We start from the raw sequence: 56922 nt of genomic DNA, 5'->3' as shown, positions 1-56922 counted from the left end.
ACGACGCGCTGGTCGCGCCGAAGAACACCAGCGGCAAGAACAACACCACGGTGGTCCTCGGCAAGGACTCGGCCAAGAAGACGATCATCGCGTACGAGGACTCGCGCTGCCCGGTCTGCGCCGCCTTCGAGCAGGCGGTCGGCCCGACGCTCAAGAAGGACCTGGACGCCGGCAAGTACAAGATCCAGTACGTCGGCGCCACCTTCCTCGACACCAACCTCCAGGGCGAGGGCTCGAAGAACGCGCTGAGCGCGCTGGGTGCCGCCCTGAACGTGTCGAAGGACGCCTTCTGGGACTACAAGGAGGCGATGTACTCCACGAAGTGGCACCCCGAGGAGACCACCGACAAGTTCAAGGACGACTCCTACCTCATCAAGATCGCGAACACCGTCCCGGCGCTGAAGAACGACAAGACCTTCCAGAAGGACGTCAAGGACGGCACCTTCGACAAGTGGGCCCTGGAGATGTCGAAGGGCTTCGACGACAACAAGTACGGGGTCCAGGGCACTCCGGCCTTCGTCCTCGACGGCAAGAAGATCACCGGCTCGGACGGCGACAACGCGCCGAACACGGCCGACGGCTGGAACAGCGCGGTGGACAAGGCCCTCAAGGGCTGACCCCGCGGTTCCGCTAGAGCGTCTCCAGGAAGCCGAGTGCCACCCGCCAGGTGGCCTCGGCGGCCTCCGCGTCGTAGTCGGGCAGATCGGGGTCGGTGTAGATGTGGCCGGCCCCGGCGTACCGGTAGACCTCCACGTCCGCGCCCGCGCGTCCCATCTGCAGGTACCAGGCGGTCAGCCAGTCGTCCGTCTCGAACGGGTCGGGCTCGGCGACGTGCAGCTGGACCGGCAGCCCGTCCACCGACGCGTTCGCCGCGAGGTCGGACGTGCCGTGCAGGAGCAGCAGGCCCTTCGCGTTGTCGTCGCCGAGGGCGAGGGTCTGCGCGGTCGCGGCGCCGAACGAGAATCCCGCGTACACGAGCCCTCGGTCGGAGTAGGGCGCGGCGGCCAGTACGGCGCGCTTGAGCAGCTCGTCCTTGCCGAGCTCGTCCCGGTGGGCCATGCCCTCCTCGACGGTGTCGAAGGTGCGGCCCTCGAAGAGATCCGGGGTCCACACCTCGTGCCCGGCGCCGCGCAGCCGGTCGGCCGCGGCCTCCACGGCGGGCCGCAGTCCGTACGTGGAGTGGAAAAGCATGATGTTCATGGGGCCCATGGTGCCAGGAACGCCACAGGTTAGAGGCAGCCGATCCCGGTTACCGTCGAGACATGGAGAACGTACTGCGCCCGCTGATCGTTGTCGGTGGCTCGGTCGTGCTCACACTCCTCCTCGGGTGGGCCGTCGACCGTCTGCTGCAACGCACCGACCGACGCCACCACGAGACTCCGCTGTGGGGACTGCTGCGCCGCTGCCGCCTGCCGTTCCAGTTCGTGCTCTGCGCGGCGCTGCTGAGAGGGTCCTACGATCAGGCGAAGATCACCAAGGAGCACTCCGCCGGAGTGGGCCAGACGCTGAGTCTGGTCCTGATCGGCGCCACGGCCTGGCTGATCGTGCGGATCGCCACCGCGATCGTCGAGTCGTCCTACGCCCGCTACGCCACCAGCCACCGCGACGCGGCCCGGGTCCGCCGGGTACGCACCCAGGTCACCCTGATACAGCGCATCGTCATCGCGGTCGTGGGCGTGGTGGCGATCTCCGCGATGCTGCTGACGTTCCCCGCGTTCAAGGCCGCCGGCGCCTCGCTGCTGGCCTCGGCGGGCATCCTGGGCATCGTCGCCGGTGTCGCCGCGCAGTCGACGCTCGGCAACCTCTTCGCGGGGTTCCAGATCGCGTTCGGCGACATGGTGCGGATCGGTGACACCGTCGTGGTGGACGGCGAGTGGGGCACCATCGAGGAGATCACCCTCACGTTCCTCGCCGTACGCACCTGGGACGATCGCCGGATCACGATGCCTGTGTCGTACTTCACGTCGAAGCCGTTCGAGAACTGGTCGCGCGGCGGCTCCCAGATGAGCGGCACCGTCTTCTTCCACCTCGACCACAGTGCCCCCGTGCCGTTGATGCGCGAGAAGCTGCACGACATCCTGCTCGACAGCGCCGCCTGGGACGGCCGTGACTGGAGCCTGGCCGTCACGGACAGCACGCCGAGCACGATGGAGGTGCGCGCCGTGGTCACGGCCAAGGACGCGGACGACATCTGGACGGTCCGGGTCGCGGTCCGTGAGCAGCTGCTCCGCTGGCTGACCGAGCAGCATCCGTACGCGCTGCCGCGGATCAACACGGCGACGGCCCTGATCGCCCCGGAGGACATGGCGACGTCCGTCCCGGACCACATGCTCATGCACAACGGCCGCGCCCCGCGAACCGGCCGCGGCTGACCTCCCGGGACGTCAGCGCCCCAGCGCCTCCCCGCCGTTGACCTGGATGATCTGCGCGGTGACGTGCCGGGCCTCCGGCGACGCCAGCCAGGTCAGCGTGGCGGCGATGTCGTCGGGCGAGCCGGCCCGTCCCGTCGGGATGGCGCCGACCCGGCGCCCGTACTCCTCCTCGGACATCTCGCGCCCGAAGAACCCGGTGTCCTCGACGTAGCCGGGCGCGACCGCGTTGACGGTGATGCCGCGCGGCCCGAGCGCCTTGGCCAGATCGAAGGTGTACGGGTGCAGGGCCGCCTTGGATCCGCCGTACGCACCGGTGCCGGAGCCGCGCACGGCGGCGATGGAGGAGAGGAAGAGGACCCGGCCGCCCGGCGAGGCGAGGTGCTCGCGCAGCGCCTCGGTCAGCAGGACCGAAGTGAGCGTGTTGATACGGAAGTTGGCGGTCCACTCGTGCGCGACGGCGTCGAGCGGGTCGTCCCCGTCCTCACCCCCCGGCTCCAGCGCGCCGAGCCCGCCGGCGCTGTGCACCAGCACGTCGACCGTGCCGCCGAACGCGTCGAGGGCGAAGTCGGCGGCGCCGCGCGCCCCTTGGACCGTACTCAGATCGGCGGCGAACGTCAGGGCGCCCGGCACCCCGGCCTTGTCGAGAACGTCAGCCCGCCGCCCGAGCAGCAGGACCCGGTCTCCCCCGGCGGCGAAGGCCTGGGCCGCCGCGAGCCCGATTCCCGTACCACCACCGGTGATCACTATGTTGCGTGCCATGGGCCCGAGCGTAGGTGTTAAAGCACACTCGAAGCCGAGCAAGCCCCTCCGGCGATTGAGGAGCGGGGTCCGGGGCGGAGCCCCGTGGCCTCAGCAGGTATACCGGTCACGCTCCACCGCGTACAGGTGACTGTTCCTGGACCGCGGCATCACGCAGCCCGGCGACCGAAAACGCCCCGCAGGGCTACCGCAGGCTGCGCACATCCAGCTGCCGCAGCACCCGGTCGACGACCTCGGGGTCGGCCCCGGGCTCGCTGCGTGCGGCCAGCACCTCGTGCCGGGCCGCCGACAGCATCTCGTTCTGGATCCGCCGCACCCGCTTGATCCGGGCGAATCGTGCCTGCGTCGACCGCCGCTCCTCCGCGCCCATCTCCGGGTTGATGCGCAGCCCGATGTCGTACGCCCGCCGCAGCATCTGCTCCTGCACCTCCTCCGGCAGCTCCTCGACCTCCTCGATCTCCTTGAGGCGTCGCTTCGCCGCCTTCGCGGCGCGCAGCGCGAGCTGCTTCTCGTACTCCACCTCGACCTCGGTGTCGGCCGTCACCTTCAGCTTCTTCACGAGCCAGGGCAGGCTGAGACCCTGGAGGATCAGGGTCGTCATGATGACTCCGAAGGCGATGAAGACGATCTCGTCCCGTTTCGGGAAGGGGGACTTGTCGTCCATGGTCAGTGGGATGGCGAGGGCCAGGGCCACCGAGGCCACGCCGCGCATCCCCGCCCACCACATGATCACGGTCTCCCGCCAGCTCACCGGGATCTCCTCGGCGATGTCGCGCCGCGCGTGCAGCCGCTGGGTCACCCAGGTCATCGGCATCAGCCACAACAGGCGTACGACGATGACGACCGCGACGACGGCGGCCGCCCAGCCGAGCATCTCGCCCCAGTGGCCCTCCGCGGTCCGTACGACGTTGTGCACTTCCAGGCCGATGAGCCCGAAGGCGACACCCGTGACGAGGGTGTCGACGACGTCCCAGAAAGCGCGGCCGGTCAGCCGCGTGAGCACGTCGTCGGCGTCGAAGGCGCGCTCGGCCAGGAACATGGCGACGGTGAGGACGGCGAGCACACCCGAGCCCTTGAGCTCCTCGGCCAGCACGTAGGAGGCGTACGGGACCAGGAGCGTGAGGCCGATCTGGAGGGTGGCGTCGCCGAGGTAGGCCATGAGCCGGTTGGCGGCCCAGCCGAGTCCGACACCGACGGCGACGGCCACGACCGCGGACAGGACCAGTTCGAGCGCGGCGTGCGGCAGCGAGAAACTGCCGCTGACGGCCGCGGCGATCGCGACGTGGTAGAGCGTGATCGCGGTCACGTCGTTGAACAGGCCCTCGCCCTCCAGGATCGACACCAACCGCCGGGGCAGGCCGAGTTGACCGGCGACGGCGGTCGCGGCGACCGGGTCGGGCGGCGCCACGAGCGCGCCGAGCGCGACGGCGGCGGCGATCGGCAGGCCCGGCACGACCGCGTTCGCGACGACGGCGACCGCGGCCGTGGTGACGAAGACGAGCGCGACGGCCAGCAGGAAGATGGGCCGTCTATTGGCCGCGAACTGCCGCCAGGAGGTGCGGTGCACGGCCGCGTAGAGGAGGGGAGGCAGAACCAGCGGAAGGATCAGGTCCGGTGGGATGTCGACGTTCGGCACGGCGCGGATCAGGGCCAGAACGATGCCGAGCAGCGTCATCAGGACGGGCGCGGGCAGCTTGAGCCGGTCGCCGAGCGGCACGCTCAGGACGGCCCCGAGCAACAGCACGAACAGCAGGGCCAATTGCTCCACGGGCACTCCGACCAGAGTCGACGATCAAGGACGTTCCGGCCTCAAGAGTGCCACGCGTATCCGGGCAAACCGCCTTTCGGCACATCGTGCCCGGCCCACCACCGACCCCGTCAGGGGGCGCGGGGAACCCACTGCGCGACCAGCCCCGCCGACGAGCCCCTGGCGTACGACCTGCTCCAAGAAACGGGCGAGCGACCTCAGCCCAGACTCTTCCGCATGGCCCGGTGCGGAATACCGGCGTCCGGGAACTCGGGCCCGTACACCACGTACCCGAGCCGCTCGTAAAAGCCCAGCGCATGCGTCTGCGCATGGAGATCGACCGCGGCGACCCCGCGCTCGCGAGCCGCGTCCTCGATGGCCCGCACCAGAGCCGCGCCCACGCCCAGCCCCCGGGCGGCCTTCGCCACGGCCAGCCGTCCCAGCGCCCCAACGTCCGCCGCCCCGCCGTTCTTCACAGCGGCGGCGGCGCCGGTCAGCAGCCTGCCGGTGCCGAGCGGCACCCCGTCCTCACGGACCGCCAGCACATGCACGGCCCCGGCGTCGTACTCGTCGTACTCGAGGTCCTCGGGAACGTTCTGCTCACCGACGAAGACGTCCTTGCGCACGGCGAAGCAGGACGCCCGGTCCGCTTCGGTCGTGGCCTCACGCACGACATAGGCGTCGGCGCTCACTCGCTCTCCGCACGGACCCGGTCGAGCGCGGTCTGCAGGTCCTCGGGGTAATCGCTCTCGAACTCGACCCACCGACCGTCGGCCGGGTGCTCGAAACCGAGCCGCACCGCGTGGAGCCACTGCCTTGTGAGGCCGAGCCGCTTGGCGAGCGTCGGGTCGGCGCCGTACGTCAGGTCGCCGACACAGGGGTGCCGGTGCGCGGACATGTGCACGCGGATCTGGTGCGTGCGGCCCGTCTCCAGCTTGATGTCCAGCAAGGAGGCGGCCCGGAACGCCTCGATGAGGTCGTAGTGGGTGACCGAGGGCTTGCCCTCCGCCGTCACGGCCCACTTGTAGTCGTGGTTCGGGTGGCGCCCGATCGGTGCGTCGATGGTGCCGCTCATCGGGTCGGGGTGGCCCTGCACGAGCGCGTGGTAGCGCTTGTCGGGCACGCGCTCCTTGAACTGGCGCTTCAGCGACGTGTACGCACGCTCGGACTTGGCGACGGCCATCAGACCGGAGGTGCCCACGTCGAGGCGGTGCACGATGCCCTGCCGTTCGGCGGCACCGGACGTGGAGATCCGGTACCCGGCGGCGGCGAGGCCGCCGATCACGGTCGTCCCGGTCCAGCCGGGGCTCGGGTGGGCGGCGACGCCGACGGGCTTCTTGATGACCACGATGTCGTCGTCGTCGTGCACGATCTCCATGCCCTCGACGGGCTCGGCGACGATCTGCACCGGAGCGGGCGCCTGCGGCATCTCCACTTCCAGCAAGGCCCCGCCGTGCACCCGCTCGGACTTGCCCACGACCGAACCGTCCACCGTGACCTTCCCGGCGGCGGCGAGCTCGGCGGCCTTGGTGCGGGAGAAGCCGAGCATGCGGGAGATGGCGGCGTCGACGCGCTCGCCCTCCAGGCCGTCGGGCACGGGCAGGGTTCGGATCTCGGGAATGGTGCTCACGCATCGAGTATGCAGGAGCGCACCGACAGCCCCGCACCACAGCCCCCGCGCAGGGGCCCGGTGGATCAGTCCTTGTGGACGGTCCCGTCCGGGTCGATCCCGCGGAAGGACAGCAGAACGATCAGGATGCCGCCGCACACGATCGCTGAGTCGGCGAGGTTGAAGACCGGATAGTTCTTCGGCGCGATGAAGTCGACGACAGCGCCCTCGAAGATGCCCGGTGTGCGGAAGATCCGGTCGGTGAGGTTGCCGAGCGCCCCGCCGAGCAGCAGTCCGAGCGCGATCGCCCAGGGCGTGCTGTAGAGCTTCTTCGCCAGGCGTGCGATGACGACGATCACCGCCGCCGCGATCAGCGTGAAGACGATCGTGAAGGCCTCGCCGATGCCCCAGGCGGCCCCGGGGTTGCGGATCACCTCCAGCTGCAGCCAGTCACCGAGGATCCGGATGGAGTCACGGTGCTCCAGCTTCGCGACCACGGCCAGCTTGCTGCCCAGGTCCAGGGCGTACGCCAGCGCGGCCACGGCGAACAGCACAGCGATGCGCCGCCTGCCCGTGGTCCGCCCGGCGACGGCCTCGTCGGCCGGCGAGGCCGTCCCCGAGTCGGCCCCGTCGGCCTTCTCCGGCTCCGCTGCCCCCGCCTCGGGGGAATCCGGCGTACCGATGATGCGCTCCGCCTCTGCCACGTGAGTCCCTCAACCTAGGTACCTGACTGGGGACGAGAATACGGCACACGCGCGCGGCGCCCCGTGGACGGTGCGGCACCGGGCGTTCAGTAACGGCGCTCCTGCTGCTGCTTGCACTCCACGCAGAGGGTCGCCCGCGGAAAGGCCTGCATACGCGCCTTGCCGATGGGGTTCCCGCAGTTCTCGCAGAGCCCGTACGTACCGGCGTCCAGACGCTCCAGGGCCCGCTCGGTCTGCAGCAGCATCTCCCGCGCGTTGGCGGCCAGCGACATCTCGTGCTCGCGCGTGATGTTCTTCGTCCCGGTGTCGGCGTCGTCGTCCCCGGCCCCGTCCCCCGAGTCGCGCATCAGGCCCGCGAGCCCCTCCTCCGACGCCTCGATCTCGCTCCCCAGCCGGAGCGCCTCGCTCTGCAGCTCGGCGCGCGCCTCCTCGACCTCTTCCGGGGTCCAGGGGTCCTCGCCCGGCCGGACGGCCAGCTCACCGGGGGCCACGGCCGACACCCGCGCCTTGGGAACCGCGCCGGGCTTCTTCGCCGCCGTGGCCGTGCCCTGAGTCTTCTTCGCAACCACTGTCGTGGCTCCCGTCGTCTTCGCGGCCTCAGCCGCGCCCTCGGTGGCATCGGCCCTGCCCTCGGCCGTACCGGCTGCCTTCTTGGCCGTACCGGCCGCCTTCTTGGTCGTACCGGCGGCCTTCTTGGCTGTCCCAGCCGCCTTCTTGGCCGCACCGGCCGCCTTCTTCGTCGTACTGGCCGCCTTCTTGGCCGGCGTCGCTTTCTTGGTCGTACGCGCCTTCATGTCCGCCGTGTCCTCGGCGGCCTCGCCGGAGGCACCCGCGCCCGTGGTTCTGCCGGACGTCGACTGCTGAACGGCGGTCTTTTTCGCCACCATGGCCGCGGCCCCTTCACATATTGTGATCTTGCACGCGAATCGTGCTGGGACGATAAATCGGCGCCAGGTCCGCGGCAACGGGGCGAGAGGCCCGATCCGGCGTTCTCGCGCCCCCCGCGCGACGGATCTGCAAGCGTTGTGCCCCGCTCCCCGCCTGGTAATCCGCCCGGGAATCCCGCGCCCGCCCGCCCACGGCCCGCCCGTCCCGCGCCCGCCGGTCGACCAGCCGGGATCAGTCACCGTACGTATCGCCATTCGGGTCACCACGCGCAGTCGCCCGCCGCGCCCCCGGCCCCCGCGGAAATCGGTCGGCCGCCCTCCGTCCGGCGCCGTACACTGGGCGGAGCGAGAAGCGTGGATGGGGCCGAGTAGCGGCGTACGCAGCCAAGAGCGATCCGGGGTCGGTGGAAGCCCGGAGGCGAGCGCGGAGCGAAGATCACCCCGGAGCCGCCGGAAGAACGTCGCAGTGCGTGCGCAGCGGCCAGTAGACCCGGCATCGCGACCCCAATGAGGGGGCTCACCGGAGCACACCAGGCACCGGCGGGCCAAGGAGGGTGGTACCGCGGGAGCGCGCCGCACACGGCGCAGCAGCCTCTCGTCCCTCCGACGGAGAGAAGCACGTCCGCCGGAGGAAGACTGATGACGCAGTACCGCCAGGTGCCCGCCCAGGTCGATCTGCCCGCCCTCGAGCACGCGGTGCTCGACTTCTGGCGCGAGCAGAAGATCTTCGCCAAGACCCTGGAGCAGTCCGAGGGACGCCCCGAGTGGGTGTTCTACGAGGGCCCGCCCACGGCCAATGGCATGCCCGGCGCCCACCACATCGAGGCCCGCGTCTTCAAGGACGTCTTTCCCCGCTTCCGCACCATGCGCGGCTACCACGTGGCCCGTAAGGCGGGCTGGGACTGCCACGGCCTCCCGGTGGAGCTGGCGGTCGAGAAGGAGCTCGGCTTCAGCGGCAAGAAGGACATCGAGGCGTACGGCATCGCCGAGTTCAACGACAAGTGCCGCGAGTCCGTGCTGCGGCACACCGACGCCTTCGCCGAGCTGACGACCCGCATGGGGTACTGGACCGACCTCGACGACCCCTACGTCACGATGGACCCCGAGTACATCGAGTCGGTCTGGTGGTCGCTGAAGGAGATCTTCAACAAGGGCCTCCTCACCCAGGACCACCGCGTCGCCCCCTGGTGCCCGCGCTGCGGCACCGGCCTCTCCGACCACGAGCTGGCGCAGGGGTACGAGACGGTCGTCGACCCCTCGGTCTATGTCCGTTTCCCTCTCACCTCCGGTCCGCTGGCGGGCCAGGCGTCGCTCCTGGTCTGGACGACGACGCCCTGGACCCTGGTCTCGAACACGGCGGTCGCCGCGCACCCCGAGGTCCGCTACGTCGTGGTGAGCGACGGCCGGGAGAAGCTCGTCGTCGCCGAGCCGCTCGTCGAGAAGTCGCTCGGCGAGGGCTGGGAGCCGACCGGCGAGGCCTTCACCGGCGCCGAAATGGAGCGCTGGAAGTATCAACGCCCGTTCGAGCTCGTAGAGTTCCCCGCCGAGGCCCACTACGTGGTCAACGCCGAATACGTGACGACCGAGGACGGCACGGGTCTGGTGCACCAGTCCCCCGCGTTCGGTGAGGACGACCTCAAGGTCTGCCGCGCGTACGGCCTGCCGGTCGTGAACCCGGTCCTGCCCGACGGCACCTTCTCCCCCGAAGTCCCCATGGTCGGCGGCGTCTTCTTCAAGAAGGCCGACGAGAAGCTCACCGAGGACCTGGGCGACCGCGGCCTCCTCTTCAAGCACCTCCCGTACGAGCACAGCTACCCGCACTGCTGGCGCTGTCACACGGCGCTGCTTTACTACGCGCAGCCGTCCTGGTACATCCGCACCACTGAGGTCAAGGACCGTCTCCTCCAGGAGAACGAGAAGACCAACTGGTTCCCGGAGACGGTCAAGAACGGCCGCTTCGGCGACTGGCTGCAGAACAACATCGACTGGGCGCTCTCCCGTAACCGCTACTGGGGCACTCCGCTGCCGATCTGGCGCTGCGAGGAGGACCACCTCTCGTGCGTCGGCTCTCGCGCGGAGCTCTCCGAGCTGACGGGCACGGACCAGTCGTCCCTCGACCCGCACCGCCCGTACATCGACTCCATCACGTTCACCTGCACCCATGAGGGCTGCACGGCGACGGCGGTGCGCGTCCCGGAGGTCATCGACGCCTGGTACGACTCGGGCTCGATGCCGTTCGCGCAGTGGGGCTACCCGTACAAGAACAAGGAACTCTTCGAGTCCCGCTACCCCGCGCAGTTCATCTCCGAGGCCATCGACCAGACCCGCGGCTGGTTCTACACGCTGATGGCCGTCGGCACCCTGGTCTTCGACAAGTCGTCGTACGAGAACGTGGTCTGCCTCGGCCACATCCTCGCCGAGGACGGCCGCAAGATGTCCAAGCACCTGGGCAACACCCTGGAGCCGATCCCGCTGATGGACCGGCACGGCGCCGACGCGGTGCGCTGGTTCATGGCGGCCGGCGGCTCCCCGTGGGCGGCCCGCCGCGTCGGCCACGGCACGATCCAGGAAGTCGTCCGCAAGACGCTCCTGACGTACTGGAACACGGTCGCCTTCCAGGCCCTGTACGCCCGTACGTCGGGCTGGGCGCCCAGCGCGGAGGACCCGGCCCCGGCGGAGCGCACGGTCCTCGACCGCTGGCTGCTGTCCGAGCTGCACCAGCTCACGGACGAGGTCACCACGGCCCTGGAGGCGTACGACACCCAGCGCGCCGGCAAGCTCCTCTCGGCGTTCGTCGACGACCTGTCGAACTGGTACGTGCGCCGTTCGCGCCGCCGCTTCTGGCAGGGCGACAAGGCCGCGCTGCGCACGCTGCACGACGTGGTGGTGACCGTCACCCAGCTGATGGCGCCGCTCACCCCGTTCATCACGGAGCGGGTCTGGCAGGACCTGGTCGTCCCGGTCTCCCCGGACGCCCCGCAGTCGGTGCACCTGTCGTCGTGGCCGGAGGCCGACCGCTCGGCGATCGACCCGAACCTGTCGACGCAGATGGACCTGGTCCGCCGCCTGGTGGAGCTCGGCCGCGCCACGCGCGCGGAGTCGGGCGTCAAGACCCGTCAGCCGCTGTCACGCGCCCTGGTCGCGGCGTCCGGCTTCGACGCGCTGAGCACGGACCTGCACGCGCAGATCACGGAGGAGCTGAACGTCTCCTCCCTGGCCTCGCTCTCGGAGGTCGGCGGCAGCCTGGTCGACACCACGGCCAAGGCCAACTTCCGTGCCCTGGGCAAGCGCTTCGGCAAGCGCGTCCAGGACGTCGCGAAGGCGGTGTCCGCGGCGGACGCGGCGGCGCTCTCCCTCGCCCTGCGCGAAGGCACGGCCTCGGTCGAGGTGGACGGCGAGACCATCACGCTCGCCCCGGACGAGGTCATCATCACGGAGACCCCGCGCGAGGGCTGGTCGGTGGCGTCGGACTCGGGCGCGACCGTGGCGCTCGACCTGGAGCTGACGGAGGAACTGCGGCAGGCGGGCCTGGCCCGTGACGCGATCCGGCTGATCCAGGAGGCCCGCAAGAACAGCGGCCTGGACGTGGCGGACCGGATCGCCCTGCGCTGGACCTCGACGGACCCGGCGGTGATCTCGGCCCTGTCCGAGCACTCCGGCCTGATCGCGGACGAGGTCCTCAGCCCGGACTTCGCCCAAGGTGAGGCGGACGCCGCTTACGGGGAGCCGTTCACGGACGAGGGTCTGAGCCTGGTCTTCCGCCTCCGCAAGGCGTAGTCCGGCCACATCCCAGCCGCAGAAGGGGTCGGCCCCGCCAGAGTCTCTGGCGGGGCCGACCCCTTTCGCGGTACCCCCGTCACCCGGAGCGGCCGCCGAAAAGGCCTCGGCCCGGATCGCAGAAACGATCCGGGCCGAGGCCTGAATGAACGCCGACGCCTTTTCTCAGGCGCTAGGGGCGCGCCTAGTTGTCGTCCTCGTCGATGAGGAACCCGCGCATCGGCGACGGGGCCTGCTGCATCGGCTGCGGCGGCTGCGGCCGCACCGGCGCCATCGGCTGCGTCATCGCGGGCGACATCTGCTGCTGGTTGCCGTACGACGGACCACCGGCGGACTGCTGACCGCCCATGGCCGGGTTGCCGCCGTAGGACGGGGCACCCGCACCGGCCGGAGCCATCGAAGGCGCCGGGGACGGCGGCAGCGAGGCGGTGGCCGGGGCACGCGGCGGGGCCAGCGAGTCATCGGCCTGGGTCTCCAGCTGACGCAGCTGCGACTCCAGGTACGACTTCAGACGCGTGCGGTACTCGCGCTCGAAGCCGCGCAGATCCTCGACCTTGCGCTCCAGCGTGGCGCGGGCGGACTCCAGGGAGCCCATCGCGACGCGGTGCTTCTCCTGCGCGTCCCGCTCCAGCGCGTCGGCCTTGGACCGGGCGTCACGCTCGAGACCCTCGGCGCGGCTGCGGGCCTCGCCGACGATCTTGTTGGCCTCGGAGCGGGCCTCGGCGATCGCCTGGTCGGCGGTCTGCTGGGCCAGCGAGAGGACACGGGCGGCGCTGTCGCCACCGGGGCCCTGACCCTGCTGCTGCATCTGCGGACCGCCGTGGCCGCCCATGGGGCCGCCCATCGGGCCGCCCAGCTGGGGCTGACCCATCGGACCCTGACCCTGCTGCGGGCCGTGGCCCATCGGACCTTGACCCATGGGGCCCTGGCCCATCGGACCCTGACCCATCGGGCCCTGGCCCTGCGGACCCTGACCCTGCTGCGGGCCGTGGCCGCCGGGACCGGCCGGAAGCTGCGGGGCGCCGCTCGGCAGCTGCGGCGGACCGCCCATGGGGCCGCCCATCTGCTGCTGCGGCGGGCCCGATATGCCGGCGGGCACGGGGGCGCCCGGACCGCGCATACCCTGCGGGGGTCCCTGCTGCTGCTGGTCCTGCGGACCGCCCTGGCCCTCGGGGCCACCAGGACCGCCGGGGCCCTTGCGCATTCCGCCCTGCTGCTGGTTCTGCGCGGCGGCGCGGGTGGCCGCGGCGAGCTTGGCGCGCAGGTCCTCGTTCTCGCGGAGCAAGCGGGTCAGTTCGGCTTCGACCTCATCGAGGAAGGCATCGACCTCGTCCTCGTCATAGCCTTCTCGGAGGCGGACGGTCGTGAACTGCTTGTTCCGCACGTCCTCGGGGGTCAACGGCATCTCTTCACCTCAACGTAGTCGTCGGCATTCGGCAAGACCGTATCGTTCACAGCTGCCTCACGACGGAGATCAGGATGTAGACGATGATCATCAGTACGAAGAAGGACAGGTCGAGCGCCACGCCCCCGAGACGCAGCGGCGGGATGACCCGCCGCAGAAGCTTGAGCGGTGGATCAGTGACAGTGTAAGTGGCCTCAAGAACGACCACCATCGGCTTGCCGGGTTGCCACGAGCGGGCGAACTGGAACACGTAGTCCATGACCAGCCGGAAGATCAGCACGATGAGGAAACACATCAGCGCGATGTAGACCACATCCAAAACCACGCGCATGTCGGCGGTTCCCTCTCCCCTGTGTCTCGTACTTCGTGACTGGTAAGCCAGTCGTCGAACTAATGCTGCGTCTCAGCTCTGGTTGAAGAATCCGCCCTCTGCGATACGGGCCTTGTCCTCCGCCGTGACATCGACGTTAGCAGGAGACAACAGGAACACCTTCTGGGTCACCCGCTCAATGCTTCCGTGGAGGCCGAAGACAAGACCGGCGGCAAAGTCGACAAGTCGCTTCGCGTCGGTGTCGTCCATCTCCGTCAGATTCATGATCACCGGGGTGCCCTCGCGGAAGTGTTCCCCGATGGTACGGGCCTCGTTGTAGGTCCGGGGGTGCAGCGTGGTGATGCGGTAGGGCTCCCGCTCGGACACGACCTTGGGCATGATCACCGGTGCGTTCTTCTCCAGGCTCTGACGTTCAGGTGTGATGGATGCCACGGGGGCGATTCGCGCGGGACGTCCGGATTCAGCGGCGAGCGAAGCGGGCTGGCGCACCGGCTCACGCTGTGCGGGCGGCTGCACCACTCGTACCGATTCGTCCGCTTCTGTGGCGCGGGAGTTGTGTGACTGATGCGACGGTTCGTGCCGGTCGTGCCGTCGAGGGGCACGCTCGGGCTCCGGATCGAGCTCGGGTTCGAAGTCGTCGTCGGGGTCGAACCCCCGGCCGTCGTACCCATCGTCCTCCACGAGGCCGAGGTAGACCGCCATCTTGCGCATCGCGCCGGCCATGCTCTGAGTCCTCCGCTCTGTGGTGGATCGGCTGACGTCAACCAAAGTGCCCGCGATCCACGCGATCTCCTCGCTGATCAGCGAGAATGACCATATTTTCTGCTGTGGTCCGACTTATTGGCGACGTTACCCGAGCCCGAGTCGGACTCCGAGTACCGCCGTACCGACGCGCACATGTGTCGCTCCGGCCGCCACGGCCTGTTCGAGGTCCGAACTCATCCCTGCCGAGACCATGTTCGCAGCCGGATGGGCCGCGCGCAGGGCAGTCGACAAATCCATGAGCCGCTCGAACGCCGCCTGTTGCCGCCCCGCGTAGGGCCCGGTGAGCGGTGCGACGGTCATCAGTCCGTCGAGCCGCAGCCCCGGAGCCTCGGCCACGCGCGCGGCCAACTCCTCTACTCCACCGAGGCCCACACCCCCTCGCTCACCCCGGCCGTCCTCCTGTGCGTCGAGTGCGACCTGGAGGAGACATCCCAGCTCACGCTCCGCGCGCACGGCCTCTTTGGACAGTGATGTGACGAGCTTCGCCCGGTCCACGGATTGCACCAGATCGGCATAACTCACCACGGAACGGACCTTGTTGGTCTGCAACTGACCGACGAAGTGCCAGGTGAGCGGAAGGTCCGCGCACTCCGCCGCCTTGGGTGCGGCGTCCTGGTCGCGGTTCTCCGCCACGTGCCGCACGCCGAGCCCGGAGAGGATCCGGACGTCGTCGGCGGGGTAGGTCTTGGTGACCACGATCAGGGTCACGTCGTCGCGCTTGCGGCCGGCCGCCGCGCAGGCCGCGGAGATACGTTCCTCCACCGTGGCCAGGTTTGCGGCGAGTTCTTCCTTGCGGCCCTGAAGGTCCGTCATGTCGTATCAGTCCAGCCAGACATAGCCCGCGAGCCGGCCGGTGGCCTTGTCGCGGCGGTACGAGAAGTGGTCGTGCGACTCCAGCGTGCACACCGGTGACTGCTGCCGGTCGCGCACCCCGAGCCGCTCCAGTTGTGCGTGCACCCCCGCGGTCACATCGACGGCCGGAGTGCCCCAGCTGGTCTCGGCGTACGCCGCGGGTTCCACCGCGGCGACCTCCGCGCGCATCTGCTCCGGCACTTCGTAGCACCGGCCGCAGACCGCGGGCCCGGTGCGGGCCACGATCCGGACGGGATCCGCGCCGAGTTCCACCATCGCCGTCACGGCGGCGGGTACGACTCCGGCGATCATGCCCGGACGTCCCGCGTGCGCGGCGGCGACGACGCCCGCGACCGGGTCGGCCAGCAGAACGGGGGTGCAGTCCGCGGTGAGCACGGCGAGGGGAAGGCGGCGCCTGGTGGTGACGATCGCGTCGACGTGCGGAATGTCGGCGTCCGTGGCCCAGGGCCCGTCCACCACCGCCACGTCGGGCCCGTGCACCTGGTTCATCCAGACGACCCGGGTCGGTTCGACACCGAGCGCCCGCGCGGCCAACTCCCGGTTGCGCAGTACGGCTTCGCGGTCGTCGCCGACCGCTCCGCCGAGATTGAGCTCCTCGTACGGAGCGGCGCTCACCCCGCCCCACCGGTCGGTGAAGGCGAAGTGCGCGCCACTCGTAGAGGTCACAGCTTCACGCTGTCCTATCACTCCGTCGACGATCCCATCGGCCTCAGGAACGTCACTTCAGGAAGTCCGGGACGTCCAGCTCCTCGGCCTGGCTGTCCGGGTAGGACGGCCGCGGGACGTGGGGCGGGTTGGCCGGGGCGGAGGGGGCCTCGTGCACCGGCGCGGGCACCTCGACCGGCTCCGGGGACTTCAGCTCCTCGCGCGGCGTGACGCTGCCGAGGCTGCCGAAGGCCGGGCGCGAGGGCTCGGAGGCCCGCTCCGGGCGGGAGGCGGGTGCCGGTTCCTCGCGCTTGGCCGAGGACGAGCCCATCACGGTGTCCCGCTTGGCCGGCGGCTGTCCGCCGTCGAACCCGGCGGCGATGACGGTGACCCGCACCTCGTCGCCGAGGGCGTCGTCGATGACCGCACCGAAGATGATGTTCGCCTCGGGGTGCGCGGCCTCGCTGACCAGTTGGGCCGCTTCGTTGATCTCGAAGAGGCCGAGGTCGCTGCCGCCGGAGATGGAGAGCAGCACACCGCGGGCGCCGTCGATGGACGCTTCGAGGAGCGGCGAGGAGATCGCCATCTCCGCGGCGGCCACCGCGCGGTCGTCGCCGCGGGCCGAGCCGATGCCCATGAGGGCCGAACCCGCCTCGGACATCACGGACTTGACGTCGGCGAAGTCGAGGTTGATCAGGCCGGGCGTGGTGATGAGGTCGGTGATGCCCTGGACACCGGAGAGCAGGACCTGGTCCGCCGACTTGAAGGCGTCGAGGACCGAGACCTGGCGGTCCGAAATGGACAGGAGCCGGTCGTTCGGAATGACGATGAGGGTGTCGACCTCTTCGCGCAGCTCCGCGATGCCGTCCTCGGCCTGGTTGGCCCGGCGGCGTCCCTCGAAGGTGAAGGGCCGGGTGACCACGCCGATGGTGAGGGCGCCGAGCGAGCGAGCGATGTTGGCGACGACAGGTGCGCCGCCGGTGCCGGTGCCGCCGCCTTCGCCGGCGGTGACGAAGACCATGTCGGCCCCCTTGAGGACCTCCTCGATCTCCTCGCGGTGGTCCTCTGCGGCTTTGCGGCCGACTGCCGGGTTGGCTCCGGCGCCGAGGCCGCGGGTGAGTTCACGGCCGACGTCGAGCTTGACGTCGGCGTCGCTCATCAACAGGGCTTGCGCGTCGGTGTTGATGGCGATGAACTCGACGCCCTTGAGACCGACCTCGATCATCCGGTTGATGGCATTGACACCACCGCCGCCGACACCGATGACTTTGATGACTGCGAGGTAGTTCTGCGGTGCTGCCACGTCGAAGGCCTCTCGCCTCGAGTTACGTGTCGTCGCCTCGCGTTCTGCCGATGCGACGACTGATGTCGAATGGGGACGGTCCGGACTAGTAGTCGACTGCCGACCCGAACCCTAACGGTGAAGTTTAGGGTTACCAGTGTGTCTGTTCCCTGGACTCTTCCGAACCTGACACTAAGTCGACAAGTGGCGCCCGTTCAACGAACACGCCGAACCTCCCGTTTTTCTTTTCACCCTATGTGATCAGCCGTAGCGCTGCCCAACCAGGGTGCTGGCCTGCGCGGATATGGGTCAACTACCCGAAGAAGCAGGGGCGGTGGGAACACTTACGTCGAAGTGCCGGGCCTTCGGCGCCGCTTTCATGAGGGTGGTGAGTACCCGCGCCTTCGCGTCGCCCTTCTCGGCACTTCCCCATACGACGACGCGTCCGCCGGTGAGCTCCAGCGAGATGTCGTCGTACGAACGGACCTTGACGGTACGGGTGTCGCGTGCGACCGCCTTCGGCAGCCGACCCGCGACACGGACCGTTTCGCGGACCAGCCGGTCCTCTCCGAAGCGTCGCAGGCTTGCCGCCGCACCCGCTCGATCCGGCGTCAATTCCAGCCGTGGAACGCCCTTCGGGGCGGCGTCGACCGTCGCGAAACGAACGCCTTCGTGGTCCACTTCGACGAACTTGCCCGTATTTCTGGCGTCTTCGACAATCAGAACCGGCTTACGTTCCGTCACTTTCAGCCCGATTCCGTGCGGCCAGGATCGCACCACGTCGACCGAGTCGATTCGGGGCAGTTTCCGGCGGATTCGGTCCTCCATGGCGTCCGCGTCGACGGAAACCATGGGGGCGCCGACCGGAACAGCGGCGGCCTCGCGCACCTCCCGCGGCGAGAGAACACCCGTTCCGGAGGTCGTGACGCGCTCGACGCGCAACCACTGCGATCCGTACAGCAGCCAGATCGCGCCCGCCCCGATCAGGACGAGCAGCACGCCGGCCACGACCAGGGTCCGGACGGTCGGCTTCCGCCGTCGGCGGAGTGCAGGGGGCGGGCCGGATTCGGACGCCTCGGCTTCGTCTCGTTCGCCGCGGTCCGCGGTGGTCGCTCCGGCCACGCTGCCCTGCCTCTGTGTCGTACGCCCCTATCGGCGTGAGTTGATCGCCTCGTACACCATCCCGACGAGCAGGTCGTCGGCGTCCCTGCGGCCGAACTCCGAGGCGGCGCGGGACATCTCGTACAGACGGTGCGGGTCGGCGAGCACGGGCAGGACGTTGCCCTGGACCCACTCGGGGGTCAGCTCCGCGTCGTCGACCAGCACACCGCCACCGGCCTTCACCACCGGCTGGGCGTTCAGCCGCTGCTCCCCGTTGCCGATGGGCAGCGGGACGTAGGCGGCCGGGAGCCCGACGGCGGAGAGTTCGGCGACGGTCATCGCGCCCGCACGGCACAGCATCATGTCGGCCGCGGCGTACGCGAGGTCCATCCGGTCCACGTACGGTACCGGGATGTACGGGGGCATTCCCGGCATCTGCTGCACTTGCGGCAGTTCGTTCTTCGGGCCGACCACGTGCAGGATCTGGATACCGGACTGCTGGAGCAGCGGAGCGACGCGCGTGACGACCTCGTTCAGGTGCCGGGCGCCCTGCGAGCCGCCGGAGACGAGCAGCGTCGGCAGGTTCGGGTCGAGGCCGAACGCGGCGCGGCCCTCGGGGCGTACCGCGGCCCGGTCGAGCATGGCGATGGTACGGCGCAGCGGGATGCCGATGTAGCGGGCGCCGCGCAGCTTGCTGTCCGGTGTGGAGACGGCGACCCCTGCCGCGTACCGGGATCCGATCTTGTTGGCGAGGCCGGGCCTCGCGTTGGCCTCGTGCACGATGATCGGCACGCCGAGCCGCTTGGCGGCCAGGTAGCCGGGCAGCGCGACATATCCGCCGAAGCCGACCACGGCGTCGGCCTTGGTCCGCTCCAGGATCTGCTCGGCGGCCTTGATCGTGCCGCGCAGCCGCCCCGGCACGGTGATCAGTTCAGGGGTGGGTTTGCGGGGCAGCGGTACGGCGGGGATCAGCCCCAGGTCGTAGCCGCGCTCCGGTACGAGACGGGTCTCCAGGCCGCGCTCCGTGCCGAGCGCCGTGATCCCCACGGTCGGGTCCTGCCTGCGCAGGGCGTCCGCGAGGGCGAGCGCCGGCTCGATGTGGCCGGCGGTCCCCCCACCGGCGAGTACGACATGCACCGAAATTCACCGCTCTCCGGACGTACGCGCCGAGGCGCGCCGTCGCATCGTGTTCCATCTCATCCGTGGCTGCCGCATGGCCAGGGCCGCCCGCGCCGCCGGTTCGTCCCGCGCGAACGCGAGCAGAAGGCCTACGGCGAACATGGTCGGCAGCAGAGCGGACCCCCCGTACGAGAACAGCGGGAGCGGGACTCCGGCGATCGGCAGCAGGCCGAGCACCGCACCGATGTTGACCACGGCCTGCGCCGTGATCCAGGTCGTCACGCCTCCCGCGGCATATCTCACGAAGGGGTCCTCCGTGCGTCCGGCCACGCGGATACCCGCATAGCCTAGAGCCGCGAACAGGGCGAGCACCGACAGCGTCCCCGACAGGCCCAGTTCCTCACCGGTGATGGCGAAGATGAAGTCGGTGTGCGCTTCGGGAAGTTGACCCCATTTTTCCACACTCGCGCCGAGGCCGGAACCGAAGAATCCGCCGGAGGCGAGGGCGTAGATACCGTGCAGTCCCTGCCAGCACATGTCGTCGGGGCCGGCGTCGGCGCGGCCCAGGCACGCGAGCCGCGCCATCCGGTTCGGGCTGGTCTTGATGAGCATGATGCCGATCGCGCCGGCCACGGACAGGACGCCCACGAAGAGCCGTGTGGGGGCGCCCGCCAGCCACAGCAGGCCGAAGAGGATGGCGGTGAGCAGGATCGCCGTGCCCATGTCGCCGCCGAGCATGATCAGGCCGAGCAGCAGGAACGCCATCGGGACCAGCGGCACCAGCATGTGCTTCCACTGGTTCAGCAGGCGCTTGTCGTGTTTGCGCGCCAGCAGATCGGCACCCCACAGGATCAGCGCCAGCTTGCCGAACTCACTGGGCTGCAGCATGAACGGGCCGCCGAGCGAGATCCAGTTCTGGTTGCCGTTGATCGACACTCCTATCCCGGGCACCTGCACCAGGACCATCAGGAAGACGCTGACGGCGAGGATCGGGTAGGCGAGGGCCCGGTGCAGCTTCACCGGCATCCGCATCGCGGCCACGAGCAGGATCGAGCCGATGACGGCCGCGACGAACTGCTTGCGGAAGAAGAACGAGCTGGAGAGGCCCATCTGCAGGGCCGTGATCATCGACGCCGAGTAGACCATCACCAGGCCGAGGCCCGTGATGAGCAGCGCGGACCCGAGGATCAGGTAGTACGCGGTGAGAGGCCGGTCCCAGGCGCGGCGGCCCTGCGCGTACAGGCGGCCCAGGGGGTTGGCGCGCGCCCGGTAGACGCGGCTGGTCCTTCTCGGCGGGGCCGAGGGGCGCTTGGTGGTGCGGGCGCTGCTACCGGCCATTGCCGCTCCCCCACGGTGAGCCGTACGGCTTGCTCGGCCTTCGCTGGTGCGCTGCCACGTTCCCCTCCCGAGGGTGCCCGGCGTCACCGGGCACCCGAAGGTACCGTCAGACGCCCGTGGCGCCGAGTTCGCGGACCGCTTCCGCGAACGCCTCGCCACGCTTGTTGTAGTTCGTGAACATGTCCATCGACGCACAGGCCGGGGCCATCAGCACGGTGTCCCCCGGGCGGGCGAGCCGCGCCGCCTCCTGGACCGCCGCCGACATCGCCCCAGTGTCGGTCCGGTCGAGGTCGACGACCGGTACTTCCGGGGCGTGTCGCTCCAGGGCTTCGCGGATCAGGGCACGGTCGGCACCGATCAGGACGACACCGCGCAGCCGCTTCGCCGCGCCCGTGACCAGTTCGTCGAAGGTCGCGCCCTTGGCGAGGCCGCCCGCGATCCACACGATCGACTCGTACGCCGCCAACGAGGCCTGTGCGGCATGGGTGTTGGTGGCCTTGGAGTCGTCGATGTAGGCGACCTGGGCGACGTCGGCGACATGCGCGATGCGGTGTGCGTCGGGCGTGAAGTCGCGCAGCCCGTCCCGTACGGCGGCCGGCTCCACGCCGAAGGCGCGGGCCAGGGCCGCCGCCGCGAGGGCGTTGGCGATGTTGTGCGGGGCCGGCGGGTCGATGTCGCTGACCTCGGCCAGTTCCTGGGCGCTCTGCTGCCGGTCCTCCACGAAGGCACGGTCGACGAGGATGCCCTCGACGACGCCGAGTTCGGACGGTCCCGGCGTGCCGAGCGTGAAGCCGATGGCGCGGCAGCCTTCCTCGACGTCGGCCCCGCGGACCAGGCGCTCGGTGGCGTGGTCCGCGGTGTTGTAGACGCAGGCGACCTGATTGCCTTCGTAGATACGGCCCTTGTCGGCGGCGTACGCCTCCATGGAGCCGTGCCAGTCGAGGTGGTCGGGCGCCAGGTTCAGGACGGCGCCGGAGTGGGCGCGCAGCGAGGGCGCCCAGTGCAGCTGGTACGAGGACAGCTCCACGGCGAACACGTCGTACGCGTCGTCGCCTTCGAGGACGACGTCGACGATCGGCGTGCCGATGTTGCCGACGGCCGCCGTGCGCAGGCCTGCCGCCTGGAGGATCGACGCGAGCATCTGCGTCGTGGTGGTCTTGCCGTTCGTGCCGGTGATGGCGAGCCAGGGTGCCGCGTCCGGGCCGCGCAGCCGCCAGGCGATCTCCACGTCTCCGACGACGTCGACGCCCGCTTCTGCGGCCGCCGCGAACAGCGGCGAGGACGGCTTCCAGCCGGGGGACGTGACGACGAGGTCGGTACCCTCGGGCAGCGTCTCGGCATCCCCCAGGCGTACGGAGATGCCCTCTTCTTTAAGAAGGGCGGCCTTTTCGCGGTGGGCAGGGCTCTCGCCGCCGTCCACCACGGTGACCGACGCGCCGAGGCCGGCCAGGGCGCGGGCGGCGCTGAGGCCGCTCACGCCGAGACCGGCGACGGTGATGTTCATCCCCTGCCAGGAACCCTGACCAGAAGTCACTTCTTTGCTGCCCATCCCGCGTAGAAGAGGCCGAGGCCGACGATCACGCACATGCCCTGGATGATCCAGAAGCGGACCACGACAAGGACTTCGGACCACCCCTTTAGTTCGAAGTGGTGCTGGAGTGGCGCCATGCGGAAGACCCGCTTGCCGGTCATCTTGAAGGAGCCGACCTGGATGACCACGGACATCGTGATCATCACGAACAGGCCGCCGAGCAGCGCGAGCAACATCTCGGTGCGCGAGCAGATCGCGAGACCGGCGAGGGCGCCACCGAGGGCGAGCGAGCCCGTGTCGCCCATGAAGATCTTGGCGGGCGAGGTGTTCCACCACAGGAAGCCGAAGCAGGCGCCCATCAATGCCGATGCGACGACTGCCAGGTCGAGTGGGTCTCTGACTTCGAAACAGGCACCCGGGTTGGTGAGGGTCTGCGCGTTGGCGCAGGACTCCTGGAACTGCCAGACGCCGATGAAGGTGTAGGCGCCGAAGACCATCACGGAGGCGCCGGTGGCGAGGCCGTCGAGGCCGTCCGTCAGGTTCACGCCGTTCGACATCGCGAGGATCATGAACAGCGCCCAGACCACGAAGAGCACCGGGCCGATCGTCCAGCCGAAGTCCTCCACGAAGGAGAGCCGGGTCGAGGCCGGGGTCTGCCCGCGGGCGTCCGCGAACTGCAGGGACAGCACCGCGAAGGCGATACCGACGGTCAGCTGGCCGGCCATCTTCGCCTTGGCCCGCAGACCGAGCGACCGCCGCTTCACGATCTTGATGTAGTCGTCGAGGAAGCCGACCAGGCCCATACCGGCCATCAGGCCGAGGACGAGCAGACCCGAGAGGGTCGGCGTCGCGCCGGTGATCAGCTTGCTCAGGAAGTACGCGATGAGGGTCGCCAGGATGAAGGCGATACCACCCATGGTCGGCGTACCGCGCTTGGCGTGGTGCTCGCGCGGGCCGTCGTCACGGATGTACTGCCCATAGCCCTTGCGCGCAAGGAGCTTGATGAGCAGGGGCGTTCCGATCAGGGTCAGAAAAAGCCCGATCACGCCCGCGAAGAGGATCTGCTTCATCATCGGGCATCGCCCCCGTTCTCGAAGCCCTCGAGCAGCGCCTGTGCCACGCTCTCCAGGCCCACCGACCTGGAGGCCTTCACGAGCACGACGTCACCCGGGCGCAACTCGCTGCGCAACAGGTCGACCGCCGCCTGTGCGTCGGACACGTGCACCGACTCCTCACCCCACGAACCCTCGTTATAAGCGCCCAGTCGCAACCAGGACGCTTCCCTGCCCCCGACTGCCACGAGCTTGCTGACGTTGAGCCGGACGGCCAGCCGTCCGACCGCGTCGTGCTCGGTCAGCGACTCGTCGCCGAGCTCGGCCATGTGCCCGAGCACCGCCCACGTACGACGCCCCTTACCCATGGCCACGAGCGCGCGCAGGGCCGCTCGCATGGACTCGGGGTTCGCGTTGTAGGCGTCGTTGACGATCGTGACGCCGTCCGAACGCTCGGTGACCTCCATCCGCCAGCGGGACAGGGAGCCCGCTTCGGAGAGCGCGAGCGCGATCTCCTTCACGGACATGCCAAGGTCGTGGGCGACGGCGGCCGCGGCGAGCGCGTTCGACACGTGGTGCTCACCGTACAGGCGCAAGGTCACTTCGCTGCACCCGGTGGGTGTGTGAAGGCTGAAGGCCGGCTGTCCGTTCTCCGTGAGCCGGACATTCTCGGCACGTACGTCGGCTTCCGCGGCCTCTCCGAAGAACAGCACCTTCGCCTTCGTACGGGACGCCATGGCCCGTACGAGCGGGTCGTCCGCGTTGAGGATCGCGGTGCCGTCGGCGGGCAGCGCCTCGACCAGCTCGCCCTTCGCTTCCGCGATCTGCGCGCGGCCGCCGAACTCGCCGATGTGCGCGGTTCCCACGTTGAGGACGAGGCCGACCTTCGGGGGCGTCAGGCCCGTCAGGTACTGAATGTGGCCCTTGCCGCGAGCGCCCATCTCCAGGACGAGGAACTTCGTCTCGTCGGTGGCGGACAGCGCGGTCAGCGGCAGGCCGATCTCGTTGTTGAACGAGCCGGGCGTGAAGATCGTGGGTGCCTTGCTGCGCAGCACCTGGGCGATCAGGTCCTTGGTGCTGGTCTTGCCGGCCGAGCCGGTCAGCGCGACCAGGGTGGCGCCGAGCCGCTCGACGACGTGCCGGGCGAGCGCGCCGAGCGCCGCCTGTACGTCGTCGACGACCACGGCGGGCACTCCGACGGGTCGCGCGGCCAGTACGGCGACGGCGCCCGCGGCGATCACGTCGGCCGCGTAGTCGTGGCCGTCCACGTGTTCACCCGCGAACGCGGCGAACAGGCTGCCGGCTTCGACCTTGCGCGAGTCGATGACGACCGGCCCGGTGACCCGGACCCGCGGATCCGGTATGTCGTACGTCTGCCCGCCGACGACTGAGGCGATCTCGGCGAGGGAGAGGGCGATCACAACTTCATCCCTGGGTTTGCTCGATGGCTTCGCGAAGCACCAGGCGGTCGTCGAAGGGACGCACCACCCCGGCGATGTCCTGGCCCTGCTCGTGGCCCTTGCCCGCGACGAGCACCGTGTCGCCGGGCTCGGCGCGTGCGACGGCGGCGGCGATGGCGGCGGCCCGGTCCTCGAAGACGGCGACGTCGCCGCGCTCGTGCGCCGGTACGTCGGCGGCGCCCGCGAGCATCGTGGCGAGGATCGCGAGGGGGTCCTCGGAGCGTGGGTTGTCGGAGGTGAGGATGGCCGTGTCGGCGAACCGCGCGGCGGCGGCGCCCATCGGCATCCGCTTGGTCTTGTCCCGGTCGCCGCCGCAGCCGAGCACGATGTGCAGCTTGTTCTCGGTGACCTTGCGCAGCGCCCTCAGGACGGATTCGACGGCGTCGGTCTTGTGCGCGTAGTCGACGACGGCGAGGTAGTTCTGTCCGGCGTCCACCCGCTCGAGGCGGCCGGGCACTCCGGGCACCGCGGCGACGCCGTCGGCCGCGGTCTGCGGGTCGATCCCGGCGACGGCGAGGGTGACGATCGCGGCGAGGGTGTTCGCGACGTTGAAGGCGCCTGGCAGCGGCGCCCTGGCGGTGATCCGCTCGCCCTTGGGGCCGACGACGGTCAATGTCGAGCCCAGCGGCCCGACTTCGACGTCCTCGGCGCGCCAGTCGGCGTCGGGGTGACCTTCCGCCGAGAACGTGACGACGGGCACTTCGGACTCGTCGATGAGCCGGCGTCCGTACTCGTCGTCGAAGTTCACTACGCCCTGTTTGCTGCGTGCGCGCGTGAACAGTTGCGCCTTCGCCTGGAAGTAGTCCTCCATCCCGGAGTGGAACTCCATGTGCTCCGGGCTGAGGTTGTTGAAGACCGCCACGTCGAAGACGCAGCCGTCGACCCGGCCGAGCACGAGGGCGTGGCTGGAGACCTCCATGGCGACGGCGTCGACGCCGCGCTCGCGCATGACCGCGAACAGGGCCTGCAGATCGGTGGCTTCGGGCGTCGTCCGCTCGGATTTGATGCGTTCGTCGCCGATGCGCATCTCGACCGTGCCGATGAGGCCGGTCGACCGGACCTCCTTCAGACCGCCTTCGACGAGGTACGCCGTGGTGGTCTTGCCGGACGTGCCGGTGATGCCGAGCTGCAGCAGGTCCTTGCCGGGGTGGCCGTAGATCGTGGCGGCCAGCTCGCCCATGCGGCCGCGCGGGTTCTCCACGACGAGCGGCAGGAGCCCGGCGTCGCGCACGCGTTCGGCGCCCGCCGGATCGGTGAGGGCCGCGACCGCGCCGAGGGTGGCGGCCTGTGCGGCGAAGTCGGCGCCGTGCGCGCGGGCGCCGGGCAGGGCCGCGTACAGGTCGCCGGGGCGCACCGCACGGGAGTCGTGGGTGATACCGGAGATGGTGATCGCCGCGTCGGCCGTGGGTGTCGGGACACCCAGCTGATCGGCCAGTTCCGCGAGGGGTGTGGCGGAGACCTCGACCGGTCGCGGCGGCCCGGGATATGTCACGGGTGCGCCCTTCTGGGTGGTTTGAGACTGATCAGCGTGTGGCACGGCGGTGAGCGTACCGGGCGCACCCCCCGCTGAGCGAAGCGAGGGGCGGGGTGTCCGGTGGTTCCCGGAATCCGAGGTGATGGTTGTCACGGGCTCTTCAGGGTGTCTTCACTGTGGGTAAGTGATCATGGTCACGGCGCGGCACGGCCGTCATGGCGGGCAGGCTGTCATGGCTGGAAAGTGACGGGCAGCCGTGCGGACTTGGCGCCCGTGGGCGGCACTTGGAGGGTCTTCAGGGCGAACTCCATGACCTGCTTGTAGATGGGTCCGCAGATCTGGCCGCCGAAGTAGCTGCCCTTTGTCGCGTTCTGGATGGCGCAGTAGACGGTGACGCGCGGCTTGTCGGCGGGCGCGAACCCGGCGAACGACGACGTGTATCCCTTGTAGCGGCCGGTGGCCGGATCCACGCGGTTGGCCGTGCCCGTTTTACCGGCGACGCGGTAACCGGGGATCCGGGCCTTGGCGCCCGTGCCCTCCTCGTCGTCGACCACGGACTCCAGCATGTGTGCGACCGTCTTCGCCGTCTTCGTGCTGACGACGCGGGTCTCCTTGGGCCTGGGTGCGGGCGTGAACCGGCCGTCGGCGCCCTTCGCTCCGCGTACCAGGGTCGGTTCGATCCGTACGCCGCCGTTGGCGATGGTCGAGTACACGGAGGCCGCCTGCATGGCGTTGATGGAGAAGCCCTGCCCGAACGGGATCGTGTACTGCTGCGACGTCGACCACTTATCCGCCGGCGCGAGGATGCCGGAGGTCTCGCCGGGGAAGCCGAGACCGCTCTGTTTCCCGATGCCGAACTTGCTCAGGTACGAGTAGAGCGTCTGGTTGGCCTTCGGCTGGGTCGCGCCCAACTGGCCGGAGGCGAGGATCGTGCCGATGTTGCTGGACTTGGCGAGTACGCCGTTGAGCGTGAGGTGCCAGGTCGGGTGGTCGATGTCGTCCTGGAAGAGCCGGTCGCCGCGGTGCAGCCGATTGGGCACGATGACGTGAGTCAGCGGTGTGGCCGCGTTCTCCTCCAGGATCGCCGCCATCGACATCACCTTGGCGGTGGATCCCGGCTCGTACGCGTCCTGCAACGAGGCGTTGCCCAGGGCCGTCGCGTTGGCCTGCGACAGGTCGTTCGGGTCGAAGCCGGGCGCGTTCGCCATGGCCAGGACCTCGCCGGTCTGCGTGTCCTGCACTATCACGTAGCCGCGATCCGCCCCGGACTTCTTCACCTGCTCGGTGATCGCGTCCTGCGCGGCCCACTGGATGTCGCGGTCGATGGTCAGCTCGACGTCGGAGCCGGCCACCGCGGGCTGCTCGGTGCTGCCCGCCGTCGGCACCTGCTGGCCGCCGGACTGGGCGTAGCGGATCTTGCCCGCCTTGCCGGACAGCTCCTTGTTGAGCTGCTGCTCGACGCCGCCGCCGCCCTTGCCGTCGGCGTTGACCCAGCCCAGTATCCCGGCGGCGAGGTCCCCGTTGGGGTACACGCGCTTGTTACTGGGGTCGGCGAGCACACCGGACAGCACGCTCGCCTCGCGGCCCTCGGCGTTCGCCTTGTCGTTCAGCGTCGACCTGAGGTCCTTGATCTGCTTCCAGACCTGCGGTGTCTGCCGCGCGGCCAGCCGCACGTACCGGGTCTTCTTGGTGCTGAGCTTCTTGGCGAGGGTGTCCGCGTCGATCCCGACGATCGGTGACAGGAGCGCCGCCGCCTGCGCGGGCGCGTCCTTCACCTTGGTGATCTTCTCGGTGAACATCGTCGGGTCAGCGGTGATGTCGTACGCGTCCACGCTCGCCGCGAGCGCGACTCCGCTGCGGTCGGTGATGCCGCCGCGCTCGGCGGCGATGGTGTGGCTGACGTAGCGATTCAGCTCGGCCTTGGCCGCGTACGCGCTCGCGTCGACGCCCTGCACCTGGAGGAGACGGACGACGAAGACCATGAGGACGAGCGTGAGGCCCAGGCTCACCATCCGCAGCCGGGGCCGTGGACTGCCCAGGCGCAGTGGAGTGCCGGCCTTGGCGGGCGCGGGGCGCGGGCGCCGTACAGCGGGGCGCGCGCCGGGTCCCGAGCGCCGCTGCGCGGGCCGGCCCGTTCTGGCGGGGCGCGCGGGTCCTGGCACGCGGCGGCGCGGGGGCTCCCTGTCGGTCATGGCGTCACCTGCCGGAGTTCGAAGGAGCGGAGGCCGTGGGCGTCGCCGAGGCGCTCGGAGCCGACTGCGCCGACTGCGCCGACTGCGCGGACGCGGAGGCGGTGGGCGTCGTCGACGGCGTCGTGCCGGGCGAGGCCGGTGTGCTCGGGGGCGTACTGATCATCTCGGGCGGGGGCGCCTGCTGACCCATCGGCGACGCGGGCAGCGCGGCCGGGCTCGGCATGCCGCGGACCGTGCCGTTCGGGCTGAGGAACGCGGGGTCGCCGCCCGCGACCATGCCGAGCTCACGGGCGCGGCGCTGGAGGGCGTCCGGCGCCGAGTACGAGTCGACGTCACGTTGCAGCTGCTGCTCGTCGTCGGTGAGCTCGGTGGTCTGCTTCTTGAGCCTGCTGAGCTTGAACGATCCTTCGTTGAGCGAGGAGTTCAGCAACAGCAGCGTGATGAGCCCGCCACCGAGCAGCAGCACGACGAGAAGGACGAACGGGGCGCGTGCGGCCTGGGCTCCACCGGACGGGGCGACCGGGAAGAGCCGCGCCAACCGGGCGGCCCTCCCGCGTGGTGCGCGCGCGGAGCCTCTGGACCTTTTGGACTCCTTGAACCCTTGGGGCCTCTGGGAGTCCCTGGCATCTTTCGAGCCGCTCCTGGCGGTCATGACCACCTCTCCACGCGCGCGTGCCTCACTCGGCAACCTCCTCGCGGATGCGCTGCGCACCCCGCAGCCGTGCCGGGGCGGCCCGGCGGTTCTCGGCGATTTCTTCCTCCGTGGGAAGTTCGGCACCGCGAGTGAGCAGCTTGAGCCGGGGCTGGTAGCGCTCGGGGACGACGGGCAGGCCGGCCGGCGCCGTGGTGGCTGCGCCGGCCGCGAACACCTGCTTGACCAGCCGGTCCTCGAGCGAGTGGTACGACAGGACAGCGATCCGGCCGCCGACCGCGAGCGCCCGCACGGCGGCCGGGACGGCCCTCTCCAGGACGCTCAGCTCGCCGTTGACCTCGATGCGCAGGGCCTGGAAGGTGCGCTTGGCCGGGTTGCCGCCGGTGCGCTTGGCGGCCTGCGGAAGAGAGTCGCGGATCAGCTCGACGAGCCGGGCGCTGTTGCTGAACGGTTCCTTCTCGCGCTCCCGTACGACGGCCGAGACGATGCGCTTGGCCTGCTTCTCCTCGCCGTACTGGCGCAGGATCCGCACCAGTTCGCCGGGCGCGTAGGTGTTGAGGACCTCGGCGGCGCTCACCCCGGCCGACTGGTCCATGCGCATGTCGAGCGGCGCGTCCTGCGCGTAGGCGAAGCCGCGGTCGGCCTCGTCGAGTTGCATGGAGGAGACGCCGAGGTCGAACAGGACGCCCTGGACGCGCGGGATCCCCAACCGGTCGAGGACCTCGGGCAGTTCGTCGTAGACGGCGTGCACGAGGGTGGCCCGGTCGCCGAAGGGGGCGAGGCGCTCGCCGGACAGGCGCAGCGCCTCCTTGTCACGGTCGAGCGCGACGAGGCGGCACGAGGGGAACGTGGCGAGCAGAGCCTCACTGTGTCCGCCGAGACCGAGCGTGCAGTCGACGACGACCGCTCCCGGCTGGGCGAGTGATGGGGCCAACAGGTCCAGGCAGCGCTGGAGCATCACCGGAACATGTCGCTGACTCAAAGGGCCCTCTCAGGTCCGGCGGGCGGTCGTACGCACTACCGGGTCCCCGCCCGCTCGAAGGGGATCGGTCCGTCGGCGCCGGGGAAGTGACGCCGTCCGACCGGAGCGGGAGGAGGCCGAGCCGTACGTACGCGCCGCGCACGCGGGGAGCGTCCGGCGGCGCCGGGATCTCCGTGTTGCTTCGTTAATGGGGTTCGGCGTCACTTTAGTCCACGGCGCCCTTCGGTCAATCAACCGGCCTGCGCGTCGCGGAGCGCGTCGGCCGAGGCCGTACATCTCGCCCGTTCACCCGTTCGGCCGCGCCCCACGCGGCCCTGTGGGTTAGCTCACAACAAGCCGCGATGATGTTCTTTGTCCCTTCTCACAGCAGGCCACGGTCGACCCCGCCGACTACCGTCGTCACCATGACGACTTCCGCTTCCAGCCCGTCCGACGACGCCATATCCGGCGACGCCACCGTGACCGACCGGTGTGTCGAGGCGAACGTGCGGTACGCCGCCGCGTTCAGCGATCCCGGCCTGAGCGCGCGCCCCGCCGCGCGCGTCGCGGTCGTCACGTGCATGGACGCCCGCCTCGACCTGTACGCCGCGCTCGGCCTGGAACTCGGCGACTGCCACACCATGCGGAACGCGGGTGGCGTCGTCACCGACGACGTGATCCGCTCGCTGACGATCAGCCAGCGCGCCCTCGGCACTCGCAGCGTGGTCCTGATCCACCACAGCGGCTGCGGCATGGAGGGGCTCGGCGACGAGTTCCGGCAGGAGCTGGAGCGCGAGGTCGGCCAGCGCCCGAACTGGGCCGTCGAGGGGTTCGGGGACGTCGAGCAGGACGTGCGGCAGTCCATCGAGAAGGTGCGCACCTCCCCGTTCCTGCCGCACACCGACGACGTGCGCGGCTTCGTCCTCGATGTGAAGACGGGCGAGTTGCGGGAGATCCAGCCGCGCTGAACCGCGGACGTGGCCACGGCGATGCCCTCAAAAGGTCGTAAGCCACGACATATCGCGGCCAGTTATCCACAGGCGAGTGACACGAACAGGTAACGCCAACAAGAATGCGGGTGTGGCACCTCGCGCGAGCGACGGAACTTTTCGCGCGTGGTGTCCGTGTTTCGGGGTGGGCCGGTCCGCGTCACAGAGCGTCGGCCCGGGAAAGTTTGGGCCGAGGAGGGCCGGGTGACGACCTATGACGATCGAGCGAGCCTCACTGATCTGACCACCACCGCGGAGCGTGTCCGCAGGTCGGTGGAGGGTGTGATCGAGGGCAAGCCGGAGGTCGTACGGCTTTCGCTGACAGTGCTGCTCGCCGAGGGGCACCTGCTCATCGAGGATGTGCCGGGCGTCGGGAAGACAATGCTCGCCAAGGCACTGGCGCGGTCCATCGACTGCTCGGTGCGCCGCATCCAGTTCACGCCCGACCTGCTGCCGTCGGACATCACCGGGGTGTCCATCTGGGACCAGCAGCGTCGGGACTTCGAGTTCAAACCGGGTGCGATCTTCGCGCAGATCGTGATCGGCGACGAGATCAACCGCGCGTCCCCGAAGACGCAGTCCGCTCTCCTGGAATCCATGGAGGAGCGCCAGGTCACCATCGACGGCACGACATACGAACTGCCGAGCCCCTTCATGGTGGTGGCCACGCAGAACCCGGTCGAGATGGAGGGCACCTACCCCCTTCCCGAGGCCCAGCGCGACCGCTTCATGGCCCGTGTCTCCATCGGTTACCCGAGCCCGGAGGCCGAGCTGCAGATGCTGGACATCCATGGCGGCGCCTCGCCCCTGGACGACCTGCAGCCGGTGGCGCACGCGCACGACATCGTGAAGCTGGTCGACGCCGTACGCACGGTCCACGTCGCCGACGCCGTACGGCGCTACGCGGTCGACCTGGTGGCCGCCACCCGCGCCCATCCGGATCTCAGACTCGGCGCGTCCCCGCGGGCGACGCTGCACCTCCTGCGCGCGGCCAAGGCCTCGGCGGCGCTCAGCGGCCGGGAGTACGCATTGCCGGACGATGTACAGGCCCTGGCCGTCGCGGTCCTGGCGCACCGTCTGCTGCCCACCGCGCAGGCCCAGTTGAACCGGCGGACGGCCGAGCAGGTCGTCCTCGACATCCTGCAGCGCATCCCGGTCCCGGCGGCGGCGGCCGACACCCGCACACCTCAGGGTTACCACCCGGCTCCTCCGATGTTCGGCCAGCAGCCGCCCGGCGCCCGGAGGCTGTGATGGTGGCAGGGGGGTACTCCGCGGCGGACCCCGGGGGCGGCTTCACGGACGGCGACGGCACGGCGAACGACAAGGGCGACAAGGGCGACAAGGGCGACAAGAGCGGCCTGCGCACCGCGCTCGCCGGGCTGACCACGCGCGGCCGTTCGTTCCTGGCCGCCGGTATCGCCGCGGCGATCTGCGCGTACGTGCTGGGCCAGAGCGATCTGCTCCGGGTCGGCCTGCTCCTCGCGGCCCTGCCGCTGGTCTGCGCGGGCGCCCTGTACCGCACCCGCTACCGGGTAGCGGGAAGCCGCCGCCTCGCCCCCGCGCGCGTGCCAGCCGGTTCGGAGTCCCGCGTCCATCTGCGGATGGACAACATCTCGCGGCTGCCCACAGGCCTGTTGATGCTCCAGGACCGGGTGCCGTACGTGCTCGGCCCGCGGCCCCGCTTCGTCCTCGACCGCGTCGAGGCGGGCGGCCGCCGCGAGGTGTCCTACCGGGTCCGCTCGGACCTGCGCGGCCGCTACCCCCTGGGGCCGCTGCAACTGAGGCTCACGGACCCGTTCGGCATGTGCGAGCTCACCCGGTCCTTCTCCACGTACGACAACCTGACGGTGATCCCGCGCGTGGAACCGCTCCCCCCGGTGCGGCTCACCGGTGAGGCCAAGGGGTACGGGGACGGCCGGCAGCGCTCGCTCGCGCTGGCCGGCGACGACGACGTGATCCCCCGCGAGTACCGGTACGGCGACGACCTGCGCCGCGTCCACTGGCGCTCGACGGCACGCTACGGCGAGCTGATGGTGCGCCGCGAGGAGCAGCCGCAGCGGGCCCGCTGCACGGTACTGCTCGACACGCGCGGTACGGCCTTCCAGGGCGCGGGCCCCGACTCCGCCTTCGAATGGGCGGTGTCCGGTGCGGCCTCTGCACTGGTGCACATGCTCGAACGGGGCTTCACCGTACGGCTGCTGACGGATACCGGCAGTGCCGTGCCGGGCGAGGGCACGGACGGGTTCGCGGGCGCCAGCCAGGAATCGGCGGACGCGGCGGGCCTGATGATGGACACGCTCGCCGTCGTCGACCACTCCGACGCGTACACGCTCTCATCGGCGTACGACGTACTGCGCGGTGGCAACGAAGGGCTGCTGGTCGCCTTCTTCGGCGACCTGGACGAAGAGCAGACCGCGGTGGCCGCCAAGATGCGTCAGCGCAGCGGCGGCGCGGTCGCCTTCCTCCTGGACAGCGCCGGGTGGCTCCAGGGCTCCGGCGCATCCGTCTCGCCGCAGTGCGCCGAGCGGCTGCGCATGCTCCAGGAGGCGGGGTGGACGGCGGTGGTCGTGCCGCCCGGCGCCTCCGTCGTGGGCATGTGGCAGCAGGCGGACCGGGAGCGTGCGGGGACATCGGCCCCGAGCACCACAGGGGGTTGGTCATGAGCGGCGGCGCCCGCCTGACGGTCTGCGCGACGCTGGCCACGTTCCTGGCCTCGTGCGCGCTGCTCCCCCTCGTCGACAAGTCGACCTGGATCATGCAGGCCGCGATCCTGCTGGTGCTCCAGGCCGCCGTGGGAGCGGCGACCCGCAGGGTCCCGCTCGCGCGGCCGCTGACCATCGCCGCCCAGGCCTTGGTCTCCCTGCTGCTGCTCACCCTCGTCTTCGCGCACGACCAGGCGCTCGGCGCGATCCTGCCGGGCCCGGACGCCTTCCGGCACTTCGGGGTGCTGCTCCAGGCCGGCGGCGACGATGTCGGGCGGTACATGATCCCGGCGCCGCTGTCCGACGGCATCCGGCTGATGCTGGTCGGCGGCACGCTGGTGATCGGGCTCCTGGTGGACGCCCTCGCGGTCACGTTCCGCAGCGCGGCCCCGGCCGGGCTTCCGCTGCTCGCGCTGTACTCGGTCGCCGCGGGGCTCTCCGACGGCGGGACCGACTGGCTGTGGTTCCTGTTCGCGGCCGGCGGCTATCTTCTGCTGCTGCTCGCCGAGAGCCGGGACCGGCTCTCGCAGTGGGGCCGGGTGTTCGGCGGCACCGGCCGCCCGCCCGCCGGGACACCTGGCCAGGACGGCCGCGGCGGCGCTCTCGCCCCGGTCCGCACCGGCCGCCGCATCGGCGTGCTCGCGCTGGGCATCGCCCTGGCCGTGCCGCTCGCGCTGCCCGCCCTCGACGGCGGTCTCCTCGGCCCCTCCGGCACCGGTGTGGGCAACGGTTCGGGGGGCGGCGGCACCATCTCCGCCGTCAACCCACTGGTCTCGCTGCAGAACAGCCTGAACCAGCCGGAGGACCGGACGGTGATGTCGTACCGGACGAACGCCGAGCGGACGTCCGACATGTATCTGCGGATCGTCGCGCTCGACGATTTCGACGGCACGACGTGGCGCCCCTCGGTGCGCAGCATCACCGATGTGCCGTCCACGCTGCCGGGCCCGCCGGGGCTCGGCGCGGACATCGGCAGGACCGAGGTCACGACCCGGATCTCGGCGGCCGACTGGTACGCGCAGGACTGGCTGCCCATGCCGTATCCCGCGACGAAGGTGTCGATCGACGGGCGCTGGCGGTTCGAGCAGGTCGGCCGGACCCTGGTGGGCGACCACGGGCAGACGACGCGGGGCAAGTCGTACGACGTCACCAGCCTGATCGTGCAGCCGACGGCGGAGCAGCTGGCCAACGCCGGGGCGCCGCCGACGGACCTGGCGCGCGAGTTCACGAAGGTGCCGGACTCGCTGCCGGACGTCGTGCACTCGACCGCCCTGCGGGTCACGGAGGGCGCGGCCAACAACTACGAGCGTGCCGTCAAGCTGCAGGACTACTTCGCGGTCGACGGCGGCTTCACGTACAACACCGAGGTGCAGGCCGGCAGCGGGTCCGCCGCCATCGCCCGCTTCCTGAAGCAGAAAGAGGGCTTCTGCGTCCACTTCTCCTTCTCAATGGCGGCAATGGCCCGAACCCTTGGCATCCCCGCGCGCGTCGCGGTCGGCTTCACACCGGGCGCGGCCGCGGGCGACGGCAAGTACTCGGTGGGCCTGCGCGACGCGCACGCCTGGCCGGAGCTGTACTTCGAGGGCGTGGGCTGGACCCGCTTCGAGCCGACGCCGAACCGCGGCACGGTGCCGGAGTACACGCAGGACAACACCCCGGCGGGCAATCCGAGCAACCCGGCGGCGCCGAGCGCGTCCGCCTCCTCGGCTCCCTCGGCCGCCCAGCCCTCGTCGTCGCAGAGCTGCTCGCTGGCGCAGCGCAAGGACGGCAGTTGTGGCAACACGGCCCCGGCGGTCGCGGGCGGCTCGACGGACGACGGGCCGCCGTTCGGCATGATCCTGCTGGTGGCCCTGGCCGCCCTGCTGATCATTGGGGTGCCGCTGCTGCCGATGGTGTGGCGCAAGCGCGTCAGAGCGCGGCGGCTCGGTTCCTCCGGCCGCACGGAGGCCGATGTCGGTACGCGCACGCTGGCGGCCTGGCGTGAGGTGACGGACACCGCGTGGGATGTCGGCATCACGCCGGACGACGCACAGACCCCGCGCAAGGCGGCGGCGCGGATCGTGCGGGTCGGGCAGCTCGACGCGCCTGCCGCCGAGGCCGTGCACCGGGTGGCGGCGGCAGTGGAGCAGGTGCTGTACGCGCCCCGGCCGGTGCCCGTCCCGGGCCTCGGCGATGACGTGCGGCGACTGTACGGCGGGCTGCACGCGAAAGCGGGCCGGATGACGCGGCTGCGCGCAACGCTCGCGCCGCGCTCGGCCGTTCGGGTGGCGTGGTCGGTATCGCACCGTTGGGAGTCGCTCACCGTGCGGCTGCGGACCCGCTGGGCGTCGGCCCTGGAGAGGCCTAGCTGAGAACCGGTTCAGGCTCATACGCAGAAAGGGTGACCGCCCAAGGCGGTCACCCTTTCTGTACGTGGATAATCCCGGCTGCTGCGGCGGAGCCGCTCAGCGGCTGCCACCCTGCTCGTCGCGGCGGCGCTGCCAGCGCTGCTCTATCCGGTCCATCATCGATCGCTTCGGTTTGCTCTGCCGTCGGGCGGCCGGCGCGCCTGGCACCGCTCCCGCCGGCTGTTCGCCCGGCTTGGGCGCCTTGCGCCAGCCTGTGACAGCGAGCACCGCACACCCCAGCATGACGAGGAACCCCACCACACTGATCCAGATCTGCTGCGCGACCATACCTGCCATGAGGAGCGCGATACCCACCAGGAAGCCCGCGACTGCCTGGTAGACCCGACGTCGGGTATATGTACGCAGCCCGCTTCCCTCAAGCGCTGTCGCGAACTTGGGATCTTCGGCGTACAACGCTCGCTCCATCTGCTCGAGCATTCGCTGCTCGTGCTCCGAGAGCGGCACGGAGTCCTCCTCATCGTGCAGTCGCCGGGGCGACCGGGGGTCCCCTTCAGGATAGGCAGGGAATCGCCCCCGTGAAACCCGCCCCTCTACGCCAACATCACCATTCCGGACCGCGCCACGCCGCTCCGGCTCACTAGGCGTCATTCCCCAGCGGCCGGTCCGTCATGCCGGACCGTCTACCCCGATCATACGGCGACAGGCGCCCGATCGGGGGGCCTGTGGCGTACTCCATCTGCCGCTGCGTCGCTGATCAGCGGCAGATGGTCGCCGTCGCTCAGGTCTCGTCCGTCGACCGCTTCTCGCCCAGTACATGCAACTGGGTCGCCACGGCGTGAAAGGCGGGCAGTTCGGCGGCTGCCGCCTCCAGCTTCAGGAGCTCCTGGAAAGCGCCGGGTTCGGTGTCCACGAGGACGCCGGGAACGAGGTCGGCGAAGACCCGTACTCCGTGTACCGCGCCGACGTCCACGCCCGCGTCGCCGACGAGATGGGAGAGTTGCTCGGCGGTGAAGCGCCGGGGTACCGGGTCGCCCTCGCCCCAGCGGCCCGCCGGGTCGTCGAGCGCCTGCCGGGCCTCCTTGAAGTGGCCGGCCAGGGCCCGCGCGAGGACGGCGCCGCCGAGGCCCGCGGCGAGCAGGCTGAGCACACCACCGGAGCGCAGCGCGCCCACCGCGTTGCGCACGCCCTCTGCCGGTTCCTCGACGTACTCCAGGACGCCGTGGCACAGGACCGCGTCGTACGCGTCGTGCTCGACGACATCGAACAGGCCGGAGATGTCGCCCTGGACTCCCCGCACCCGGTCGGCGACTCCCGCCTCGGCGGCCCTGCGCTCGAGCGCGAACAGCGCGTTCGGACTCGGGTCGACGACGGTGACGCGGTGGCCGAGGCGGGCGGCCGGCACCGCGAAGTTGCCGCTGCCGCCTCCGGTGTCGAGGACGTCCAGCGCCTGGTTCCCCGTGACCTTGGCCCGGCGGTCGAGCGCGTCCTTGAGGACCTCCCAGACCACGGCGGTACGCAGTGAGGCTCGGGAACGCGAGGGGTCGGAGTGCGGCGACGTCGTTCGAGGGTGGGAGACGGGGGGGCGCATCGGGTCCGACACGGCAGCTGGCTCCTCGGCGTGAACAGGTTCGGGCGTCTCCACCCTAATGGGCGCGGCCGAGCGGCCATGCCATGCGGGGACGGGGCCGCGAACCCACACGCGCTGGTCACCCCGCGTCGGGCACCTCCCGCTCCGCCGCTCGGACATCGTCCTCCTGGCGTGGCCGGGGCAGCACCGGCTGGAGGACGAGCATCCGCTCGACCAGGCGCAGGAACATCGCCACGTCACGCAGCAGGTCGTCGGCGTCGCGGGCGGCGGCCGCACCGCGTATGCCTGCCTCCGCGCGCGCTCTGCGGGTGGCTCCGGCGGCGAACAGGGCGCCCCACTCGGCCAGTTCGGGCGCTATCTCGGGGAGCACTTCCCAGGCGCTGCGGATCCTGGCGCGGCGCTTGGGCGTCGACTCGGGCCGGCCGCGGGCGGCGAGCACGGCCGCTGCGGTGCGCAGGGCGGCGAGGTGGGCTGTCGCGTACCGCTCGTTCGGCGTTTCGAGGACGGACGCCTCCTCGAGTCCGGCGCGGGCCTGGGCGAGCAGATCGAGGGCGGCGGGCGGGGCGCCCCCGCGGCGCTGCACGGGGTGGACGTCGCTCGGCGGTCCGGTCAGTGAGGGGGCAGGGCCGGTGGTGGCGCGGCTGCGTGCGGCGGCTGCGGGGTACCTGGCCATGACGAACCTCCTGTCGTCTGTGTGACGGCGCAGTGGCCGTATGTGCCCATGGTGCGGGACGCCACTGACAATCGGCTCCGACCTGGCCTTTTGCTTCGATCGGAGGTTCGGGCTAACTTTTGCACTGACTGGTCAGTTCAAAAGGTCACCAGCCACAGGTCGCCACCACGGAACGGCGACCGCAAGAGTCGCCGAGGGGGAACGTGTCCATGGACGGTCCGCAGGACGGAGCCGCTGTCACCGCCGCGGGGTTCGGGGTGAAGGGACCGCGCGGCTGGGCTTTCCGCGGGGTCGACGTCGACGCGGCGCCCGGGTCGCTCGTCGCGGTGGAGGGGCCGTCCGGCAGCGGCCGCACGTGTCTGCTGCTCGCGCTGACCGGACGGATGCGCTCCGCCGAGGGGACGGCGGCCGTCGGCGGGTTCCGGCTGCCGCGACAGATGGCCGCCGTACGGCGGGTGAGCGCGCTCGCGCAGGTGCCGGGGGTCACCGATCTCGATCCGGCGTTCACCGTCGCCGAGCACCTGCGGGAACGGGAGCTGTTGCAGCGGCGGTTCGACGGTTCGCTGCGCGGACTGCTGCGCCCGCGTGCCGAGCGCGTGAGCGAGGCGAAGCTGCGGATCAGGACCGCGCCGACCGCCGCCGGCCTGGACCTCGATGCCCTTCCGAAGGGCCCCCGCACGGCCGTACGCGACCTGGAGCGCGTCGAGGCGCTGCGCCTCTCCCTCGCGCTCGCGCTCATCGGCCGACCGCTCCTGATCGGCATCGACGACACCGACCTGAAGCTCGCGGACACCGAACGGGCCGAGATCTGGGCCCAGTTGAAGGCCATCACGGCGGCGGGCACCACGGTCGTCGCCGTGTGCAGCCAGGTGCCGGCCGACCTCGATGCCGTCGTCATGTCGACCGTCCACCCGCACACCACCGGCCCGGTCACCACCCCCACCGACACCGACAAGGAGACGGCCGATGCGCTCACCGAAGCTGGCCGCGCTTGAGCTCAGGCGTTTCGGCAGGGGAAAACTGCCGCGCGCCGCGCTCGTCGCGCTTCTGCTGCTGCCGTTGCTCTACGGAGCGCTGTACCTGTGGTCCTTCTGGGATCCGTACGGGCGGCTCGACAAGATTCCCGTGGCGCTCGTCAACGACGACAAGGGAGCGGCCACCGCCGGGAAGAGGATCAGCGCGGGTGACGACATCACCAAGGGGCTGTACGACAGCGACACCTTCCAGTGGCACGAGGTCAGCGCGGCGCAGGCCGAACAGGGCGTGGAGGACGGCACGTACTACCTGTCGCTGACGATGCCCGGGGACTTCAGCAAGCGGATCGCGTCCAGTTCCGGGGACACCCCCGAGACCGGCGCCCTTCAGGTGCGTACGAACGACGCGAACAACTACATCGTCGGGCAGATCTCCCGGACGGTCTTCTCCGAAGTGCGCTCCGCCGCGTCCACGAACGCGTCGCGGTCTTTCCTGGACAAGATCTTCATCTCGTTCTCGGACATCCATGACGCGACAAAGAAGGCCGCGAAGGGGGCGGACGACCTCAAGGGCGGCATCGGCAAGGCCAAGAAGGGGTCGAAGGATCTGGCCGACGGCTTGAAGGACGCCAAGAAGGGCAGCGGGGACCTGGCGAGCGGCCTGAAGAAGCTCGACACGGGGGCCGCCGACCTGGAGACAGGATCGCGGCAGGTCTCCGACGGCACCCAGACCCTCGCGGACAAGGTCAACGGGGCCGCCGATCAGGTACGTCCCTTCCTGAAGGGCAACAAGAAGCAGATCGGCGACACGGCGCGGCTCGTCGCCGACTCCGCGAAGGGCGTCCGGCACCACCTCGACGACCTGGTGAAGCTCGCGCCCGCCGCCCGCAAGGGCGCCCACGCGGGATCCGACGTCCTTGCGGCGATCTACGAGCGGCGCTGCGAGAAGGCGGTGCTCTCCGACCCGGCCTGCCCGGACCTGAAGAAGGCCAAAACGGCCGCCGTGGACGTCGCCACCGTCTCCGACGACCTGAACATGCTCATCCAGGACGAGCACGGCGACCTGGGCCTCATGGACAGCCACTTGGCTACTCTCCAGAAGCAGTCGGAGGCGCTGGCCGAGCGCGCCCCGACGCTCGACAAGGATGTCGAGAACGCGGTCGCCCAGATCAACAAGCTCAACAAGGGCGCGGGCCAGGTCGCCACGGGCGCGGAGAAGCTGCATACAGGACTCGGCACGGCGAAAACCGGTTCCACCGAACTCGACGCCGGTGTGGGCAAGTTGAAGACCGGGGCGAAGGACCTCAACGGCGGCATGTTCAAGCTGGCCGACGGTTCGGGGAAGCTGGCGGGCGGGCTGCACGACGGCGTGCAGAAGATCCCCGACTACGACAAGAAGGATCGCCATCAGCGCACTGAAGTGATGGCCGACCCGGTGCGGCTCGCCTCGCAATCGCTGCACAAGGCGCCCAACTACGGGACGGGTTTCGCCCCGTACTTCATTCCGCTCTCCCTGTGGGTGGGCGCGATGGTCGCCTACATGTTGATCCAGCCGCTGAACCGGCGGGCGCTCGCCGTGGGCGCCTCTTCATGGCGGGTGGCTTTCGCGGGCTGGCTGCCTGTAGCCGCTCTCGGGCTCCTTCAGGTGGCCGCCCTGATGTCCGTACTGCACTGGGCACTCGGGCTGCAGATGCTGCACGCGGCCGGGACGGTCGGCTTCCTGTGCCTGGTCACGGCGTGCTTCGCGGCCATCGTGCAGTGGCTGAACGCACAATTCGGGGCGGCCGGCCGCATCCTTGTCCTCGCCTTCTTGATGCTGCAGCTGACGTCCGCGGGCGGCACGTACCCCGTACAGACGAGCCCGGGCTTCTTCAACGCGATCCATCCGTACCTGCCGATGAGCTACGTGGTCGAGGCGCTGCGGCGGTTGATATCCGGCGGCGGGCCGGGTCCTGTGTGGCAGGCGTGCGTGGTGCTGACCGCGTTCACGGCGGGCGCCCTCGCACTCACGGCGTGGACGGCCCGGCGCAAGCAGGTGTGGACGCTCGACCGGCTGCACCCGGAGCTGAGCCTGTGAGCGGCGCCGCGGGGCCGCCTGTGAGAATCGGGGGCATGGAAAGCAGCACACGGCGCCAGGCCACCCGGCAGAAGCTCTACGAGGCAGCTGTCACGCTCATCGCGGAGCAGGGCTTCTCCGCGACGACGGTCGACGAGATCGCCGAGCGCGCCGGGGTCGCGAAAGGCACCGTCTACTACAACTTCGCCAGTAAGTCGGTCCTCTTCGAGGAGCTGCTGCGCCACGGCGTCGGGCTTTTGACCACCTCCTTGCGGGACGCGGCACAGAGGGCGGACGCCAGAGGCGGCAGCAAGGTCGACGCCCTGGACGCGATGATCCGCGCCGGTCTCGTCTTCATCGACGAGTACCCGGCCTTCACCCAGCTCTACGTCGCCGAACTGTGGCGCACCAACCGCGCCTGGCAGTCCACGCTCGCCGTGGTCCGCCAGGAGGCGGTGGCCGTCGTCGAGGGGGTGCTGCGCGACGCGGTGGAGAACGGCGAGCTGAGCGAGGAGATCGATGTCCCGCTGACGGCTGCCGCCCTGGTGGGCATGGTCCTCGTGGCCGCGCTCGACTGGCAGGCCTTCCAGCCGGAGCGCTCGCTGGACGATGTGCACGGCGCGCTGTCGCTGCTCCTTCAGGGGCGCGTGGCCGGTGGCCCGGCGCTGACGCGCAAGGGCGCGGCCCACGGCTGACGCGAAGAACGCGCCGCATACGTGAGCGCCGGTCCGGCAAGGCCTGTGGTCCCACTCAGGCCTCACCGGACCGGCGCATCCCCCGTTACCCCCGTTGGACCCCGTTCGGTCTCCCGGGTCCCCCGTGCCTCGCTCTCGCCCTTGCGGGCGAGAGGAGCGGTCAAAGGCGCCGCACCCGTTCCGCCGCCCCGTGTCGGCGGTGCCGGAGCAGCGCCCCTTCTCCGTGACCACCACTCTTCCGTCTGCGCAGGTCGCGGCCCATCCGTGTACCTACTCATCTCACTCTCTAGGTACGGATACTCAGACGTGCGTGCTCAACCCCAGGCACGGAGAGTCCTCTCCTGGTTACGATCTTGTACGTGTCCGTACTCCCCCTGGTCTTCACCAGTGGCTGGGCGAGCGGCATCAACGCGTACGCGGTGGTCCTGCTGCTCGGCATCTTCGGCGCGACCGGGCTGACCGATGAGGTCCCCGAGTCGCTGCAGCGCCCGGACGTCCTGATCGTGGCCGGCGTGCTCTTCCTGTGCGAGGCCGTCGCCGACAAGATTCCCTACGTGGACTCGGCCTGGGACACCGTGCACACCGTGATCCGGCCGGTGTCGGGCGCGGTCGTCGGGGCGTTGCTCGCCGGGCAGAGCGGGTCGCTCCCCGATCTGGCGGCAGGCGCGATCGGCGGTTCCACGGCGCTGGCCAGCCACACCGTGAAGGCCGGCACCCGGATGGCGGTCAACACCTCGCCCGAGCCGGTGTCGAACTTCGTGATCAGCACCGCCGAGGACCTTGGGGTCGGCGGCGTCGTGACGTTCGCGATGTTCCATCCGCAGGCGGCCGCGATCATCGCGGCGGTGCTGCTGGTCCTCGGCCTGCTGATGTTGTTCTTCCTCGTCCGGCGCATCCGCAGGTTCCTGCGCAGACGCGCCCAGCGGCGCGAGGAGAAGCGTCTCGCCCGGGAGGCGCCGCCGCCCCCGTGACCTGCGAGCGGCGTTGTCAGTGGCGGCCGCTAGAGTCCCTGGCATGGCACGAATTGCGGTGATCGGCGCGGGTCTTGGCGCCATGGCGGCCGCCGCCCGGCTGGCCGTCGCGGGCCACCGGCCGGTGGTCTTCGAGGGCGCGTCGACGTACGGCGGCGCGGTCGGCCGGTTCGAGCGCGACGGCTTCGCGTTCGACACGGGCCCGGGGCTGCTCCTCCTGCCCGCGGTCTACCGCGACCTGTTCGTCAAGACGGGCAAGGAGCCCCTGGAGGACCTCGTCGGCCTCACCCAGGTCGAGCCGGCCGTGCGGCACGTCTTCGCGGACGGCACGACGGCGGACCTGCCCAACGCGCGGCGTGCGGGGGTCGCCGAGGCGCTGGACGCGGCCGTCGGCGCGGGTGCGGGGCTGCGCTGGTCGGCGTTCATGGACCGGGCGCGGGAGGCCTGGGACCGCTCCCGGCGCCCCCTCCTCGAAGAGCCGTTGTGGCCGAACTGGCAGGTGCTCGCCGACCGCGAGCCGTACCCGGCCGTGGTGCGGCGGCGCCTGCTGCGCAAGGACCGTACGGCGACGACGCTCGCCGGGATCGGCGCTCACGAGCTGGGCGGTGACCCGCGTCTGGTGGCGCTTCTCGAGCAGTACGCGCTGGCGTACGGCCTCGATCCTCGTACGGCACCGGCGAGCGCGGCCGTGCTGCCGTACATGGAGCAGACCTTCGGGACGTGGGCGGTGAGCGGTGGCGTGCGGGCGCTCGCGGACGCGGTGTACGCGCGCTGTCTGCGGCGCGGGGTCGAGTTCACGTTCGACGCTGCCGTTGCCCGGATCGCGGTGAAGGACGGCCGCGCCGCGGGCGTCGAGCTGGCCGATGGCACCTTCCACGACGCCGGCTTCGTGGTGGCGGGCGTCGCCCCGAGTGTGCTCGACGGACTGCTGCCTGGGCAGGCCGTGCGGGGCGAGGTGCCCGCGCAGGCCGAGTCGGCGGTGTCCAGCCGTCTCACGGTCCACCTTGCGTTGCGCGGAGCCCGGCCCGAGGGCACGCCGCACCGGACCGTGGTGCACGGGGCGGACCGGGACGCCGAGTTGGCGTGGCTGTTCGACGACGGCCCACGGCCCAAAAGACCGACGATCGCGGTGCTGCGGACCGGCGAGGAGTCCCAGGTCCCGGACGCCGGGCACGAGGCGGTCACCGTCACCGTGACGGTGCCACCCCACGCGCGCGTGGGCGAAGCCGACGTGGAAGCGGTCCTCGCGGCGACCGAGCGCGCCGTCCCCGGCCTCCGCGAGCGCCTCCTGTGGCACGAGATCCGAACGCCCCAGGACATCACCGAGGCGACCGGAGCGGCGGGCGGGGCCGTGCCCGCGCCCGCTCTGGCCGCGGCGCGCGGCAGTCTGCTGCATCCGGCCAACGGGACGGAGCTGCCGGGCCTCTTCGCGGTGGGCGGCTGGTCGCATCCCGGTGGCGGCCTGCCGCACGCGGGCATGTCGGGGGCGCTGGTGGCGGGCCTGATCGTGGAGGGCCCGGAGTTCCGCGGCTCGCAGTGAGCCGCGGCGGGCGGACGCCTTGGTACCCGACCAGATACCCCGAGGTACCCGAGGTACCCGACGCCTCAGTACCGGTACTGCTGCTCGTTGTAACCCGTGTCGTACCCGGTGTTCGGGTCGTGCTGCGGGTACGTCGGATAGGGCTGCTCGGGAGGCAGTTCACCGCCGTAACCCTGCTGCTGCTCGTCGCCGTCGCGCTGCTGTGGCACCCAGACACCGCCCGGAGGCGTGTCCGTGCCGTAGCCCGAGGCCGCCGCGTACGGGTCGCCGTACTGCTCCTGGCCGGTGGCGTACGGGTCGCCGTACTGCGGCTGCGCCGGATAGGTCTGGGTCCCGATGTAGGGGTCCGAGTAGGGCGCGGCGTACGGCTGCTGACCGGTGTCGTAGCCGTAGTTCTGCTGGTCGTATCCGTACGACCCGTTGTCGTATCCGTAGCCCTGATGATCCTGGGGCTGGGCCTGGGCTGCCTGGGCGTACGCCGTGTCGCTGTAGACGCCGTACTGGCCGGTGTCGTCGGGCATCGGCTCGGTGGTGGCGTACACCGCGGTGGCCTCGGCCGGTGACTCCGGCACCGGCGCGTACTCCTGCTCCTGCGCCCCTTGCTCGTACTCCAGGTCGGAGACCTCGAGCGTCGGGTCCTGGCGGACCGTCCCCCGCTTGCGGCGCTTGCTGCCGCTCTCCGCGGCGCCCGCACCACCCGGGCCGTTCTTGAGCGCCCAGCCCGAGGCGAAGCCGCGGCGGAACGACAGCGTGACGTACGTCTGGCCGATCGCGAAGGCGATGGCCCCGGCCGCGATGACGATCACCGACGGCATCAGGACACCGAGGACCACCCCGAGGAAACCCCCGAAGGCGAGCAGGCGCCAGCGCAGGCGCGCCTTGTACTGCAGCAGCACCTCACCGAGGAGCCAGAGTGCCACCAGTCCGAACGCGATGTAGAGGACCGCCCAGCCCATGTACGCCCCTCTCGTACGGCCGTATCCCCTTGCGGGTACGGCCCATCAGGCCTGCTGGTCGTGCAGGCCCAGGTTCTCGTAGATTTCCAGCGTCGCCGTGGAGTTGTTGAGCGTAATGAAGTGCAGACCCGGGACACCTTCGTCAAGCAGCTTCGCGCAGAACTCCGTCGCGAACTCGATGCCAATGGAGCGTACAGCGGCTGGATCGTCTTTCGCTGTGAGGATCCGCTCTTTCAGCGCCGGAGGAAAGTCGGCATTGCTCAGCTGCGGCAGGCGTTCGAGCATGCGCACGCTCGTCACCGGCATGCATTCCGGAATGATCGGCGTCTCGCAGCCCGCCGCGGCGACCCGGTCGCGCAGCCGCAGGTACTCCTCCGGGTAGAAGAACATCTGCGTGATCGCGTAGTCGGCGCCTGCCCGGCACTTGTCGACGAAGTGCCGCACATCGGTGTCCCACTCCGCGGAGCGCGGATGCATCGCGGGGAACGCGGCGACGCCGACACAGAAGTCCCCCGACTCCTTGATCAACTCGACGAGTTCGGCCGCGTACGTCAGCCCCTCGGGGTGCGAGATCCAGTCGGCCATGGGGTCACCGGGCGGGTCTCCGCGGACCGCGAGCATGTTCCGGATCCCGGCGTCGGCGTACTGGCCGATGATGTTGCGCAGTTCGGCGACCGAGTGCTCGACGGCGGTGATGTGGGCGACCGGCGTCAGCGTCGTGTCGGCGACGATCTGCTCGGTCTCCTTGACCGTGCCCGCGCGCGTGGACCCACCCGCGCCGTACGTCACGGAGACAAAGTCGGGTGCGACGGCCTCGACCCTGCGCAGCGCGTTCCACAGGTTGCGCTCGCCCTTCTCCGTCTTCGGCGCGGAGAACTCGAACGAGTACGTCGTCTTGCCGGCCGCGAGCATGTCACGGACGGTGCGGGCGCGATCAGTCCTGGTGGAAGCGGTGCCAAAGGCCATACGGGCAGGTTACTGACGGAATCCGGTAGCCCCTAATCCCCGTCCACCTTGCGGACAGACGAGCGGAACACCCCTCCTCAGAGGCGCTCCAAGGGATTTCAGAGGAGCTTCAGAGGCTTTCGTACGTCACATCGCGCGCAGGCGCTTGGCGAACTCGGCTGCCGCGGCGGCCGGATCGTCGGCTTCCGTGATGGCCCGGACGACGACGGCACGGCGGGCGCCGGCCTCCAGGACCTCGTCCAGGTTCCCCAGGTCGATGCCGCCAATGGCGAACCAGGGGCGGTCGGTGCCGAGGCCCGCGGTGTGGCGCACCAGGCCGAGGCCGGGGGCGTGGCGGCCGGGCTTGGTCGGGGTCGGCCAGCAGGGGCCCGTGCAGAAGTAGTCCACGCCGTCCTGGACGGCGGCGGCCGAGGCCTCCGCGTCGGAGTGCGTGGAGCGGCCTATGAGGACGTCGTCGCCGAGGACGGCGCGGGCCGCGGGGACGGGCAGGTCGCCCTGGCCCAGGTGCAGCACGTCCGAGCCGCTCGCGTGCGCGACGTCCGCCCGGTCGTTGACCGCGAAGAGCTTGCCGTGGCGGCGGGCCGCGTCGGCGAACACGGCGAGGTGCTCCAGCTCCTCGCCCGCCTCCATGCCCTTGTCGCGCAGCTGCACGATGTCCACGCCGCCGGCGAGCACGGCGTCGAGGAACTCCGGCAGGTCTCCCTGGCGCTTGCGAGCGTCGGTGCACAGGTAGAGCCGGGCATCGGCGAGCTGCGCGCGCTTCGGGTCGGCCATGGGAAATCCCCCGTTGTCGATGGCGGTGGCGTGCGCACCACGGAGGCCGTGGTGCGCACGCCGGACGGTTGTCAGGTCAGACGGCGAGCGCCTGGGCGCGGCGCTTCACCTCCGTGCCGCGATTCTCGCTCAGGGCCTGCGCGGGCGTCCCCGGCAGGCTCGGGTCGGGGGTGAAGAGCCACTCCAGCATCTCGGCGTCGCTGAAGCCGTCGTCCCGCAGGAGCGTCAGGGTGCCGGTGAGGCCCTTGACGATCTTGTCGCCGTCGATGAAGGCGGCAGGCACGTGCAGCGCCCTGTTCTCACCACGGCGTACGGCGATCACCTGGCCCTCCTTCACCAGCTGTCGCACACGCGTCACCTCGATGCCGAATTGCTCGGCAATGTCGGGGAGGGTGAGCCAGTCGGGGACGAGAGCATCGATCTTTGCGTCAATCTCGGTCACGGGACAAGCGTGCCATCCCGGACTGACAGTCGGAAGCCGGGGCGGGCTGACCAGGTGTTTCCGCAGTTCGGACCGTGGGTCCGGGCGACGATCACGCCAGAGCGGACTTCAAGGGGCGGGCGGGATCGGCCAGCCGGTCCGGGTCCAGCGCGGTGCCCGCCTCGATCAGTTTTCGGCCCTGCGCCAGGTCCCGGGGCTTGCCGACGGCCAGCACCGCCACCAGGGCGCCCTCGCGCAGCCAGCACACCGACCACGCCGCGCCGGCCGGATCGCCGCGCCATACCGTCGCGTCGGCGGCGCCGTGGTGGCCCGCGTACTGCACGAAGCGGCCGAACTGCTCGGACCAGAAGTAGGGCACCGGGTCGTACACGGCCGGTGTCTCACCGATGATGTTCGCCGCGACCGTGCGCGGTCCCTGTAGGGCGTTGTCCCAGTGGTGGACCATCAGGCGCTCTCCGTAGCGCCGCGAGGGGAACGACGAGCAGTCCCCCACGGCGTACACGTCGGGCACGGACGTCCGCAGGCTCGCGTCCGCCACCACCTCGCCGTGGGCGCCCAGCTCGATGCCGGAGCCCTCCAGCCAGCGGGTGGCCGGGCAGGCGCCGATGCCGACGACGACCGCTTCGGCAGGCAGCCGGGCCCCGTCGTCCAGGACCACGGCCCCCGGCTCGACGCGCTCCACGCGCGCGCGGGTGCGCAGTCGGACTCCGGCGTCCGCGTACCAGGCCGTCATGGGGGCCGCGACCTCGGCGGGCAGCGCTCCGACGAGCGGCCGCTCGGCCGCCTCCACGACGGTGACCCGGCAGCCGGCCTCGCGGGCGGCGGTGGCGAACTCGGCGCCGATCCATCCGGCCCCCACGACCACCACGTCGCGCTGCCCGGCGAGCACGGGCCGCAGCCGCTCTGCGTCGTCGAGGGTGCGCAGCACATGCACTCCGGGGGCGGCCTCCGCGCCCGGCAGCCTGACCGGTTCGGCGCCGGTGGCGACGACCAGGACGTCGTAGGGGACGGTGCCCGCGGCCGTGTCCAGTTCGTGGTCGCCGGGGCGCACCCCCGTGACCTCGCGGCCCACCTGCAGGGTGACGCCGAGCGCCTCGAAGTCGACGTCGAACGCGGAGCCGTCGGCCTTGCCGAGCAGCACGGCCTTGGACAGCGGCGGCCGGTCGTAGGGCTGGTGGGGCTCCGCGCCGATCAGCGTGACGGCACCGGAGAAGCCCTGTTCGCGCAGGGCCACGGCCGTCTGGACGCCGGCCATTCCCGCGCCGATGACGACCACGTGCCGCTGCCCTGAAGGTGTCCCGTTACCGCTCCGCTGCTCGCTCACAGGATCACCTTAGGCACCTGATCTTGCGACAGTCAGCGGCGCGGACCACTCCCGTGCCGTGACGTCCTGCACACGTGTCACCGGTTTAGAGATCAAACCCCCAACGTGCCGTCGAGCCGACGGGCAACGGCCGGAGGCTCCCTTACTGGGGGTCGCGCGCAGGAGTTAGGGTGGCCGACGTAAAGCACTCGCGGGAGCCCGTACGCAGCGGGCTGAGAGGGAGGCTGGAGCGGCCTCCGACCGTACGAACCTGATCCGGGTCATGCCGGCGAAGGGAGGGGCTGGACGCCCATGTCGCGTACTGCGCACAAAGCCACCGACGTACTGATCGTCGGGGGCGGCATCATCGGTCTGGTCACCGCGTGGAGGGCCGCGCAGCGTGGTCTGTCCGTCGCGGTGGTGGATCCCGGACCGGGTGGCGGGGCCGCTCAGGTGGCGGCCGGCATGCTGGCCGCAGTCACCGAACTCCACTACGGCGAAGAGGCGTTGCTCGGTCTGAACGTCGAGTCGGCGCGCCGCTATCCGCAGTTCGCGGCCGAGCTGTCCGAGGCCTCGGGACGGGATCTCGGCTACCGCGCGTGCGGCACGCTGGCGGTCGCGCTGGACGCGGACGACCGGGCGCATTTGCGTGAACTGCACGCGCTGCAACAGAAGTCGGGCCTGGAGTCCGAGTGGTTGTCGGGCCGCGACTGCCGCCGCCTCGAGCCGATGCTCGCGCCGGGCGTGCGCGGGGGCCTGCGCGTCGACGGTGACCATCAGATCGACCCGAGAAGGCTCGCGGGCGCCCTTGTGACGGCCTGCGAGCGTGCGGGCGTGGACTTCCACCGGTCCTGGGTCGAGCGGCTCTCCGTCGTACGGGACCGGGCGCGCGGCGTCGTCCTCGACGACGGCACCGAGCTCGCGGCCGACCAGACCGTGCTCGCGGCGGGCAGCCTCAGCGGCCGTCTCGCCGGAGTCCCGGACGAGGTGCTGCCTCCGGTCCGCCCGGTCAAGGGCCAGGTCCTGCGGCTGACGGTGCCCCGGCAGTACGCGCCGTTCCTCAGCCGCACGGTCCGCGCGGTCGTCCGCGGCAGCCACCTCTACCTGGTGCCGCGCGTCAACGGCGAGCTCGTCGTGGGCGCCACCAGCGAGGAGCTCGGCTGGGACACCACGGTCACGGCCGGCGGGGTCTACGAACTCCTGCGGGACGCCCACGAACTCGTCCCCGGCATCACGGAACTGCCCCTCACCGAGACCTGTGCGGGCCTGCGCCCCGGCTCCCCCGACAACGCCCCGCTCCTCGGCCCGACGACCCTGCCGGGCCTCCTTCTGGCCACCGGCCACTATCGCAACGGAGTACTGCTCACGCCGGTCACCGGTGACGCGATGGCGCGGGTCCTGGCCACCGGCGAACTCCCGGAAGAGGCCCGCCCGTTCACCCCGGGGCGTTTCCGCAGCAGTGACGCCTCCTTGGAGCAGCCCGCATGAACGTATCCGTCAACGGTGAGCCGCGCGCGGTGACCACCGAGACCACCCTCGAAGCCCTCGTCACCACACTCACCACCGCACACTCCGGCGTCGCCGCCGCCCTCAACGAGACCGTCGTCCCGCGCACCCGGTGGTCCGCGACGGCGCTCTGCGAAGGGGATCGCGTCGAGGTCCTCACCGCCGTACAAGGAGGCTGATCGTCCATGGCCGACGACGCTTTCGTCCTCGCAGGCACCTCGTACTCCTCGCGCCTGATCATGGGTACGGGGGGCGCCCCGAGCCTCGACATCCTGGAACGCTCCCTGACCGCCTCCGGCACCGAACTCACCACAGTGGCGATGCGCCGCGTGAACGCGTCGGTGCACGGCTCGGTCCTGTCGGTCCTGGAGAAGCTCAACATCCAGGTTCTTCCCAACACCGCGGGCTGCTTCACGGCCGGAGAAGCGGTCCTCACGGCCCGCCTCGCGCGTGAGGCACTCGGTACGGACCTCGTCAAACTCGAGGTGATCGCCGACGAGCGCACCCTCCTGCCCGACCCGATCGAGACCCTGGACGCCGCCGAGACCCTGGTCGACGACGGCTTCACCGTGCTGCCCTACACCAACGACGACCCCGTCCTGGCCCGCAAGCTGGAGGACGTGGGCTGCGCGGCGATCATGCCGCTCGGCTCTCCCATCGGCTCGGGGCTCGGCATCCGCAACCCGCACAACTTCCAGCTGATCGTCGAGCACGCGCGCGTGCCGGTGATCCTGGACGCGGGCGCGGGGACGGCCTCCGACGCGGCCCTCGCCATGGAGCTGGGATGCGCGGGTGTGATGCTCGCCTCGGCGGTGACCCGGGCCCAGGAACCGGTGCTCATGGCCGAGGGCATGCGGCACGCGGTGGAGGCGGGCCGGCTCGCGTACCGCGCGGGCCGCATCCCCAAGCGCCACTTCGCCGAGGCCTCCTCGCCCAGGCAGGGGCGGGCCCACCTCGACCCCGAGCGCCCGGCCTTCTGACAGGGTCACAGCTCTGCTGCAGTACGGGCCCGGTCCCGCAGCGGGCGCGAGCCCTGTCAGTCGCTCCTCGTAGACTCCCTTGCGTGGACACGACCCTTCAGGACCCGTTGCTCGGGCATGTGCTCGACGGCCGGTACCGCATCGACGCACGTATCGCGGTCGGCGGGATGGCCACGGTCTACCGGGCCGTGGACACGCGCCTCGACCGCGTGCTCGCGCTCAAGGTGATGCACCCCTCGCTGGCGGCCGACGTCTCGTTCGTCGAGCGTTTCATCCGCGAGGCCAAGTCGGTGGCCCGTCTCTCGCACCCGAACGTGGTCGGTGTCTTCGACCAGGGTGCCGACGGCGCGTACGTCTATCTGGCGATGGAGTACATCGCGGGCTGCACGCTCCGCGACGTCCTGCACGACCGCGGTGCGCTGCGGCCCCGGGCGGCGCTCGACATCCTGGAACCGGTGCTCGCCGCGCTCGGAGCGGCGCACCGCGCGGGCTTCGTCCACCGTGACATGAAGCCGGAGAACGTCCTGATAGGGGACGACGGCCGCGTGAAGGTGGCGGACTTCGGCCTGGTCCGCGCGGTGGACACGGTCACGAGCACCACCGGGACGCTCCTCGGCACGGTCTCGTATCTGGCGCCCGAGCAGATCGAGGACGGCACGGCGACGGCCGGCGTGGACGTCTACGCGTGCGGGGTGGTCCTCTACGAGATGCTGACGGGCGGCAAACCGCACTCCGGTGACACCCCGGCCCAGGTTCTCTACAAGCACCTCAACGAGGACGTGCCGCCGCCCTCGGCGGCCGTGCCCGGCCTCCCCTTCGCACTCGACGACCTGGTCGCGTCGGCCACCGCGCGCGCCGTGCAGCTGCGCCCGTACGACGCGGTGGCGCTCCTCGCCGACGTGCGGGAAGCCCGGTCGACGCTGACCGACGCCCAGCTGGACGCGGCGCCGCCGCAGGCCCGGGACAAGGAGCATGCGGGCGCGGAGGACCGTACGAGCGTGATCCCGCGCGCGGCGCAGCTCCCGCTACCGACGGAACTGCCGACGGGACTGCCGACCGAAGAGGACCGGTTCAACCGCACGAGCATCCTGCGGACACCGCCACCGGCACCACCGGCACCCGCGCCCGCGCGCCGCAGGGGTGGCCGTCCGCGGCGCGGCACGTTCGCGATCGTCGCGGCGATCCTCTTGGTCCTCGGTGTCGGCGCGGGCGTCTGGTACATCAACTCGGGCCAGTTCACCAAGGTCCCGCGCCTGCTCGCCAAGACAGAGGCGCAGGCGAAGCAGCGCCTCGACGAGGCGGGCCTCCAGCCGGGCGGCAGGACCACGTACAAGTACAGCGACGCGTACAAGCGCGGCACCGTCATGGACACGGACCCGGCGGCGAACGCCCGCATCCGTGACGACGGCACGGTGAACCTGACGGTGTCCAAGGGCCCGAAGACGGTCAAGGTCCCCAGCCTCAAGGGCACGCCTCTCGCGACAGCGAAGAGCGACCTGAAGAAGCGCGGTCTGGCGCCGGGCATGATCACCAAGGCGTTCAGCGAAGAGGTCGACAAGGGCTCCGTGATCAGCACGAACCCGGATGCGGGCGCGACCCGCGACTCCGGATCCGCGGTCGCTCTCGTCATCTCCAAGGGCGCACCGGTCGACGTGCCCGACGTCACGGGCGAGTCCGAGGACGACGCCGTGGCCGAGCTCCAGGAAGCGGGTCTGGAGGCGGAGATCGACACGAAGCGGGTCAACTCCGATGAGGACAAGGGCGACGTGGCCCGCCAGTCCCCCAGCGACGGCCGTCTCGCCGAGGGCGACACGGTGACCCTGGTCATCTCCAAGGGCCCGCCGATGGTCGAGGTGCCGGACGTCACGGGCATGAGCGTCGACGATGCGCACGCCAAGCTCGAGGGCGCGGGTTTTGATGTCGACGAGGACCGTGGCCTCCTGGGCCTCTTCGGTGACACGGTCAAGAGTCAGTCCGTGGAGGGCGGCGACGAGGCCCCCAAGGGCTCCACGATCAAGATCACGATCCGCTAGCCGCCGGTCGCGCGGATCGGGCCGCGCTCATGTCCATGCTCCGGAGGGGAAGGATATTGCTCCTGAGGGGAAGGATGACACCCTGGACCGGGTGAACAGCAACATCCGCACCCGCAACCCCATCGGCGGGCACGTCCCCGTCGCCGGCGGCCTCGCCTCCATAGGGCTCTCCTACGCGCAGGACCTCGAGGCCGAGGCCGTCCAGGTCTTCGTGGCCAACCCTCGCGGCTGGGCCACTTCCCCCGGCAACCCCCAGCAGGACGAGCGGTTCCGCGCGCACTGCGCCGCCGAGAACATCCCGGCCTACGTCCACGCCCCGTACCTGATCAACTTCGGCTCGCACACCGAGGCCACCGTCGAGAAGAGCGTCGAGTCGATGCGGCACTCCCTGCGCCGCGCCCGCGCGATCGGCGCACTCGGCGTGGTCGTGCACACCGGTTCCGCGACCGGCGGCCGCGACCGGGCCGTCGCCCTCGCCCAGGTCCGTGAGCACCTGCTGCCCCTGCTCGACGAACTGACCCACGACGACGACCCGTTCCTCCTCCTGGAGTCGACCGCGGGCCAGGGCGCGTCCCTGTGCTCGCGCACCTGGGACTTCGGCCCGTACTTCGACGCCCTCGACCGCCATCCCAAGCTGGGCGTCTGTCTCGACACCTGCCACATCTACGCGGCCGGTCACGACCTCGCGGGCCCGGGCGGCATGAAGCAGACTCTCGACCTCCTCGTGGACACGATCGGCGAGGGGCGCCTCAAACTGATCCACGCGAATGACTCCAAGGATGTCGTCGGCGCGCACAAGGACCGCCACGAGAACATCGGCTCGGGCCACATCGGGGCCGAACCCTTCCACGAGTTGATGACCCACCCGGCGACCGAGAACGTCCCGCTGATCATCGAGACACCGGGCGGCAAGGAAGGCAACGCGGCGGACATCGCCCGCCTCAAGGAGCTCCGCGCCACGATCTGAGAGCCACCGGATACACATGGGGAATACCCCCAGGGGGTATACGGTTCCCGCAATGGGCAGGAACCGCTACCGACCGCTGGGGGAACCATGCAGCACGAGCACCACACACACGAGCACCACACCCAAGACACCGGCACCGGCACCCACGGCAAGGTCACCTGGTCCACAGCCGCCCAGGCCACACTGCACTGCCTCACCGGCTGCGCCATCGGCGAGATCCTCGGCATGGTGATCGGCACCGCGCTCACCTGGGGCAACCTGCCGACGACGATCCTGGCGATCGCGCTCGCGTTCGTCTTCGGTTACTCGCTGACCCTGCGCAGCGTCCTCAAGGCCGGCGTCGGCTTCAGGACGGCGTTCCGGGTCGCGCTCGCCGCGGACACTCTCTCCATCGCGGTGATGGAGCTGATCGACAACGGCGTCATCGCCCTGTGGCCGAGCGCGATGGACGCCCAGCTCTCGGACGCGTTGTTCTGGGGCTCGCTGGCCACGTCATTGGCGATCGCCTTCGTCGTCACGACCCCGGTCAACCGCTGGATGATCGGCCGCGGCAAGGGCCACGCGGTGATGCACAGCTACCACCACTGAGAAACAGCGAACGGCGCACAACAGACGACAGACGGCAGGATCAGAGAACTAGAACTAGAACTAGAGCTCAGGCCCTTCCCCGGGCACTTCCTGATACGAGTACCGCTGCTCCTGCCACGGGTCGCCCACGTTGTGGTACCCGCGCTCCTCCCAGAACCCCCGCCGGTCCGCGGTCATGTACTCGACCCCGCGCACCCACTTCGGCCCCTTCCACGCATACAGCTGAGGCACGACGAGGCGCAGCGGGAACCCGTGCTCGGCGGTGAGCAGTTCGCCGCCCTTATGAGTGGCGAAAATGGTGCGGTCCGCGGCGAAATCGGACAGCCGCAGATTGGAGCTGAAGCCGTACTCGGCCCAGACCATCACATGCGTGGTCGCGGGGTCCGGCGGCGCCAGCTCCAGGATCGTGGAGGCGAGCACCCCGCCCCACTCGGCGGCGAGCATGCTGAACTTCGTGACGCAGTGCAGATCGCCGACCACGCTCGCGTACGGCAGCGCCGAGAACTCCTCGTGGTTCCAGCAGTGCTTGTCACCGTCGGCGGTGGACCCGAAGACCCTGAACTCCCAGCGCTCGGGCCGGAACTTGGGCACCGGACCGTAGTGCGTGACCGGCCAGCCGCGCTGCAGGCGCTGCCCGGGCGGAAGCTCCGGCTGCACTGCTCCCCCAGACGCGCTACCCACCGGATGACCCATGCCTCCATCCTGACAGACCCCGGGCAGTGGCCATGACCATGCAGGTCTCGACGTGCCGCGACCGTTCAACGATTGGGGCAACTCCTACTAAGCGTGCACTTACTGGACGCGTTTGGGTGCCGGTGCAAGGATGCGCGAAACCTGCCCAGTCCACCACGCGGAAGGAGCCTCTGCGATGCAGGGCGACCCCGAGGTCATCGAATTCCTCAACGAGCAGCTCACGGGCGAGTTGACGGCCATCAATCAGTACTGGCTCCACTACCGGATCCAGGACAACAATGGCTGGACCAAGCTCGCGAACTACACCCGTGCCGAGTCCATCGACGAGATGAAGCACGCGGACAAGCTGACGGAACGGATCCTCTTTCTCGATGCTCTGCCGAACTACCAGCGGCTGTTCCATGTACGGGTCGGGCAGACGGTCACCGAGATGTTCCAGGCCGACCGGCAGGTGGAGGTCGAGGCGATCGACCGCCTCAGGCGCGGCATCGACGTCATGCGGGGCAAGGGCGATGTGACGTCGGCCCGGATCTTCGAGGAGATCCTGGAGGACGAGGAGCACCACATCGACTATCTCGACACCCAGCTGGAGCTGATCGAGAAGCTCGGTGAGGCGCTCTACCTGGCCCAGCAGATCGAGCAGCCGGACAGCTGAGCGGCGGCGCCGGGAGGCGTCAGGCGGCTTCCGGGTAGGCCACCGAGGCGTCATCGCCCTGCGCGGCGGTCTGCTCGGTGCCCTCGATCCGCTCGACGAGGTCGCGCCGCGGGCAGGCTCCCCGCCCGAGCAGCGCCTGAATGCGGCGCACGCAGGAGCCGCAGTCGGTGCCGGCCTTGCAGGCCGACGCGATCTGGCGGGGGGTACCGGCGCCGCTCTCCGCGTGCTTCTTCACCTGGTCTTCGGTCACGCCGAAGCAGTTGCAGACGTACACGCGGGTTCACCTCCCGGTCAGGACTCATAGGTGCGGCCGTCCCGATGAATCGGTGAGGCTAACCTAACCTTACCCGCCGGGCCCGAAGCACAAAAGCGGCGGGGGGGGGGGGGGGGGGGGGGGGGGCGGCCCCCCCCCCCCCCCCCCCCCCGCCGCCCCGGGGGGGGGGGGGGGGGAGCAAAACCCCCCCAACCAACCCCCACCGGCCGAGAG

Annotated in this window: 52 protein-coding genes and 1 riboswitch (1 of these 53 cut by a window edge); of the genes, 19 read left to right on the top strand and 33 right to left on the bottom strand. The window is 70.5% G+C overall.

What is annotated here, in order from left to right:
- Positions 1–617, top strand: partial view of a thioredoxin domain-containing protein gene (locus tag ACIREE_RS16055; protein WP_404151513.1) — the 3' portion only. Its footprint begins 202 nt before the window's first position; only the last 617 of its 819 coding nucleotides appear in the window; the start codon falls outside the window, past its left edge; it ends in the stop codon at positions 615–617.
- Positions 618–630: 13 nt separating this feature from the next.
- Here ACIREE_RS16055 and ACIREE_RS16050 read toward each other — a convergent pair whose 3' ends face one another.
- Positions 631–1200 (bottom strand): dienelactone hydrolase family protein, encoded by a 570-nt coding sequence (locus tag ACIREE_RS16050; RefSeq protein WP_404151510.1) that lies wholly within the window; start codon positions 1198–1200, stop codon positions 631–633.
- 62 nt (positions 1201–1262) lie between these two features.
- On the opposite strand from ACIREE_RS16050, the gene ACIREE_RS16045 reads away from it, so the two are divergent.
- Positions 1263–2372 (top strand): mechanosensitive ion channel family protein, encoded by a 1110-nt coding sequence (locus ACIREE_RS16045; protein WP_404151507.1) that lies wholly within the window; start codon positions 1263–1265, stop codon positions 2370–2372.
- A gap of 12 nt (positions 2373–2384) precedes the next feature.
- Here ACIREE_RS16045 and ACIREE_RS16040 read toward each other — a convergent pair whose 3' ends face one another.
- From ACIREE_RS16040 to ACIREE_RS16015, 6 genes are all read right to left on the bottom strand, one after another.
- On the bottom strand, positions 2385–3131 hold the full coding sequence (locus ACIREE_RS16040; protein WP_404151504.1) for an SDR family NAD(P)-dependent oxidoreductase: 747 nt from the start codon (positions 3129–3131) through the stop codon (positions 2385–2387).
- A gap of 184 nt (positions 3132–3315) precedes the next feature.
- The gene (locus tag ACIREE_RS16035) at positions 3316–4899 is read right to left on the bottom strand and encodes a Na+/H+ antiporter (protein WP_404151501.1); all 1584 of its coding nucleotides are present in this window, start codon (positions 4897–4899) and stop codon (positions 3316–3318) included.
- Between the two features lie 197 nt (positions 4900–5096).
- Positions 5097–5570: a GNAT family N-acetyltransferase gene (locus tag ACIREE_RS16030; RefSeq protein ID WP_404151498.1), complete on the bottom strand. Its 474-nt coding sequence runs from the start codon at positions 5568–5570 to the stop codon at positions 5097–5099.
- Positions 5567–6508, bottom strand: coding sequence for an RluA family pseudouridine synthase (locus ACIREE_RS16025; protein WP_404151495.1), 942 nt, complete (start codon positions 6506–6508; stop codon positions 5567–5569). The genes ACIREE_RS16030 and ACIREE_RS16025 overlap by 4 nt, the downstream gene beginning before the upstream one ends.
- A gap of 65 nt (positions 6509–6573) precedes the next feature.
- The gene (gene lspA, locus ACIREE_RS16020; RefSeq protein ID WP_404151493.1) at positions 6574–7191 is read right to left on the bottom strand and encodes a signal peptidase II; all 618 of its coding nucleotides are present in this window, start codon (positions 7189–7191) and stop codon (positions 6574–6576) included.
- 86 nt (positions 7192–7277) lie between these two features.
- Entirely contained in the window at positions 7278–8078 is an 801-nt protein-coding gene (locus ACIREE_RS16015) for a TraR/DksA family transcriptional regulator (protein WP_404151490.1), read from the bottom strand.
- A 639-nt stretch (positions 8079–8717) separates the two neighbouring features.
- Here ACIREE_RS16015 and ileS point away from each other — a divergent pair.
- Complete coding sequence (ileS, locus tag ACIREE_RS16010) at positions 8718–11855, top strand: isoleucine--tRNA ligase (RefSeq protein WP_404151488.1); 3138 nt, start codon at positions 8718–8720, stop codon at positions 11853–11855.
- Positions 11856–12039: 184 nt separating this feature from the next.
- On the opposite strand, the gene ACIREE_RS16005 is transcribed toward ileS, so the two are convergent.
- From ACIREE_RS16005 to rsmH, 16 genes are all read right to left on the bottom strand, one after another.
- Positions 12040–13260: a DivIVA domain-containing protein gene (locus tag ACIREE_RS16005; RefSeq protein ID WP_404151485.1), complete on the bottom strand. Its 1221-nt coding sequence runs from the start codon at positions 13258–13260 to the stop codon at positions 12040–12042.
- A gap of 46 nt (positions 13261–13306) precedes the next feature.
- On the bottom strand, positions 13307–13591 hold the full coding sequence (locus ACIREE_RS16000) for a YggT family protein (protein ID WP_404151482.1): 285 nt from the start codon (positions 13589–13591) through the stop codon (positions 13307–13309).
- A gap of 72 nt (positions 13592–13663) precedes the next feature.
- Positions 13664–14314 carry a cell division protein SepF gene (locus tag ACIREE_RS15995; RefSeq protein ID WP_404151479.1) on the bottom strand — a complete coding sequence of 217 codons (651 nt, stop codon included), beginning with the start codon at positions 14312–14314 and terminating at the stop codon, positions 13664–13666.
- Positions 14315–14440: 126 nt separating this feature from the next.
- Complete coding sequence (locus ACIREE_RS15990) at positions 14441–15169, bottom strand: YggS family pyridoxal phosphate-dependent enzyme (RefSeq protein WP_404151477.1); 729 nt, start codon at positions 15167–15169, stop codon at positions 14441–14443.
- Positions 15170–15175: 6 nt separating this feature from the next.
- Positions 15176–15916: a peptidoglycan editing factor PgeF gene (pgeF, locus tag ACIREE_RS15985; protein ID WP_404151474.1), complete on the bottom strand. Its 741-nt coding sequence runs from the start codon at positions 15914–15916 to the stop codon at positions 15176–15178.
- Between the two features lie 31 nt (positions 15917–15947).
- A complete protein-coding gene (gene ftsZ / locus ACIREE_RS15980) occupies positions 15948–17177 on the bottom strand; it encodes a cell division protein FtsZ (protein ID WP_404151471.1) in 1230 nt (409 codons plus the stop codon).
- 288 nt (positions 17178–17465) lie between these two features.
- Entirely contained in the window at positions 17466–18278 is an 813-nt protein-coding gene (locus tag ACIREE_RS15975) for a cell division protein FtsQ/DivIB (RefSeq protein WP_404151468.1), read from the bottom strand.
- Positions 18279–18305: 27 nt separating this feature from the next.
- Positions 18306–19394, bottom strand: coding sequence for an undecaprenyldiphospho-muramoylpentapeptide beta-N-acetylglucosaminyltransferase (gene murG / locus ACIREE_RS15970; RefSeq protein ID WP_404151465.1), 1089 nt, complete (start codon positions 19392–19394; stop codon positions 18306–18308).
- Positions 19395–19400: 6 nt separating this feature from the next.
- On the bottom strand, positions 19401–20714 hold the full coding sequence (ftsW, locus tag ACIREE_RS15965) for a putative lipid II flippase FtsW (RefSeq protein WP_404151462.1): 1314 nt from the start codon (positions 20712–20714) through the stop codon (positions 19401–19403).
- 106 nt (positions 20715–20820) lie between these two features.
- Positions 20821–22263: a UDP-N-acetylmuramoyl-L-alanine--D-glutamate ligase gene (murD, locus tag ACIREE_RS15960; RefSeq protein WP_404151460.1), complete on the bottom strand. Its 1443-nt coding sequence runs from the start codon at positions 22261–22263 to the stop codon at positions 20821–20823.
- Positions 22245–23318 (bottom strand): phospho-N-acetylmuramoyl-pentapeptide-transferase, encoded by a 1074-nt coding sequence (mraY, locus tag ACIREE_RS15955; protein WP_363193927.1) that lies wholly within the window; start codon positions 23316–23318, stop codon positions 22245–22247. Before mraY ends, murD begins: the two co-directional genes overlap by 19 nt.
- Positions 23315–24718, bottom strand: coding sequence for a UDP-N-acetylmuramoyl-tripeptide--D-alanyl-D-alanine ligase (gene murF / locus ACIREE_RS15950; RefSeq protein WP_404151459.1), 1404 nt, complete (start codon positions 24716–24718; stop codon positions 23315–23317). Before murF ends, mraY begins: the two co-directional genes overlap by 4 nt.
- A 4-nt stretch (positions 24719–24722) precedes the next feature.
- Complete coding sequence (locus ACIREE_RS15945; protein WP_404151457.1) at positions 24723–26384, bottom strand: UDP-N-acetylmuramoyl-L-alanyl-D-glutamate--2,6-diaminopimelate ligase; 1662 nt, start codon at positions 26382–26384, stop codon at positions 24723–24725.
- A gap of 77 nt (positions 26385–26461) precedes the next feature.
- Complete coding sequence (locus ACIREE_RS15940) at positions 26462–28423, bottom strand: peptidoglycan D,D-transpeptidase FtsI family protein (RefSeq protein WP_404151455.1); 1962 nt, start codon at positions 28421–28423, stop codon at positions 26462–26464.
- Between the two features lie 4 nt (positions 28424–28427).
- Positions 28428–28961 (bottom strand): septum formation initiator family protein, encoded by a 534-nt coding sequence (locus ACIREE_RS15935; RefSeq protein ID WP_404151454.1) that lies wholly within the window; start codon positions 28959–28961, stop codon positions 28428–28430.
- Positions 28962–29100: 139 nt separating this feature from the next.
- Entirely contained in the window at positions 29101–30057 is a 957-nt protein-coding gene (rsmH, locus tag ACIREE_RS15930; protein ID WP_404151452.1) for a 16S rRNA (cytosine(1402)-N(4))-methyltransferase RsmH, read from the bottom strand.
- Between the two features lie 404 nt (positions 30058–30461).
- Between rsmH and ACIREE_RS15925 the strand changes: the two genes are divergently transcribed.
- The 4 genes from ACIREE_RS15925 (at position 30462) to ACIREE_RS15910 (ending at position 36078) form a co-directional block, all read left to right on the top strand.
- A complete protein-coding gene (locus ACIREE_RS15925) occupies positions 30462–31004 on the top strand; it encodes a beta-class carbonic anhydrase (protein ID WP_404151450.1) in 543 nt (180 codons plus the stop codon).
- 225 nt (positions 31005–31229) lie between these two features.
- The gene (locus ACIREE_RS15920; RefSeq protein ID WP_404151448.1) at positions 31230–32276 is read left to right on the top strand and encodes an AAA family ATPase; all 1047 of its coding nucleotides are present in this window, start codon (positions 31230–31232) and stop codon (positions 32274–32276) included.
- Positions 32276–33688, top strand: coding sequence for a DUF58 domain-containing protein (locus ACIREE_RS15915; protein ID WP_404151447.1), 1413 nt, complete (start codon positions 32276–32278; stop codon positions 33686–33688). Before ACIREE_RS15920 ends, ACIREE_RS15915 begins: the two co-directional genes overlap by 1 nt.
- Positions 33685–36078: a DUF3488 and DUF4129 domain-containing transglutaminase family protein gene (locus ACIREE_RS15910; RefSeq protein WP_404151445.1), complete on the top strand. Its 2394-nt coding sequence runs from the start codon at positions 33685–33687 to the stop codon at positions 36076–36078. Before ACIREE_RS15915 ends, ACIREE_RS15910 begins: the two co-directional genes overlap by 4 nt.
- 93 nt (positions 36079–36171) lie before the next feature.
- Here ACIREE_RS15910 and ACIREE_RS15905 read toward each other — a convergent pair whose 3' ends face one another.
- The 3 genes from ACIREE_RS15905 to ACIREE_RS15895 all read right to left on the bottom strand — a co-directional run bounded on the left by ACIREE_RS15905 (position 36172) and on the right by ACIREE_RS15895 (position 38336).
- Positions 36172–36579 carry a DUF3040 domain-containing protein gene (locus ACIREE_RS15905; RefSeq protein WP_404151443.1) on the bottom strand — a complete coding sequence of 136 codons (408 nt, stop codon included), beginning with the start codon at positions 36577–36579 and terminating at the stop codon, positions 36172–36174.
- Positions 36580–36853: 274 nt separating this feature from the next.
- Positions 36854–37663, bottom strand: a complete 810-nt coding sequence (locus tag ACIREE_RS15900; protein WP_404152295.1) for a methyltransferase — start codon at positions 37661–37663, stop codon at positions 36854–36856.
- 118 nt (positions 37664–37781) lie between these two features.
- A complete protein-coding gene (locus ACIREE_RS15895; protein ID WP_404151441.1) occupies positions 37782–38336 on the bottom strand; it encodes an SAV_6107 family HEPN domain-containing protein in 555 nt (184 codons plus the stop codon).
- 209 nt (positions 38337–38545) lie between these two features.
- On the opposite strand from ACIREE_RS15895, the gene ACIREE_RS15890 reads away from it, so the two are divergent.
- The 5 genes from ACIREE_RS15890 (at position 38546) to ACIREE_RS15870 (ending at position 44572) form a co-directional block, all read left to right on the top strand.
- Positions 38546–39331 carry an ATP-binding cassette domain-containing protein gene (locus ACIREE_RS15890; RefSeq protein ID WP_404151439.1) on the top strand — a complete coding sequence of 262 codons (786 nt, stop codon included), beginning with the start codon at positions 38546–38548 and terminating at the stop codon, positions 39329–39331.
- A complete protein-coding gene (locus ACIREE_RS15885) occupies positions 39303–41387 on the top strand; it encodes a YhgE/Pip family protein (protein WP_404151437.1) in 2085 nt (694 codons plus the stop codon). The genes ACIREE_RS15890 and ACIREE_RS15885 overlap by 29 nt, the downstream gene beginning before the upstream one ends.
- Before the next feature lie 35 nt (positions 41388–41422).
- Positions 41423–42061 (top strand): TetR/AcrR family transcriptional regulator, encoded by a 639-nt coding sequence (locus ACIREE_RS15880; protein WP_404151435.1) that lies wholly within the window; start codon positions 41423–41425, stop codon positions 42059–42061.
- 359 nt (positions 42062–42420) lie between these two features.
- Positions 42421–43032 (top strand): DUF4126 domain-containing protein, encoded by a 612-nt coding sequence (locus ACIREE_RS15875; protein ID WP_404151434.1) that lies wholly within the window; start codon positions 42421–42423, stop codon positions 43030–43032.
- A 43-nt stretch (positions 43033–43075) separates the two neighbouring features.
- On the top strand, positions 43076–44572 hold the full coding sequence (locus tag ACIREE_RS15870) for a phytoene desaturase family protein (RefSeq protein WP_404151432.1): 1497 nt from the start codon (positions 43076–43078) through the stop codon (positions 44570–44572).
- A 65-nt stretch (positions 44573–44637) separates the two neighbouring features.
- Here the strand turns inward: ACIREE_RS15870 and ACIREE_RS15865 are convergent, their stop codons facing one another.
- The 5 genes from ACIREE_RS15865 to ACIREE_RS15845 all read right to left on the bottom strand — a co-directional run bounded on the left by ACIREE_RS15865 (position 44638) and on the right by ACIREE_RS15845 (position 49034).
- The gene (locus ACIREE_RS15865) at positions 44638–45528 is read right to left on the bottom strand and encodes a hypothetical protein (RefSeq protein ID WP_404151430.1); all 891 of its coding nucleotides are present in this window, start codon (positions 45526–45528) and stop codon (positions 44638–44640) included.
- A gap of 45 nt (positions 45529–45573) precedes the next feature.
- Positions 45574–46494 carry a methylenetetrahydrofolate reductase [NAD(P)H] gene (gene metF, locus ACIREE_RS15860; protein WP_404151428.1) on the bottom strand — a complete coding sequence of 307 codons (921 nt, stop codon included), beginning with the start codon at positions 46492–46494 and terminating at the stop codon, positions 45574–45576.
- Positions 46495–46620: 126 nt separating this feature from the next.
- Positions 46621–47268: a thiamine phosphate synthase gene (gene thiE / locus ACIREE_RS15855; protein ID WP_404151427.1), complete on the bottom strand. Its 648-nt coding sequence runs from the start codon at positions 47266–47268 to the stop codon at positions 46621–46623.
- A gap of 76 nt (positions 47269–47344) precedes the next feature.
- Positions 47345–47710 carry an Rv2175c family DNA-binding protein gene (locus tag ACIREE_RS15850; RefSeq protein WP_324768380.1) on the bottom strand — a complete coding sequence of 122 codons (366 nt, stop codon included), beginning with the start codon at positions 47708–47710 and terminating at the stop codon, positions 47345–47347.
- 91 nt (positions 47711–47801) lie between these two features.
- Complete coding sequence (locus tag ACIREE_RS15845) at positions 47802–49034, bottom strand: NAD(P)/FAD-dependent oxidoreductase (protein ID WP_404151425.1); 1233 nt, start codon at positions 49032–49034, stop codon at positions 47802–47804.
- Positions 49035–49214: 180 nt separating this feature from the next.
- Positions 49215–49328, top strand: a riboswitch (TPP riboswitch).
- Between ACIREE_RS15845 and thiO the strand changes: the two genes are divergently transcribed.
- The 6 genes from thiO to ACIREE_RS15815 all read left to right on the top strand — a co-directional run bounded on the left by thiO (position 49326) and on the right by ACIREE_RS15815 (position 55087).
- Positions 49326–50501, top strand: coding sequence for a glycine oxidase ThiO (gene thiO / locus ACIREE_RS15840; RefSeq protein ID WP_404151423.1), 1176 nt, complete (start codon positions 49326–49328; stop codon positions 50499–50501). Its footprint overlaps the riboswitch before it by 3 nt.
- Entirely contained in the window at positions 50498–50698 is a 201-nt protein-coding gene (gene thiS, locus ACIREE_RS15835) for a sulfur carrier protein ThiS (protein WP_404151421.1), read from the top strand. The genes thiO and thiS overlap by 4 nt, the downstream gene beginning before the upstream one ends.
- 6 nt (positions 50699–50704) lie before the next feature.
- Positions 50705–51499 carry a thiazole synthase gene (locus ACIREE_RS15830; RefSeq protein WP_404151419.1) on the top strand — a complete coding sequence of 265 codons (795 nt, stop codon included), beginning with the start codon at positions 50705–50707 and terminating at the stop codon, positions 51497–51499.
- An 83-nt stretch (positions 51500–51582) separates the two neighbouring features.
- Positions 51583–53532, top strand: a complete 1950-nt coding sequence (pknB, locus tag ACIREE_RS15825) for a Stk1 family PASTA domain-containing Ser/Thr kinase (RefSeq protein ID WP_404151417.1) — start codon at positions 51583–51585, stop codon at positions 53530–53532.
- A 91-nt stretch (positions 53533–53623) separates the two neighbouring features.
- Positions 53624–54499, top strand: coding sequence for a deoxyribonuclease IV (locus tag ACIREE_RS15820; protein ID WP_404151416.1), 876 nt, complete (start codon positions 53624–53626; stop codon positions 54497–54499).
- Positions 54500–54586: 87 nt separating this feature from the next.
- On the top strand, positions 54587–55087 hold the full coding sequence (locus ACIREE_RS15815; RefSeq protein WP_404151414.1) for a DUF4396 domain-containing protein: 501 nt from the start codon (positions 54587–54589) through the stop codon (positions 55085–55087).
- Between the two features lie 60 nt (positions 55088–55147).
- Here ACIREE_RS15815 and ACIREE_RS15810 read toward each other — a convergent pair whose 3' ends face one another.
- Complete coding sequence (locus ACIREE_RS15810; protein WP_404151412.1) at positions 55148–55780, bottom strand: sulfite oxidase-like oxidoreductase; 633 nt, start codon at positions 55778–55780, stop codon at positions 55148–55150.
- A gap of 175 nt (positions 55781–55955) precedes the next feature.
- Between ACIREE_RS15810 and bfr the strand changes: the two genes are divergently transcribed.
- The gene (bfr, locus tag ACIREE_RS15805; RefSeq protein ID WP_404151411.1) at positions 55956–56435 is read left to right on the top strand and encodes a bacterioferritin; all 480 of its coding nucleotides are present in this window, start codon (positions 55956–55958) and stop codon (positions 56433–56435) included.
- A gap of 19 nt (positions 56436–56454) precedes the next feature.
- Here bfr and ACIREE_RS15800 read toward each other — a convergent pair whose 3' ends face one another.
- Complete coding sequence (locus tag ACIREE_RS15800) at positions 56455–56709, bottom strand: bacterioferritin-associated ferredoxin (RefSeq protein ID WP_404151409.1); 255 nt, start codon at positions 56707–56709, stop codon at positions 56455–56457.
- Positions 56710–56922 lie beyond the last annotated feature (213 nt).

The organism is Streptomyces sp. NPDC102467, assembly GCF_044765445.1.
Lineage (GTDB): Bacteria > Actinomycetota > Actinomycetes > Streptomycetales > Streptomycetaceae > Streptomyces.
This window is presented reverse-complemented; position numbering and strand designations above follow the sequence as displayed.

Excerpts from the sequence above, each read along its gene's own strand:
- ACIREE_RS15910 (WP_404151445.1), top strand. The coding sequence starts at position 33,685 with ATGAGCGGCGGCGCCCGCCTGACGGTCTGCGCGACGCTGGCCACGTTC.
- ACIREE_RS16005 (WP_404151485.1), bottom strand. The coding sequence starts at position 13,260 with ATGCCGTTGACCCCCGAGGACGTGCGGAACAAGCAGTTCACGACCGTC.
- ACIREE_RS15995 (WP_404151479.1), bottom strand. The coding sequence starts at position 14,314 with ATGGCCGGCGCGATGCGCAAGATGGCGGTCTACCTCGGCCTCGTGGAG.
- ACIREE_RS16015 (WP_404151490.1), bottom strand. The coding sequence starts at position 8,078 with ATGGTGGCGAAAAAGACCGCCGTTCAGCAGTCGACGTCCGGCAGAACC.
- ACIREE_RS15830 (WP_404151419.1), top strand. The coding sequence starts at position 50,705 with ATGGCCGACGACGCTTTCGTCCTCGCAGGCACCTCGTACTCCTCGCGC.
- ACIREE_RS15895 (WP_404151441.1), bottom strand. The coding sequence starts at position 38,336 with ATGGCCAGGTACCCCGCAGCCGCCGCACGCAGCCGCGCCACCACCGGC.
- thiO (WP_404151423.1), top strand. The coding sequence starts at position 49,326 with ATGTCGCGTACTGCGCACAAAGCCACCGACGTACTGATCGTCGGGGGC.
- thiE (WP_404151427.1), bottom strand. The coding sequence starts at position 47,268 with ATGGCCGACCCGAAGCGCGCGCAGCTCGCCGATGCCCGGCTCTACCTG.
- ACIREE_RS15890 (WP_404151439.1), top strand. The coding sequence starts at position 38,546 with ATGGACGGTCCGCAGGACGGAGCCGCTGTCACCGCCGCGGGGTTCGGG.
- ACIREE_RS15885 (WP_404151437.1), top strand. The coding sequence starts at position 39,303 with ATGCGCTCACCGAAGCTGGCCGCGCTTGAGCTCAGGCGTTTCGGCAGG.
- ACIREE_RS15915 (WP_404151447.1), top strand. The coding sequence starts at position 32,276 with ATGGTGGCAGGGGGGTACTCCGCGGCGGACCCCGGGGGCGGCTTCACG.
- ACIREE_RS15810 (WP_404151412.1), bottom strand. The coding sequence starts at position 55,780 with ATGGGTCATCCGGTGGGTAGCGCGTCTGGGGGAGCAGTGCAGCCGGAG.
- thiS (WP_404151421.1), top strand. The coding sequence starts at position 50,498 with ATGAACGTATCCGTCAACGGTGAGCCGCGCGCGGTGACCACCGAGACC.
- ACIREE_RS15990 (WP_404151477.1), bottom strand. The coding sequence starts at position 15,169 with ATGACGGACCTTCAGGGCCGCAAGGAAGAACTCGCCGCAAACCTGGCC.
- mraY (WP_363193927.1), bottom strand. The coding sequence starts at position 23,318 with ATGATGAAGCAGATCCTCTTCGCGGGCGTGATCGGGCTTTTTCTGACC.
- ileS (WP_404151488.1), top strand. The coding sequence starts at position 8,718 with ATGACGCAGTACCGCCAGGTGCCCGCCCAGGTCGATCTGCCCGCCCTC.
- ACIREE_RS15925 (WP_404151450.1), top strand. The coding sequence starts at position 30,462 with ATGACGACTTCCGCTTCCAGCCCGTCCGACGACGCCATATCCGGCGAC.
- ACIREE_RS16050 (WP_404151510.1), bottom strand. The coding sequence starts at position 1,200 with ATGAACATCATGCTTTTCCACTCCACGTACGGACTGCGGCCCGCCGTG.
- ACIREE_RS15815 (WP_404151414.1), top strand. The coding sequence starts at position 54,587 with ATGCAGCACGAGCACCACACACACGAGCACCACACCCAAGACACCGGC.
- ACIREE_RS15900 (WP_404152295.1), bottom strand. The coding sequence starts at position 37,663 with ATGCGCCCCCCCGTCTCCCACCCTCGAACGACGTCGCCGCACTCCGAC.
- ACIREE_RS15940 (WP_404151455.1), bottom strand. The coding sequence starts at position 28,423 with ATGACCGACAGGGAGCCCCCGCGCCGCCGCGTGCCAGGACCCGCGCGC.
- ACIREE_RS16045 (WP_404151507.1), top strand. The coding sequence starts at position 1,263 with ATGGAGAACGTACTGCGCCCGCTGATCGTTGTCGGTGGCTCGGTCGTG.
- metF (WP_404151428.1), bottom strand. The coding sequence starts at position 46,494 with ATGGCCTTTGGCACCGCTTCCACCAGGACTGATCGCGCCCGCACCGTC.
- ftsW (WP_404151462.1), bottom strand. The coding sequence starts at position 20,714 with ATGGCCGGTAGCAGCGCCCGCACCACCAAGCGCCCCTCGGCCCCGCCG.
- ACIREE_RS16040 (WP_404151504.1), bottom strand. The coding sequence starts at position 3,131 with ATGGCACGCAACATAGTGATCACCGGTGGTGGTACGGGAATCGGGCTC.
- ACIREE_RS16000 (WP_404151482.1), bottom strand. The coding sequence starts at position 13,591 with ATGCGCGTGGTTTTGGATGTGGTCTACATCGCGCTGATGTGTTTCCTC.
- murD (WP_404151460.1), bottom strand. The coding sequence starts at position 22,263 with ATGGGCAGCAAAGAAGTGACTTCTGGTCAGGGTTCCTGGCAGGGGATG.
- ACIREE_RS15880 (WP_404151435.1), top strand. The coding sequence starts at position 41,423 with ATGGAAAGCAGCACACGGCGCCAGGCCACCCGGCAGAAGCTCTACGAG.
- ACIREE_RS15865 (WP_404151430.1), bottom strand. The coding sequence starts at position 45,528 with ATGGGCTGGGCGGTCCTCTACATCGCGTTCGGACTGGTGGCACTCTGG.
- bfr (WP_404151411.1), top strand. The coding sequence starts at position 55,956 with ATGCAGGGCGACCCCGAGGTCATCGAATTCCTCAACGAGCAGCTCACG.
- ACIREE_RS15870 (WP_404151432.1), top strand. The coding sequence starts at position 43,076 with ATGGCACGAATTGCGGTGATCGGCGCGGGTCTTGGCGCCATGGCGGCC.